Annotated in this window: 41 protein-coding genes (1 of these 41 running past the window's edge); 15 read left to right on the top strand and 26 right to left on the bottom strand. The window is 60.7% G+C overall.

Annotated elements, in window-relative coordinates:
- Positions 1–1917, bottom strand: a 1917-nt coding sequence (locus tag NKI32_RS19615; protein ID WP_353003216.1) for a hypothetical protein, incomplete at its 3' end; no start/stop codon positions are given.
- A gap of 323 nt (positions 1918–2240) precedes the next feature.
- Between NKI32_RS19615 and NKI32_RS19610 the strand changes: the two genes are divergently transcribed.
- On the top strand, positions 2241–3185 hold the full coding sequence (locus tag NKI32_RS19610) for a transglutaminase-like cysteine peptidase (protein ID WP_352626528.1): 945 nt from the start codon (positions 2241–2243) through the stop codon (positions 3183–3185).
- An 85-nt stretch (positions 3186–3270) separates the two neighbouring features.
- Here NKI32_RS19610 and NKI32_RS19605 read toward each other — a convergent pair whose 3' ends face one another.
- From NKI32_RS19605 to NKI32_RS19585, 5 genes are all read right to left on the bottom strand, one after another.
- Complete coding sequence (locus tag NKI32_RS19605; protein ID WP_352626531.1) at positions 3271–3912, bottom strand: ribbon-helix-helix domain-containing protein; 642 nt, start codon at positions 3910–3912, stop codon at positions 3271–3273.
- Positions 3902–5191, bottom strand: a complete 1290-nt coding sequence (locus NKI32_RS19600) for an HlyD family type I secretion periplasmic adaptor subunit (protein WP_352500306.1) — start codon at positions 5189–5191, stop codon at positions 3902–3904. The genes NKI32_RS19605 and NKI32_RS19600 overlap by 11 nt, the downstream gene beginning before the upstream one ends.
- Before the next feature lie 43 nt (positions 5192–5234).
- Positions 5235–7367 carry a type I secretion system permease/ATPase gene (locus NKI32_RS19595; protein ID WP_352626534.1) on the bottom strand — a complete coding sequence of 711 codons (2133 nt, stop codon included), beginning with the start codon at positions 7365–7367 and terminating at the stop codon, positions 5235–5237.
- Positions 7368–7404: 37 nt separating this feature from the next.
- The gene (locus tag NKI32_RS19590; protein ID WP_352626536.1) at positions 7405–8853 is read right to left on the bottom strand and encodes a TolC family protein; all 1449 of its coding nucleotides are present in this window, start codon (positions 8851–8853) and stop codon (positions 7405–7407) included.
- Positions 8854–9104: 251 nt separating this feature from the next.
- Positions 9105–9410 carry a hypothetical protein gene (locus tag NKI32_RS19585; protein WP_155927121.1) on the bottom strand — a complete coding sequence of 102 codons (306 nt, stop codon included), beginning with the start codon at positions 9408–9410 and terminating at the stop codon, positions 9105–9107.
- 900 nt (positions 9411–10310) lie between these two features.
- Here NKI32_RS19585 and NKI32_RS19580 point away from each other — a divergent pair.
- The 8 genes from NKI32_RS19580 (at position 10311) to NKI32_RS19545 (ending at position 20092) form a co-directional block, all read left to right on the top strand.
- On the top strand, positions 10311–11027 hold the full coding sequence (locus NKI32_RS19580; protein ID WP_352626538.1) for a pentapeptide repeat-containing protein: 717 nt from the start codon (positions 10311–10313) through the stop codon (positions 11025–11027).
- Positions 11028–11170: 143 nt separating this feature from the next.
- On the top strand, positions 11171–11326 hold the full coding sequence (locus NKI32_RS19575) for a hypothetical protein (protein ID WP_352626540.1): 156 nt from the start codon (positions 11171–11173) through the stop codon (positions 11324–11326).
- 201 nt (positions 11327–11527) lie between these two features.
- Entirely contained in the window at positions 11528–12715 is a 1188-nt protein-coding gene (locus tag NKI32_RS19570; RefSeq protein ID WP_352626542.1) for a magnesium transporter, read from the top strand.
- Between the two features lie 530 nt (positions 12716–13245).
- Entirely contained in the window at positions 13246–14463 is a 1218-nt protein-coding gene (locus NKI32_RS19565) for a tetratricopeptide repeat protein (RefSeq protein ID WP_196814065.1), read from the top strand.
- On the top strand, positions 14460–15284 hold the full coding sequence (locus NKI32_RS19560) for a FecR family protein (RefSeq protein ID WP_352626544.1): 825 nt from the start codon (positions 14460–14462) through the stop codon (positions 15282–15284). Before NKI32_RS19565 ends, NKI32_RS19560 begins: the two co-directional genes overlap by 4 nt.
- A gap of 15 nt (positions 15285–15299) precedes the next feature.
- The gene (locus NKI32_RS19555) at positions 15300–17345 is read left to right on the top strand and encodes a CHASE2 domain-containing protein (protein WP_352512425.1); all 2046 of its coding nucleotides are present in this window, start codon (positions 15300–15302) and stop codon (positions 17343–17345) included.
- Between the two features lie 455 nt (positions 17346–17800).
- Positions 17801–18592 (top strand): PRC-barrel domain-containing protein, encoded by a 792-nt coding sequence (locus tag NKI32_RS19550; protein WP_352512427.1) that lies wholly within the window; start codon positions 17801–17803, stop codon positions 18590–18592.
- Positions 18593–18715: 123 nt separating this feature from the next.
- Positions 18716–20092, top strand: a complete 1377-nt coding sequence (locus NKI32_RS19545; protein ID WP_353003209.1) for a sensor histidine kinase — start codon at positions 18716–18718, stop codon at positions 20090–20092.
- Between the two features lie 82 nt (positions 20093–20174).
- Here NKI32_RS19545 and NKI32_RS19540 read toward each other — a convergent pair whose 3' ends face one another.
- From NKI32_RS19540 to NKI32_RS19525, 4 genes are all read right to left on the bottom strand, one after another.
- A complete protein-coding gene (locus tag NKI32_RS19540) occupies positions 20175–21149 on the bottom strand; it encodes a L,D-transpeptidase family protein (protein WP_352512430.1) in 975 nt (324 codons plus the stop codon).
- Between the two features lie 314 nt (positions 21150–21463).
- On the bottom strand, positions 21464–21718 hold the full coding sequence (locus tag NKI32_RS19535; protein WP_023699977.1) for a hypothetical protein: 255 nt from the start codon (positions 21716–21718) through the stop codon (positions 21464–21466).
- Positions 21719–21942: 224 nt separating this feature from the next.
- A complete protein-coding gene (locus NKI32_RS19530) occupies positions 21943–22146 on the bottom strand; it encodes a hypothetical protein (RefSeq protein WP_023667962.1) in 204 nt (67 codons plus the stop codon).
- Positions 22147–22435: 289 nt separating this feature from the next.
- Positions 22436–23347, bottom strand: coding sequence for a LysR family transcriptional regulator (locus NKI32_RS19525; RefSeq protein ID WP_023736092.1), 912 nt, complete (start codon positions 23345–23347; stop codon positions 22436–22438).
- 176 nt (positions 23348–23523) lie between these two features.
- Between NKI32_RS19525 and NKI32_RS19520 the strand changes: the two genes are divergently transcribed.
- The 5 genes from NKI32_RS19520 to NKI32_RS19500 all read left to right on the top strand — a co-directional run bounded on the left by NKI32_RS19520 (position 23524) and on the right by NKI32_RS19500 (position 29456).
- A complete protein-coding gene (locus tag NKI32_RS19520) occupies positions 23524–24726 on the top strand; it encodes an MFS transporter (RefSeq protein ID WP_023712240.1) in 1203 nt (400 codons plus the stop codon).
- A gap of 299 nt (positions 24727–25025) precedes the next feature.
- Complete coding sequence (locus tag NKI32_RS19515) at positions 25026–25853, top strand: transporter substrate-binding domain-containing protein (protein ID WP_023736090.1); 828 nt, start codon at positions 25026–25028, stop codon at positions 25851–25853.
- Positions 25854–25997: 144 nt separating this feature from the next.
- Complete coding sequence (locus tag NKI32_RS19510; protein ID WP_023687784.1) at positions 25998–27278, top strand: NAD(P)/FAD-dependent oxidoreductase; 1281 nt, start codon at positions 25998–26000, stop codon at positions 27276–27278.
- A 19-nt stretch (positions 27279–27297) separates the two neighbouring features.
- Complete coding sequence (locus NKI32_RS19505) at positions 27298–28269, top strand: amino acid ABC transporter permease (RefSeq protein ID WP_023687785.1); 972 nt, start codon at positions 27298–27300, stop codon at positions 28267–28269.
- A gap of 623 nt (positions 28270–28892) precedes the next feature.
- Positions 28893–29456, top strand: a complete 564-nt coding sequence (locus tag NKI32_RS19500; protein ID WP_023667968.1) for a sigma-70 family RNA polymerase sigma factor — start codon at positions 28893–28895, stop codon at positions 29454–29456.
- Here NKI32_RS19500 and NKI32_RS19495 read toward each other — a convergent pair whose 3' ends face one another.
- The 11 genes from NKI32_RS19495 to NKI32_RS19445 form a co-directional block, all read right to left on the bottom strand.
- Complete coding sequence (locus NKI32_RS19495) at positions 29457–29633, bottom strand: hypothetical protein (protein WP_023667969.1); 177 nt, start codon at positions 29631–29633, stop codon at positions 29457–29459. It abuts the gene before it with no gap.
- 141 nt (positions 29634–29774) lie between these two features.
- Positions 29775–29993 (bottom strand): hypothetical protein, encoded by a 219-nt coding sequence (locus NKI32_RS19490; protein ID WP_023691451.1) that lies wholly within the window; start codon positions 29991–29993, stop codon positions 29775–29777.
- Positions 29994–30066: 73 nt separating this feature from the next.
- Positions 30067–30969, bottom strand: a complete 903-nt coding sequence (locus tag NKI32_RS19485; protein ID WP_023691450.1) for a class I SAM-dependent methyltransferase — start codon at positions 30967–30969, stop codon at positions 30067–30069.
- Between the two features lie 4 nt (positions 30970–30973).
- Positions 30974–31951, bottom strand: a complete 978-nt coding sequence (locus NKI32_RS19480; RefSeq protein WP_023667972.1) for a GNAT family N-acetyltransferase — start codon at positions 31949–31951, stop codon at positions 30974–30976.
- Between the two features lie 8 nt (positions 31952–31959).
- Positions 31960–33117, bottom strand: coding sequence for a glycosyltransferase (locus NKI32_RS19475; protein WP_023667973.1), 1158 nt, complete (start codon positions 33115–33117; stop codon positions 31960–31962).
- Between the two features lie 7 nt (positions 33118–33124).
- Positions 33125–34057, bottom strand: coding sequence for a glycoside hydrolase 5 family protein (locus tag NKI32_RS19470; protein WP_023691448.1), 933 nt, complete (start codon positions 34055–34057; stop codon positions 33125–33127).
- On the bottom strand, positions 34050–34811 hold the full coding sequence (locus tag NKI32_RS19465) for a TIGR04290 family methyltransferase (RefSeq protein ID WP_023667975.1): 762 nt from the start codon (positions 34809–34811) through the stop codon (positions 34050–34052). The genes NKI32_RS19470 and NKI32_RS19465 overlap by 8 nt, the downstream gene beginning before the upstream one ends.
- 3 nt (positions 34812–34814) lie before the next feature.
- Positions 34815–35618, bottom strand: coding sequence for a sugar phosphate nucleotidyltransferase (locus tag NKI32_RS19460; RefSeq protein ID WP_023667976.1), 804 nt, complete (start codon positions 35616–35618; stop codon positions 34815–34817).
- Positions 35618–36718: a CgeB family protein gene (locus NKI32_RS19455; protein WP_023667977.1), complete on the bottom strand. Its 1101-nt coding sequence runs from the start codon at positions 36716–36718 to the stop codon at positions 35618–35620. Before NKI32_RS19455 ends, NKI32_RS19460 begins: the two co-directional genes overlap by 1 nt.
- Positions 36719–36732: 14 nt before the next feature.
- Positions 36733–37329 carry a histidine phosphatase family protein gene (locus NKI32_RS19450; protein ID WP_023667978.1) on the bottom strand — a complete coding sequence of 199 codons (597 nt, stop codon included), beginning with the start codon at positions 37327–37329 and terminating at the stop codon, positions 36733–36735.
- Positions 37326–38429: an inositol-3-phosphate synthase gene (locus tag NKI32_RS19445; RefSeq protein ID WP_023681094.1), complete on the bottom strand. Its 1104-nt coding sequence runs from the start codon at positions 38427–38429 to the stop codon at positions 37326–37328. The genes NKI32_RS19450 and NKI32_RS19445 overlap by 4 nt, the downstream gene beginning before the upstream one ends.
- An 85-nt stretch (positions 38430–38514) precedes the next feature.
- Between NKI32_RS19445 and NKI32_RS19440 the strand changes: the two genes are divergently transcribed.
- Entirely contained in the window at positions 38515–40329 is a 1815-nt protein-coding gene (locus NKI32_RS19440) for a hypothetical protein (protein ID WP_352521484.1), read from the top strand.
- 8 nt (positions 40330–40337) lie between these two features.
- On the opposite strand, the gene NKI32_RS19435 is transcribed toward NKI32_RS19440, so the two are convergent.
- From NKI32_RS19435 to NKI32_RS19415, 5 genes are all read right to left on the bottom strand, one after another.
- Positions 40338–40523, bottom strand: coding sequence for a hypothetical protein (locus tag NKI32_RS19435; RefSeq protein ID WP_023667982.1), 186 nt, complete (start codon positions 40521–40523; stop codon positions 40338–40340).
- 94 nt (positions 40524–40617) lie between these two features.
- A complete protein-coding gene (locus NKI32_RS19430) occupies positions 40618–41658 on the bottom strand; it encodes a UDP-glucuronic acid decarboxylase family protein (RefSeq protein ID WP_023681096.1) in 1041 nt (346 codons plus the stop codon).
- A 23-nt stretch (positions 41659–41681) separates the two neighbouring features.
- Positions 41682–42785 (bottom strand): CgeB family protein, encoded by a 1104-nt coding sequence (locus NKI32_RS19425; protein ID WP_353003205.1) that lies wholly within the window; start codon positions 42783–42785, stop codon positions 41682–41684.
- Positions 42782–43876 carry a CgeB family protein gene (locus NKI32_RS19420; protein ID WP_352626563.1) on the bottom strand — a complete coding sequence of 365 codons (1095 nt, stop codon included), beginning with the start codon at positions 43874–43876 and terminating at the stop codon, positions 42782–42784. Before NKI32_RS19420 ends, NKI32_RS19425 begins: the two co-directional genes overlap by 4 nt.
- A protein-coding gene (locus tag NKI32_RS19415) for a CgeB family protein (RefSeq protein WP_353003203.1) crosses the window boundary here: on the bottom strand, positions 43873–44272 show its final stretch. The gene runs 731 nt beyond the window's last position; the window shows 400 of its 1131 coding nt (coding positions 732–1131); its start codon lies beyond the right edge, outside the window — the gene reads right to left on this strand; its stop codon occupies positions 43873–43875. Before NKI32_RS19415 ends, NKI32_RS19420 begins: the two co-directional genes overlap by 4 nt.

The raw sequence follows: 44272 nt of genomic DNA, 5'->3' as shown, positions 1-44272 counted from the left end.
GCCAACCAGCACATTGCCGGTGGCCGGGCCGAACAGGCCGGCCCCGATGCTGTCGATGTCGGCAACCGCGGTCGGCACGTCATCGGACACCGTCACGTTGACCGTGCCTGTCGCCTGGGTGCCGTCGGTGTCGGTGGCAACCACGCCGAGATGGCCCAGATCGACTAGGTCGTCGGCGTTAATGCCAGGATGGGCATCGTAATTGTTGTTCAGCGTCGCCGTCACCGTTGCCACATTGTTGGCAACCGCCAGATCCAGCGTCACCACAGTCACGGCGCCGTCATTGCCGACGACCTGGGTGTCCGACACCCGGGTCCAGGTCAAGTTGGCGGTGTTCAACCCGCTCAGGTCGGTGCCAAAGGCGATCGAGGCGATCGCATCCGAGCCCGGCGTGAAGGTGATCGAGTTCGAGGCGAAGTCAGCGCCGGCCGGCGTCGAGCCGTCACTCAGGTTCTGGTCGTCAAGCGCCAGCGTGATCGGAGCGCCGGCAACCGGGGCCGCGCCGTCCGTGATTGTGAAGGCGATGTTGGCCATCGACGTGTCGAGATCGCCGTCCGTCACAGTGTAGGTCGCGTTAACAGCTACCGGACCGGAACTGTTATCCACCGAAGCGTCCGGCGTGAACGAGTAGGACCCGTCCGCCTTCACCTGGATGGTGCCCGCGCCGATGTCGATCAACTGCGAGTAACCCGTGCCGGCATCGAAGATCAGCGCCGTGCCGTTGATATGCGTCACCGTCGCGCCGTCGGCGCCGGCGACGAAGTCCAGCGTGCCCGTCAGCGCCGGGGCACCTTCCGCAATCGACTGCGAGGCCTCATCATGCGCCGTCGGCACGTCGTCGACGATCTGAACGGACAGCGTGCCCGGATGGGACACGTCTCCGTCGGTGTCGGTAACCGTCATCGTCATGTCGTCGAAGATGGAATCTGTCCCCGCGTCGGGGTGAGTCGCGCTATGGACGAGCGTGTAGCTGTAGCTCACCTGGCCTGTGCTGGCGTCGTAGCCGTTGACGGTCAGCGTGTTGCCGAGCGGCGTGATGATGTCGATCGGCGTCGATGCGCTGTTGGCAAGAGCCGCGCCCGAAATCACCTGGCCGGCGATGGTCAGCGAGCCGACACCGTCGGGAGAGGCGATGGTGAAGGTGCCGGTGTTGTGTTCGGAGATGTCGCCGTCAACGCCTGGCGCCGACGCTTCGCCCGAACCTTCCGGCCCAGGGCTTTCCGGCAGGCCCTTTTCATTGACGATGGTGTCGCCGCCCTCGACGGAAGGCGTCAGGTCGATGATCGACGGTGTGGAATCCGGCCGCAGGCTTGGGAACAGCTCGCGATGATCCGGCTGGCCGAACGCCAGGTCTGTCGGAGGCAACAGTGCCGAAAGACCGAACCCGTCGCCGATGCCACCGGGGGGAACCGAGAAGTCTGCGCCGGCGCTTGGGTTCGAACCGCCCGGGCCGGCCGATATGGAACCATCGGCACCGAAGGCGACATCGACGTGGCTCGCTTCAAGAGCGGCCAGCAAGGCCGCGCGCGGAACTTCGACATCACCGATGATGAAGGTCGGCACGTTGAGCGCGCCATCCTTGATGAGGATGACTGAACCGTCGGCCTGTTCCAGCAACAGATTGTGGCCGTCGACCTTGATGTTGTCGATGGAGACGTCCGCCGGAAGTTTCACGATGTTGCTGGCGTCGGCCACGTATCCATGCGGCGCGGCTGCCGCCGGCGCTTTCGCCTCCGCGGGTGCTGCCGGCTGAACGGGTGCGCCACTGCCGACATCGACCGGTACCGGCTCGGCAGGCGCCGCCTGAGCGGCCTGCGCTACCTGGATGCCTGCCTGCGATGGCGGGCCGCCATGTTCATGTGAAGAGTGCTCGTCCCAAGAATTCGAGACGGTATCCAAATCGTTACTCGTCGTCATCGCCAAACCCCTCCGGCATTTCCCGGATAGAGACAGTGACGACTTCTGCTTTGCAACTGTCCCGCAATCAATTTCATATATCCCAGTATGCAAGTCTCGGCATTTTTTACGTGTGGTAAACCCGGAAGATATAATCTGATATGCATTGGCCGAGCCGCGCCTCGTTTGATATCCGCCGGCTGAGCTGGATTGGTAAACAGAAGTATAAATTTGAATAAAGTTTTACACAAAGTGGGTATTCCCGATTGAAGGAAACTTATCCACCTTCCTTTCCAGTAATTTGAGACAAGATTGGTACCGTCCACAGTCAAGAGGTGGGCGTTATGAAAAAAGAAAAATCTGCCCTGGGAATAACCGGGCTCAGGCTCATCCTGCTGGCAATGGCGATCACAAGCCTGCCGCAGCCATCATCCGCGAAAGCAATTACCGTGAATGCCGGCGCTGCCGCTGGAGTTCTGGCGGCGGTCGAAACCCCTTCCAGTCTCGGCGGCGTTTCGCTGGCTCGGCCGCAGCCATGGCAGCCGGTTTCAGCCTACTGGATCGGCATGATTTTCAGCAGCTATGGTCCTGTTGCCGTTGATGAAAAGCGTGGTTCTTCGATCGCGCCGCCCGCCGCCGGGATCGACCCGATCCAGACGGCGGCGATCATTCCCGGCGTGTTCGGTTCTGTTGCCCTGTCGATGCGCAATTTCCCGGTTTCGGCGCGCTGGGCGCCGGTCTACAAGGCAATTGTGGACTGTACCGCGAGCAGCGCGTGCGAACGCAAGAACAGCGCCTTTGCCGAGATCGTCAAGGCAGCCGGGAACAAGCGCTTCATCGATAAGTTGTCCTTCGTCAACTCAAGTATAAATCGCGCCATCGCCTACAAGAAGGACAGCGTGGTTTACGGCAAGCTCGACTACTGGGCCAAGCCCGCGGAAATCCTTGAGCGGCGGGCAGGGGACTGCGAGGATTTCGCCATCCTCAAGATGGCCGCGCTGCTGCATGCAGGCATCCCGGCGCAGAGCATGTCGCTGGTCGTCTTGCAGGATCGCAAGCGCGGTTTCTTTCATGCCGTGCTGTCGGTCAGCACCGGCAGCGGCGTCTTTATTCTCGACAGTTTGAGCAATGTAGTTTCCCGCGACACAGACCTGCCGACCTACGTGCCGCTGTATTCGTTCAGCACCGATCGCGCGTGGATCCATGGCGCGAAGACCGGTTCTGCTCAAATAGCCGATATCAAGGGCGGCCTTTCGACGGTCGCGCCTGGTGAAGGTGTGCAGCCGTAAGCTCCCATCAGAGAGTCTTGAGCGCTCTATCTCTTGTTTGACGCAATTTTCCACGGAAACCGCTCACACTTTTCCCGGAATTGCTCTAGCCGCCGAAGACGAACGCCATCAGCAGTTCCGGCTCGACCACCGGCGCCCGCACCGCGCTCAGTTGACCGCGGTAGCGGCGGTCGCCGGCGCCTATGACGAAACCGGTCGCGACCGGCGTCTCGCCATTGGCGTCGAGCCTGGCGAATATGTCGGCGACATTGAGGTCCAGCGCCAGCTTGAGATCCTGGCGCGCGTCCTCGTTCGGCGCCACCGGCAATTGCCGCCGCACCAGTTGCTGGAACGGCGCATTGAAGGTCAGGATTTTCTTCGACGATGCCAGGGCAAAGGCCGGCGAGGGACAGGCGACGAGAATGGCGTTGATGGTCTTGATCGACGCGAGCCTCTGCAAGGTGACGTTCTGGTCGGCCAGTCCACGCATGCAGGCTACGCGGATTGCCGATGTTAGGTTTCCGGCGTTGGCGTGGCTCTCTGCAATTTCCTCGATCAGTGTGCCGATCGTACATTTGCGGCTTTCCGCCATCTGCTTCAGCGAAGTCCAGAACGCCCTCTCCAGACGAATGCCGCGGCGCGTGCCGCCACGCGCCACAACCCGGAACTCGAGACCGAAATCCTCACTCGCCAGCGGTGTCAGCAGCCGGTCGCGATCGACCGGGCGGGAGATCGCACTATCGCTCACTCATTGCCTCCTCCCGCGCCTTGTTGATTGGCTTCAGAAGGTAGGTGAGGATCGTTTTGCGTCCGGTCTTGATGTCGACCGAACAGATCATGCCGGGGATGATCGAATAGGTCTTGCCGTCGCGTGTCAGCGTCGATTTGTCGGTGGCGACACGGACCTGATAATAGGGTTCGCCGGTTTTCTGGTCGACCAGGCTGTCGGCAGTGATGTTCGAGACCTTGCCTTCGATGCCGCCGAAAATCGAGAAGTCATAGGCAGTCACTTTGATCAGTGCATCCTGGCCCGGCCGGATGAAGGCGACGTCCCGCGGTGAGACCCGGGCTTCGACCAGCAGGGTCTCGGACGTCGGCACGATACCCGCGACGACCGCGCCGGGCTGGACGAAGGCGCCGACCGTGTTGATGTCAAGCGTGTTGACGATACCATCGACAGGCGAACGGATATCGGTACGCGCCACCTTGTCGGTGGCACCGCGTATCGTCTCGTCCACCACCGAGAGATCGGCCAGCGCCTGCGTGAGATCGCTGAGCGCTTCTTGTTGCAGCTGCAGGCCGAGTTCATCGACCTGAAGCTTGGCTTCCGTGATGGCCGACCTGGCTTTCTTGATTGTCTCTCCGGCAAGCGTCAGCTGACCGTTGAGCTCGGTCTGCTCGCGCTCGACGCGGAGCTGCTCGGTTCGCGCCATCAGGCCTTTCTTGACCATCGCTTCGACCAGCTTCGCCTCCTGGTCGCTGACGGCCAGGTTCTTGGTGAGGCGATCGGCATTGGCGTTGGCTTCGTCGAGTTCTTTCTCGCGCTGATCGAGGCGCGACTTTAGAACCGACAGTTTGACTTCGAAGTTGTCGCGCCGCGCGACGAGCAGCTTCTGCTCGTTGTCGCAGATTTCCGGCGCCACCTTCTGGATCTCGGACGGACAGGGAAACGCGCCCTCGAGGCTGCCGGTCTGTTCGAATTGGAGCCGTGCAATGCGCGTCTGCAGCGCCCGCGCCTTGGCCTGCTGCTCGCCAAGGCTGGAAGTGTTGAAGGTGTTGTCGAGACGAATGATGAGGTCATTCTTCTTGACGACCTGACCGATCGTCACGGCGATTTCCTGAACCACGCCCGGCTCGCTGGCCTGGATGATCTGGGTCTTCGACGCCGGTATGATCTTGCCGTCGCCGCGTGCGATTTCATCGACCTCGGCAAAGGACGCCCAGGCTACCGAACTCGCAAAGAGCGCTCCGATAATGAATATCGAAGCCGACGCAAAAAGCGGCGGACGGTCTTCCCTGGCTAGCATTTACCACGTCCCAACGTGCTGTATTCACGCATAATTCTGTTCGTCAGGCGCTTGTTTTCTGCAGCGCCTGTATCACTTGGTCTTTCGGTCCATCGGCAACGATCTTGCCCTGCTCGATGACAATCAGGCGGTCGGCCAGCTCGAGCATGCTGAAGCGGTGCGTCGAAACGATCAGCGTCGTGTTGCGATCGAAAGCCACTTTGAGCTGCTTGATCAGCTGGCGCTCGGAAGCCAGATCCATCGAGCCGGACGGCTCGTCCAGGAACACGATTTTCGGTTTGGTCAGCAACAGGCGGGCAATTGCCATTGTCTGCCTCTGACCGCCCGAGAGATTGGTGCCGCGCTCGCCGACATTCATGTCGTAGCCTCGCGGATGGCGGGAGACGAAGTCGTCGACGCCGGCAGCCTTGGCCGCCTCGACGATCTGCTCATCGGTCGCCTCCGGGCACGCCATAAGGAGATTTTCCTTGATGGTGCCCGAAAACAGATCGTTGGCTTGCGCGACGATCCCGACGGCGGCGCGAACCTCCGACGGGTGGTATTGGCGGATGTCGATCCCGTCCAGCAGCAGCTCGCCGGAGGTCGGCAGGAAAAGCCTGCCGATCAGCCGCCCCATGGTCGTCTTTCCCGAGCCTATGCGGCCGATGATGCCGATCCGCTCACCGGGCTTCACCGAGAAATTCAGGCCGGTCAGCACTTCGTTTTCGGAACCCGGGTAGACAAAGCCGACATTCCTGAATGCCATTGCACCGTTGCGAATGGGGCGGTTGACGAAACCAACCGTGTCCGGCCGATCCTCAGGCTGCGCCATGATCGAATTCACCATTCGCAGGGACAGCATCGCCTGGCGAAGTCTGGACAAGGTGATCGCAATCTGCCCAAGCGGGGCCACTGCCCGGCCTGCCAGCATGACGGTGCCGATGATGGCGCCGGTCGAGACATGCCCTTCCGAAAAGGCATAGGCGCCGGCCACGATCAAAGCGACGGTGACCATCTGCTGGATGGCTTGCGTTATGTTGCCGGCGGCAGCCGAAAGCTGTTTGATCTTCTCGGACGTGTTGGATGCGTTCTTGGAATGCTCCGCCCATTTTCGCAGAAGGTACGCCTCTGCCCGCAGCGATTTGATCGTTTCCAGCGTGGAGATGGATTCCACCAGCAGGGCCTGGCGCTGCGAAGCCTCGTTCATGGAAGCGGCAACGCGTTTGCCGATGCGCCGTTGCGTGATCAGCCCGACGATCACCGAGGCGACAAAGGCTATGGCCGGTATGACGACCAGCCAACCGCCTATCGCATAGATGACAAGAAGAAAGACGAAGACGAAGGCTGTGTCGATGAAGACGCTGATGGTGTTCGACGTGAAAAACTCGCGCACGAACTCGTACTGGGTCACCCGATTTGCATATTCGCCGGTTGAGCCGGGCCTTGCCGACAAGGACGAGTTCAGCACCTTCTCGAACAGCATATAGGAGATGCGAAGATCGGACTTGCGCCCGGCATAGTCGATCAGTGACGCTCTGGCGGTCTTCAAGAGCAGGTCGAACAGAATGACCGCGCCGATCCCGATCGACAGCACCCAGAGCGTCGATATCGCCTTGTTCGGCAAGATCCTGTCGTAGACATTCATGGTGAAGATCGGTGAGGCAAGAGCCAACAAATTGATGAATACCGCCGACAGGATGACCTTCGAATAGGTGCGCCAGAACGGCCCCATCGTGCCGGTCAGCCAATGTCGCCGCTCGATCTTGGCCGCCGAACCGACGCTCATCGCCTCTACTGCGTTGGCATAGGTTATCGAGAACGAAACGCCGCCACTAATATAACTTCCGGAAAACTCGGATTTGCTGATTGTCGTGCGGCCGTCTTCCTGGGGAGCGGTCGTAAATCCACCGTCCTCGGTCTGGGCAAGCAGCGCTACAGGCAACTGGCTCACGCGAAACAGAATGGCGGGAAGGTCGATGCGTCCGCGAAGAAAGTCGCGGTGGCTGAATTCCGTGATTTCAAGACCGATGCGTTCGGCAAGATGCCGGATGGCGTCGATATCGATGCGGGTGTCTGACAGCGGCACGCCGGCAAACAGCACGGTCTCGGAACTCGGCCTGCCGAGGTACCCGGCAACAGCGGAGAAGCAGGCCTTGAACGCCTCTTTTGGGGAGAGGATTTTGGGTTGTGGGTTCACGATTGGCCCGCAGGACTATCGTTCGTCCTTGACCTTCCTACTTCTTTCTTACCGGTGCGAGGATGTCGAAAGGCAGATCGTTCGTCTGCTCCGACGGCGTGCGCGCATAGGTTTCGGTGTCGGCCGTTTCAGGCGCATTGAACTCGGCCTTGGCATAGGCGGTGGCCTGTTTTGCCGGCTGAAGATTCATGGTCTTCAGCAACTGCCCGGTTGCCGCCAGCAGCCGGTACTGCGCGAAAAGCGACGCGTAGGATGCGGTGTCGGCAAGCGTAGCTGTGTTGAACCGCGTGTTCTGCGCGTCGAGCACGTCGAGCAGCGAGCGCTGTCCGACCTTGAACTGCTCGCGATAGGACGCCACCAGCCTTTCGTTGGCGGCAGCCTGAAGCTTCAATGTCTTTGCCAGATCGGCCTGCCGGAAGCGGCGATCCCATGACGTACGGACGGCTTCCTCGATCTCGCGCAGAACCTGGTGCAGCACAAGGCGCTGCTCGCTGGTCCGGCGGACCTGCTCTTGCTCGTTGGCTTTGTCGATGCCGCCGCGATAGAGGTTCCAGCGCAGCACCAGCCGCGCCTGCAGGTCGCTAGCGTCGCCATCGTCGCCGTCGATGTCATAGCCGCCGCGGGCGCGGCCTTCGGCGATGACGGAGGGCCCGAATTTCGCCCGCGCCGCATCCACCAGGGAGGCGGCGGCGTCGATATCGCTGTTGGCCATGTGGACGCGCGGATTGTTCTGTCGCGCCAGCCCTAGCGCGTCGTCGAGCGACCTTGGCAGCGCGCTCGAGACATCGCCTGGCCTTGACGCGTTGGTCAGCGGCTTACCGACCGTCTTGAAGAACCGTATCTTGGAAGCCTCCAGTTCTTCGGTCGCCTCCTGCATACGTGCCTTGGCAGCGAACAGCCGCTCCTCGGCCTGCTGGCGATCAGCCTCGTTCAACGCGCCGCCTGCAATACCTTGCCGGATGTCGCCGAGGATTGCCTGGTGAAAGCCCAGATTCTTCTTCGCTTCTGAAACGATCGAAGCCTGCAGCATGTATTCGAGATAGTCCTGGACGACAGACAGTCCAATGAATTCAGACCGTTCCAGCACCCGGAACGATGCGCCGTCGACCCGCGACGCCTGACGGTTCAGTTCCGCCCGCCTTGCGCCGCTGTCATAAAGCGTCTGCGTGACAACGACATCGGCTTCCGCCGGATAGAGCGCGTCATCCTCTATGGACAGCGCACGCCGGGAGGAATTGTCGAGACGGCGAACCCCTGCCGACGCCTCGACATCGACGCTGGGAAGATAAAGTCCCTTCGCTTGGCGCAACTCGAATTCGATTGCTTCACGGTTTTCGATCGCCTGACCAATCTCGGGATTGGACTCCACCGCGACCGCCATCGCCTCCTGGAGAGTGAGCGCGTGAGCATTCCCACAACTCAATATGGCGACCGTCGTCAGCAGGCCGAGGCGCTTGCCTATCGCCGACATAGATGTCGTATTCATTTCACCCCACCCCAACGTTCCCCTGCGCCATTATTGCCAGGCGTTACAACTCAACCGTGATTGTTCACAAATTTGCAAAATATGGGAGCACTTATTGATTTAGTGACCGCTAAAACGCTGAATTCAAGCAAAATTCTATAGAATGTCGCAAAAATGGCACATAAAATACCCACTGCGGTTTTTGGGTAACAGCCGTCCGAGTTTGAACAGGCAAGCGAAACCGCTCCGGGAAGGAGGACCGCAAGGCCACCTTATGACCTATTTGCTCCTGATGGCTTGACTATTTCTGGGTGTACTTTTTCAGCGAGGTGACCGACAACATCTTGGTTGGCAGCTACAATCGGCAGGATAATCTTAGCCCGCTTGCCAAGAGCCTGGAACGGACACCCCTGCCTTTCTTCGACCTGAAGCGTGGGCATAAATCCCTGAGCCGGCGAATAAACCCCGACGACTGCTTCACTGGCCAGCGTGCCAGCATAGGGCTCGTATGACGGCCGATCAACGACTGGGTCAACCGAAGAGGTGACGGTACTTTTTGAGGCGGTTCGGTAGGCCATCGAATGCTGCAAGGTCCAAAAATCGCTCGATTGATCCCGATAGCTAGTGAAACCCCAAATATTTCTTGCGGCGATTTTCCGTTAAAATCAAAAGCGCAATTTTTTTGACGGTTAGTGTCGGCCTTTTCGCAGCTCAGAAAAAAATTTGACTGTAAAAAATTTGACTGTAATTGAGTCATACGCTGTTTAAACAATGCGGAACGAAGTGGTCAGTTGCGCCACCACTTTGCGGGACGACATACGAGAGTTGCAGGACGAGCGGTCAAACATCGAGGCCGCCGGCTCGTTAGATACCACTACTCGTTCCTCCGCGCCATTCCAACAGGCTGAACTTCGAGGCAAGTGAGCCCGTCCTGGTCCGGCGCCTCGACGTAAATCCATTCCACCGATCACAACTGCCTGCAAGCTGCCGCTTGTTTGTTACTTCCCGAGTCTCATCGGCCATATCGAGGCGCTAGACCGTCAGCTGGTCGCGCGCTGTTGCCACAGCTGCCGATCTGCAACCGCCCCCATTTCCGCGGTTCTGGACCCTATCTCCCAACGTTTGCAAAACGAGGTCAGCTATGGTCGGCAGTTTGGGGTCGCGGGAGCATACGGAATGACACGGGAACCTTTCAGATTTTGGCCCACCAAAATTCAGCAAAATCAACAATTTCCGTTCGCCCTCCGGGCCCACCAATAACTCACGGCTTACGCCGAACTCTTTGTTTTGTGATCGCATCCGCGAAAAAGCGCTCTGCCGTCAAAGCCTTTCCCCACCTCTCGATGAGTTCCGCAAGCTGCTGCTGGCTATCGGCGGATCGTTGATGCGCAACTGTGACGGCGGTCGTTACCGTGGCTCGAGTGTCAGCAGATGTGGTAAGGCTGATTGTCGACGAGTAGCAGAGGGGTCCAGCAACAATGACTTTGAGACGAACCAGAGCTTACGGCGGATCCGGCTTGGTTCTGGCGGTTTGCACTGTATTGGCTTGGCAAAACGCCACCGCCGCTCAAGATTGCTACGCAGCCGCGACGTCTGGCGTCAATTGGCAGGAGTGTGACAAAAAGCTTCTCATCCTAGAAGGACAGGACCTGAGCGGGGCAAACCTGTTCGGTGTTGATTTCACTTCGACCGACCTCAGGAACAGCAATCTCCTTGCGGCAAATTTTGAGAAGGCAACGCTTGTGCGCGCTTCCCTGGCCGGCTCGACCGCCAAAGGCGCCCGGTTCGACAAAATCGAGGCTTACAGGACCGACTTCAGCCATATGGACGCGCAGGGCGCCGTGTTTGCGGGCGCGGAAGTGCAGCGCTCGAATTTCCAGGACGCCAATCTGGTCAATGTTGACTTCACAAAGGCGGAATTGGGGCGTGCGCAGTTCCATGACGCCGATATCAGCGGCAGCCACTTTTCGTTTGCCAATCTCGCGCGGGCGGACTTCCGAGGAGCGAAGTTCACCGCACCGATAGACTTTGAGGGCGCTTTTTTCTTTCTGACCCGTATCGAGGGCCTCGATCTATCCAATTCGGCGGGTCTGTCCCAGTGGCAGCTCAACATGGCTTGCGGGGACGCCCGGACCGAGTTGCCTTCTGGCATGACGAGGCCAGAAAATTGGCCCTGTCAATTCCAGCAGGAATAGCCCGCCCGTCCGCTTCCCGCCAAAGGCTGCCGGGCGGCAAAGCGCCTCAATTCAGTCCTCGGCCGGGGGTCAAAGCACGACACTGCGGGACATTTCCGGCAATCTCATTTACCGGCGAACGACAACGACCAAATGGAGGACGAATGCCCAAGGTCAAAGGTGGTACCGCTCTGGACAAGGAGCGCGCCAAAACAGAGAAGCTCCTCAAAAAGGTTGGATACACCGCCTTGAAGGAGGCCGGTGTGGTATCCAAGCGACCCGACCTCCCAAATCTAAAGGTTGAAAAGCGAGGGAAATAGCGCGGACACTCGCATGCTGACCTGACGAGGGCACGCCCAAAATGTAGACGTCTGCTTTGCCTTCTCAAGCTAGGAGCGTGCAGGCGGCACTTGCGAGAACCACAAGGCGGACTGCTGGGGCCGGAAGAAGCTGTCGTATTTCCGCCCCGGTGCGATCCGATACTTCACAACTTTTTCACTTTCAATTGGGGGCCATATCATATGAACGAAGAGACCGGCGTTCAGAAGTTGGTGCGCACGCTGCGTGCTCGAGCACCTGATGACGCAGCTGAATTGCTCGCTAGAGAGTCTCCCGAGGTCATCCGCGACACACTAAAGCTGTTGCCTGACGGGCACGCCCGTAAGGTGGCCGAGCATTTGCCACTGCATATGCAGCCCATCAGCTCTCATGATGGTGACATGGGTTTCGCGATCCCCGAGTCGCTCGTCGAGGTGATGGACCCGATCCCCGCCAGCGTTCCTGTCGGGACGACGGTTGCTGCCGCGGTGGAAGCTGTCAGAGGCGCCCAGGTGCCGACCGAGCTCACTTATCTCTACGTCACGGACAAGGGCAATAAACTGGTTGGCCTGGCGGTCCTGCGCGATCTGATGCTGAGCGAACCCGACGCGATTGTCGATCACATCATGCTGCCCAGGCCGTTCGCTCTTGATGTCGGTCTCTCTTTGAGTAACGCATGCAAGGCGGCGGTACGGCGTCACTACCCTGTGTATCCGGTGGTGGATGCGGAGAACCGGCTGCTTGGGCAGGTTCGCGGCTGGCGCTTGTTCGAGCAGCAAATCATCGAGATTTCCGCCCAGTCTGGCCAGATGGTCGGCCTCCAGAAGGAGGAGCGCTCTTTTACGCCGCTGTTTTCAGCCTTCCTGAAGCGTCATCCGTGGCTGCAGTTGAATCTCCTGACGGCCTTCATGGCCGCATTCGTGGTCAGTTCCTTCACAGGCACGATCGAGAAGATCGTCGCCCTGGCGGCGTTCCTCCCGGTCTTGGCCGGGCAGAGCGGAAACACCGGCTGCCAGGCACTGGCTATGACGCTGCGCGGCCTTGCCCTGGGGGATGTGGACAAACGACCGAAGCTGCACTTGGTGATGAGAGAGGGCGCGCTCGCGGTCGCCAACGGCGCGCTCGTCGGCGTTGTTGCGGCTGCGGCGATGTGGTTCTATGCCTCGAGGCGACCGGAGTCGGCGGCACAGGCACCGATGCTGGCACTTGTGATCTTGCTTGCCATGTCCGGATCGTGCCTCATGTCCGGCATCTCCGGCGTGCTGATCCCGTTGGGCCTGCGCCGGGTAGGCGCCGATCCGGCGGTCGCCTCGGCGATCTTCCTCACCACCGTGACCGATATTGTAGGCATGGGCCTGATGCTGGGGCTGGCCACCATGCTCGTGCTGTAGCAAGCTGCGTGCGGTGACGCGTCCCTGGGAGTTGGGGCAATGAGCTGACCTCGCGTTCAAAGAAATTGCAAGACCCGGGCCGAATCGCACACGCCTCGTGAGAAGCACCTCCGGCAGCTCTCCGCCCCCTGCGAAACGCGACGGAAGGCCTTTGGAGAAGCCGTGGGTGACCTTGAAGCCTGGTGACCAGATACGCAGGATCGCCCACCCAATATTAATCTTGTCGGCTGTGCGATCCACTACTGATGAGATTTGAGTTGTTACGCCTTGGGCCAAATACTTCAATTATGTGCAGCAATGTTGAGAAGAATTTTTGACAATCAGCGGAGCCGAAACAGGAATAAACCGGATATCTTGTTGCGCAGCTGCAACAGCTGCTGAGACTCGCATAAGTCCGGCGACCGTTCAGTCGCCTTTTTCTTGCAGTCGTGCTAAATCCCTCGCACTAGTCGGGTTTGGGGTGGGTTCTCGGCATGCAATCTTCGTTTCGAACGATCTTCGGCGTCGCCGCAGCGCTGCTTTGTGCCGGCGTGTTGCCGGCCGGCGCACAAGGTCTTTTTGGGGCCTATGACGATGCGTTTGCGGCCCGCATCGCCAGTCCGGCCGACAATGGAACGCTCGCCCAATTCGTCACGGTCGCGGTCAACGCTGGGCAATACGATCAGGCGATCTCCTCGATCGAGCAGTATCTGATCCAATACCCGCGCGATGCGCGCGCCCGGCTTGCGGCCAGCCGGTTATATTATCATGTCGGGTCCTATGAATTGGCCCGGCGGCAGGTGCAGTACGGCATCGAAGTCGGAGGTCTGACCGCAAGTGAGCAACAGGAAGCTGTTCGCCTGCTCGCCCGCATCGAGCGCGCGTTGCGTGGCGTCACCTGGGAACTCGCCCTGACCGGCGGCGTATTCAGCGCATTCACCGATTTTGAGCCAGGCGGGGCGCAGGACGACGACAGCTTCGTCTCGCCTTACGGGCAGGCGGAAGGTTTTGTGCGGTGGGACCTCGGCACGCCAAGTGCCGACGCGCTCGTTCTTTCGGGGTCGTTGACCGCGACTGAGCGTCTTTTCACGGAAGACCTGTCGGTTCCGGGTGGCGAGAAGACTTTTATCCACGGCAACGCAGCGATAACCTGGGACAAGGGACTGCCCAACAGCGGGATCGATTCGCTGCGCCTGCTGCTTTCCGCGTTCACCGTTACGGATCGTTTCGACAGCGACATTTACGAAACCGGTATCGGCCTCAGTGGACGTTTCGTCGTTCGCCCGACGGTCGAGACGACGCTCTTCGCCGGCGGCGGCTACATCGATCTAAGCGCCTCGCAAGGCATTTTCGCGGATAGCAGGGTCTTCTATGAGGCAGGCGGCAGCTACCGCTTCCGCAATGGCCAGGCGCTCGGCTTGCGCTTTGTAGGCTCGAATGACTTCGCTTCCGGATCGGGCGAAATCAGCCGCAGCTATACGGGCGAGGTCCGCTATGGCGGCCTGTTGATGAACGTACCGGATCTTTTCGCATGGTCGCACCAGATCGCCTTATCGGCCGGCCACAGCGACACTCCCGATCTGTCCGTCGGCATCGGCACAAATATCAAGAGCGACTTCTGGCGCATTGCCTCGGAAAGCGATTTTCAGCTGACGGAAGCGCAGAAGATCAGCGTCGATCTCGCCTACCGCAAAACCAACTTCGCCCTCGCCAACCGCGACCGAAAATCGTTCGAAATGCTCATGAGCTATACGTTGACGCTCAATTGAAAGAGGCCGCGATGAGGTGTCATCAGATCGTCATTTTTATCGCCTGCCTCGCCTTCGCGGCACCATCCGCTGCTGAGACGGTCGGGTCGATGACGGCCTATCAGACCATCATCGTCCGCAATAACGGCGGGACGATGAACGTTGGCGCCGGCGTCGAACTCGGCGACCAGTTGCGCAGCAATCCCACCGGTCTCGGAATGCTGGTGTTCCGGGATGAATCGAGCGCCAAGATTGGTCCAAACACCAGCCTGACCATCGATGAGTTCGTCTACAATCCGGGCTCGGGGTCGGGAAAGATCGACATCGGGATGAACAGCGGCCTAGCCCGTTTTTATGGCGGCCAGGTTTCGAAAGGGGGCGTCATGCAGGTTGCGACGCCGCACATGGTGCTCGGAGCGAGAGGCGGCATCATCGAAGTGCTGGTGGCAGCCGGCCAGACCGTCGGCATATTGCGCGCCGGCCGCATGACCTGCACGATCAATGGCAAACGGCTGGTCATCACGAACCCGGGCTACGCCTGTACGTCGGACGATGGCAAGCTTCTGGCCGGCTACGGCGGCATCGACGCCTTCCCGATCTTGGACAGTATCGACCGGATAGCGGGAACCGGCCTGCCGGGCGCACCGGGTCCTGGGTTGGACGTAAGCGCAATTTGTGCGTCGGCTCTAGGCTCCTCGCTCAAAGTCTGCGGGTCCAGGGACGGCGCACTGCCAGGAGTGGTCATGGAATTCCCTGACAGCCCAACGCCACCTGCGGGCAGCGGGGGGCGGCGGGGCGAGTGTGAGGGTGAGGGTTGCTGCTACTACTACAACTGCGATTAGGCCTGGCTGCACGAGATGAGCCACTCGGTCGGTAGGCGCTGGGCTGATTGGCGGCAAGCCGGCAGGCGCAAAATATCCGGCCTTGTGGTCGTGCTCCTGCTGCTCGCCTGCCATTTGGCTTTTGACGGGCCGTTGTCGCGCCTGCGTGAGCGGACGTACGACTTCTATCAGTTTCTCGCCCCACGCCAGGCGACGAGCAATCCTGTCGTGATCGTCTCGATAGACGACGCCAGCCTCAAGGCACATGGGCGATGGCCCTGGAACCGTGGCCTCTTGGCCGATCTGGTCGATGGCATCACGCAATCCGGCGCGGCGGTGGTCGGGCTTGCGCTGGTACTCCCCGAGGCTGACACCTCGCCTGAGGGCATCGCCGGAGACAAGCGCCTGGCAGCGGCGCTGTCCAAAAATCGAACGGCGCTTGCCGTCAGCCTGGGCAATGAAGCGACGGTTTCAGAAGCAGAACCCAAAGCCGGCTGGTCGATCGTCGGGCAAGTACCCGATACACTTCCCGGCTTCACCGGTCTTACCGGCTCGCTTGCCGAATTCTCGAACGCCGCCGCAGGCCTCGGCGTGATTCGCACCTTGCCCGATCCCGACGGCGTACTGCGCCATGTGCCGCTGCTCTGGCTTCGCAACACCCCTCAACGCGCGCAGCTGTGGCCGTCTTTCGCACTCGAGCTCCTGCGCCTTTACGCTGGACAGGACGGTTACACAGCCCGGATGAATGCAGCCGGGTTCGACGCACTCAGGATGGCAGGCGCCATTGTGCCGCTCGAGCCGGAGGGGAGCATCCGCCTCTGGGAAACCGCCACGGACACGCCTCGCCTGTCTGCCAGCACTATCCTTTCGGGCCATGGCGATCCGCAGCTGCGAGACGCCATCGCCATTGTCGACCTGTCGGCTGTGGGCCTGACGCAGTACCTGCCCACGCCGACGAGTCCAGCGCGACCAGGAGCGGAGATCCACGCCGATGCGATCGGCCAGATGCTTGCCGGGCGCTTCCTGGCAGAGCCAGCGCACGCGCGTATGCTCGAGCGGCTCTGGTTTCTCCTCAGTGCCGTCGTTTTCATCGGGCTTTCCGGAGTGCTCGCCGGGCGTGTCGTGCTTGGCGCCGTCTCCCTGGCGCTGCTGGCCGTCACGCCGTTCGTGTTCGGCGCTCTCGAGTACAGCCTGCAGGGTGCACTCTATGACCCGCTGCAGCCGGCGCTTGCAACCATCATGGTTGCGGGCTTCGAAGGCTATGTCCTCTACAGGCGCAGCGAGCAGCGCCGGTCCACCCTGACGCGACAGTTCTCCCAATATCTGTCGCCCTCCGTGGTGCAGCGCCTCGCAAGCTCGGACACCGAGGCAATCCTGTCCGGCGAGAAGCGCGAGATCACAATTTTGATCAGCGACATACGTGGCTTCACGACCATGAGCGAACAGCTCGACACCCAAGAGATCGCCAAGGTGGTCAACCATTTCCTCGGCATTGCGACCGATGAGATACTCAAGCGCGACGGCACCATCGACAAATTCATGGGCGATGCGGTGCTGGCCTTCTGGAACGCACCGCTTGATCAACCCGATCATCGTGAGCGTGCGCTCGACGCGGGCCTTGCCTTGATCGAGCGGGTAAAGCGCGAAGACGCCGCCTTCACCGCGGACGGCCATCGCTCCATCGAAATCGGCGTCGCCATTGAGACCGGCATCTGCTCGGTAGGCAATTTCGGCTCCGAACGGCGCTTCGATTACACCGCGATCGGTTCCCCGGTGAACCGCGCGGCACGGCTCGAATCGACGACCAAGAAGCTGGGCATCCCCCTGGTGCTTGGACCCGGCTTTGCGGCAGGAGCATCGATGCCGGTCGTCCAGGCGGGCGCCTTTGAGCTCCAGGGTTTCAAGGGCGAGGTGCCGGTTTTCACCGTTGCGGAGATGCAAGCTGCTCAACAAGGTATGAGCCGCGAAGTAGAGAGCCAACGTGGTGAGCAATCTGGCGCCCCCGCCATGGTGGTTGGTTCGCCGCCATCCGTGCAAATGGCGCCGCTTGATGTTGCACCCCGAACCCGAAGCACGCGCTGATCGGCCAACGGGTCGCAGGATGCGATTGTCACCGGCACAGACGACCTTGCGTGGCGGCTCGAACGGGAGCCAAGCAACACCTCGCGTGGAGGAACCAGTGGTCTTCCGAAGAGCCACAGAGCAGGCCAATATGTTTGGCCGAGAAAGTCAACGCGCGCCGAAAGGGCGAATGGCCGACCCATGTCTCCAACCATCCAGCCACGGATGAACCAATGGCGCCTCCGGCTCAAGCTTGAAAGCGACGAAGAGCGGGGCTCGGTTTCGTTCGCATTCCGGGGTAAGACGATCGACGGCGCGATATTCGGGAAAGAATATAGCTCGCCGCCGGCCAGTATATGACGGAACCAATCTGTGAGTTTCGCATTATGTTGAGTTGGTACCGAGCATTTCGCGGTACGTTCCTACCAGTCTAGGTAGACCGACCTCGTCACTCGAAGCCGCCGAACGGATATCCTATGACTTTTGCGAAAATTGCAGCGCCCTTGGCGCTTTTTTGCGCGCTCGGCGTTACTCCGGCGTTTGCCGTGTGCAACATTTCTGACGCAAAGCTCGAAGAGGCGGTGCTCAAGAGCCCCGAGTTGCGCAAGCCCGAGAACCGCTATCTCGTGCGCGATTTGCGCAAACTGCGCGATGCGGCGTTCATCCTGTGGTCCTACGGCTTGCACGACGATTGCGAGCGAGTGCTGGCCAACATCCGCCAGTTGATTGCGTCGCCCTCCATGGGGAAGCTCGGCGACAACGATGAGGACGAAGCAGACCAGCAGCTGGCCGCGAGCGAACCACAAATCCATGAGGGGGGCGAAATTCAGGGCAATCGCAACGCGCCGGACGCACGGCCCCTCATCAACATCGACGAACTCGGCCCGGGCTTGCGCGTCGACGAGATCGTGGGCTCGGAAGTTCGCAGTTCCGACGACAAGATCGTTGGCGAGGTCCGCAATGTCGTTATCGGCACGAAGGACCGCTGGGACTATGCCGTCGTCGCAGCTGCCGGTTTCTTCATAGCGGGCAAGGACAGCATCGTCGTTCCCCTCCGCTACCTGCAGGTGAACGAGGCCCGCAACAGCTTTTATCTTCGAATTTCCAGCGCGCAGGTCAAGATGGTGCCGCTGATGCCTGACCAGGAATATCTATGGCTGGCGGACGAAAAATGGCGCGCCACCAACGACGCTATCTTCCAGAGCCTGAACCCGGATCCTGCCCGGTATGGGGAAGCTGCAAAGCAGACGGATGCTGGCGTGAAGTGACCCGCGGTTAGGGCGCTTCGCCCATAGTACATCGTGCTGACCCACAACACAGCCAATCCACACCCGTCACCCGCGGCACACTCGTACCGAGAAGGCGATCCCTTCCGTCAGAAAGCATGCCCGATGGAAAGCTTCTCGATAAACGAGATCTTTGCGCAAGACATCGTCGACACGGCGCGCGACGCTTTGCTGGTCCTAAGCCCGGACTTAACAGTGGTGTCCGCCAATCGGGCGTTCTATGCCACGTTCATGACCCACGCCGAGGAAACGATCGGACGTCGGCTGTACGACCTTGGCGACGGCCAGTGGAATATCCCCGCTCTCCGGCAGCTCCTGGCGGAGATCGTGCCGACGAATACAACGGTCGATGGATATGAGGTTGATGCCTCGTTTCCCGAACTCGGCCGCAAGGTCATGTTACTCAACGCCCGGACGGTCTATAGGCCCGGCGGTCACGTCAGCTTCTTCCTTCTGGCAATTGACGATATCACCGAGGGCAAGCTCGCGAAGATCGAAGCCGAGCGCAACTGGCAGCTCGCGCAGAACATTGTCGATACCGTCCGCGACCCGCTTCTGATCCTTGAGGAGGACATGAGCGTGGCCATAGCGAGCCGATCGTTCCTGAACTTGTTCGGTGTCAAGGCCGGCGAGGTGTTAGGACGCCGGCTTCATGAGCTTGGAGCCGGCCAGTGGAATGTCGCTGCGCTTAACGATCTCCTCGAACGGATCATTCCCCATGACGAGGAGCTAGACGGGCTGCTGCTGGAAGACGATTTTCCCGGACTCGGGCGTCGCGTCTTCAAGATCAACGCCCGAAAAGTGTTTCGCCCCGGCGATCATATGACACGATTGCTTGTCGTGTTCGAGGATGCGACCGAGGCGGTGCTTCTTGATCGCCATCGCGACGTGCTTGCAGCCGAATTGGCGCATCGCATCAAGAACAGCCTCCAGATCATCTCGTCGTTCGTGTCGTATGAGATACGGCGCGCTGCGGAGCCCTGCATTGAAGGTTATCAAGCCATGCAGGCGAGGATCGGCGCTGTTGCCGAACTCTACGACGTTATCGCCCAATCGAGTGCGTTTGGTCCGGTGCACATCGAGTCTTACCTGAATGGCATCAGCGGCACGATCCAGAAGAGCCTGCTCGGCCGCAATTCGAATGTCACGATCACTACCAAGACAGAGCAATTGAGCATCCTGCCCGATCATGCCGTCGCGATCGGGCTGGTCGCCAATGAGCTGGCGACCAATGCCGTCAAATATGCGTTTCCGTCCGGCTACGGCGAGATCATTCTCGGCTTTCAACGCAGGGATGGCGAGGTCACACTGACCGTCAGCGACAATGGCGCCGGCCTAAGCGGCAAGGCCGAGGGACCCGGGCTGGGCACGCGGTTTGTCAACGCTTTCATCAAGCAGCTGGGCGGTTCGCTCGCAATCGCCACAAGCACCAGCGGCACGACCTTCACCGTTCGGCTGCCAGCGTCGATCTTGGCGCAGTAGACGTGCGGTGTAGGCTGTCCGGAAGGCCCGGCCTTGGTTTCCGACCCTATCGTTCAACGGGCAGGCTCGTCGACGGCTTGCGTCACTCGTCCTTGAAAGTCACCTTCATATGTTTTTGCACCATCGAGGCGAGGTCCTCGGCATCCCAGTTCGTTAGCCTGATGCAGCCGTGAGAGAAGGTCTTCCCGATCTTGCCGGGTTCGGGCGTGCCGTGAATGCCGTAGCTTTCGATGGAGAGGTCGATCCAGATCGATCCCACGGGATTGTTAGGGCCGGCAGCAATGGTGAAGGGCCGCTTGGTTTTGACTCCCTTGAATGCAAAATCGGGATCGTAGTGATAGGTCGGGTTGTGCACCACCCTTTGGATCTCTGCCTGCCCACTTGGTGCCGGCTTCTCGTCGCTCCCGATCGAGGCAGGGTAGACGGCAAGCGCTTTATTGGAGGGGTCGAGCACGCGCACCTGATGAGCGCCTTTGTCGACTTCGACGCCGGCAATGGTGGCGGGAGGTTCACCCCGGCCAACATCTGGTACCAGCAGCGTGGTTCCAGCTTTCCTGAATCCGGTGCCTGGGTTTAGCCTCCTGAGCAATGGTTCGCTCACATGGAAGCGCTCCGCCAGCTTCTCGATCGAGTCGTGATAGCCAAGCCTTCTCAGGCGAGCCATCCTCTCCATGCGCCCCGGAATGCGTTTGGTGAAGGGGCCGCGTACATCTTTGCGGGTCAGTTCATAGGTGACCAGAGCTGGGCTGGTGGAGGTTGCCATCAGCTTGTCCCAAGTCGCCTGGGTGAGCTTGCCATCTGGCGCCAGTCCGTTCGACGCCTGGAAGGCCTTGACCGCCTTGGCGAAGTTCTCTCCAAGGCGGCCGTCGATGAGCCCCGGTGAGAAGCGCGCACGATCCAAAAAAATTTGCGCCTTCAGCACGGCAGGATCGAGCCCTTTCGGATCGCCGGCGGAGAATTGCGCCTGATTTACCGCGGCTAGGTCCAGCTTGGCCGCCTCCGTCCCGCCGCATGCGAAGGCGAGTGCAATGGCGAGGAGGAGAAGGAGCCTGATCATCGATGTCACTCCTTGCGTTAAATCGCACCTGATCTGCTTCTATGACGCGCTGTGGCAGATCTGGTTCCATTCGCCGGTAGGAGGATCCTAGGCAACCTGCCTTACGCTGCCGACCGGTCCGAGACGTTCGATGCCCGTGACTTGCCCCTCACGAGAGGCGTTGCTGGCCGCGCAGATCGGCAGTGTAAAAATGGTCTGGCCATGTTGACGTGAGCTTCTACCTTCAAACTGCCCACTACCTGGACCGGCAGTCAAATGGTCTCAGGGCAGCAAGTGAGGAGATGCGCTGGGAACCGGCTTGTCGGGCGGGTATTCTATTGATCTTCGGTATCGATAGATCCATGTTCCGTCGTCACTGTGATCGCGTTGTCGCCCGCGATTGCTCTAGCGTATTCGAAGCGCTCCAACTTCTGTTCTGCCGATAGGCCTTTGAACATCGCGGTGGCCGAGTTCGTGATTTTGAAGTCGCCGCAACTCGGACAGCGAAACTCCCGGATGTCACCAACTGTCTCCGAATTAACGAGCGCCTGCTCATCTGTAATCGGGCAAATTGCGGCCATCCAAGCCATCGTGGTCCTCCGTCCTAAGGCCGTCCTCGATTACCCAAAAGGCATCGTCGAGTGCAAAATCCATTTCTGCCGACGCTCACCCCACCTGGAGTACTCCACCGAGTCGATTGCGCTCTCCACTCTCCAACCCGGAATGTGGATTAAAGCCAGTTCCTCGGCGAGCGATTTGCTGGTGGGCGGTAGGCGCTCTCGCTCTGGAGCCTCTCCCAAACGATCGGAGATGTTCATGTAGCGTCGGGCAGGACCGAAGGGCCGGAACGTGGCGTTTTCATCTCTTCGGCAATCACCAGTAGCGCCTCCAGAGCGACGGCGATCCCCGACATCACCGTACTTATGTCTGCGCTGCCGCCGAGCGTCGAAAGTTCGGCCGCTCGCGTTTGCATGCTTTGGCTCAGCTCTTGTAACTTCAGGCGCAGCTCGTCATCCATGTATGTTCTCCAAGCTTGACGCTGGAGGAACGCGCCTGCTTACAACCCGTTCCGCCGGTGGCCGCAGAGAACCAGAGACACCGCAGATGCTACAACTTGCGCTTTGGCGGCGCTTAGGATGGGCGGTGGATTGAGCCTCAGCGACTGACCGTCGGCAAATAGCGGATGCTTCAGTCTCGAAAAGGTGCTGGACGGCTCGATATGCACCGCCCCTTGGCCCTGGGTGCTGGTCCCATGCACAGTAAGGCCGTGCAAGTGCGCGCGGCCTCTGGGCTCAACATTCCAGTCGTCATGGTCCAAAGTTGTCCCAAGGTGGGTTCTCACCAAAGTGGGCGGCGAGAAGCGTTACGAAGCTTTGAACTTTGGCGGAAAGATGCCTGCTTGACGGGTACATCGCGTAGATCGACCGGCTTACCGGCTTGAACTGGGGCATCACTGTCTCCAGTTGGCCCGAACGAATGGCTTCTCCAACAAGGAAAGTGGGGCAAAGTACTATGCCTGCTCCACCCAGCGCCGCATCGCGCAGGAGCTGCCCGTTCGTTGCCGTCATCCGTGCAGTGATTTTTACCGCCACTTCCCCCTTTGGTCCGTCGAACCGCCATTTTCCGCGGCTGGCGCGCAACGCGTAGTCCAGACAATCATGGTCGTGGAGATCCGACGGCTTTGTGGGACGCCCGCGTCTGTCCAGATAATCGCGCGAAGCGCAGACCACCTCGCGTGAAGGCGCGATTCGGCGAGCAACCAGATTGGAAACCGTGAGTGGAGCGATGCGTACCGCGACATCCAGGCCCTCTTCCACGATGTCAACCACACGGTCGTCCAACACCAACTCAACCGACACCTCCGGGTAGACCGCGAGATATTCTGCAACGACTCTCCCAAGGTGCATCGCGCCGAAGGAGATCGGCGCGCTGACACGCAGTGAGCCGGTGGGACGTGTCTTGCTCTCGGCCGCGCTCGTACGAACTTCCTCGACATCCTCGATTATGCGCAGACTGCGCTCGTAGACGGAGGCGCCGAGCTCTGTCAGGCTTATGCGCCGGGTCGTCCGGTTGAGAAGGCGTGCGCCAAGCCACTCTTCCAGCATCTGGACATGTTTGCTCACGGCCGCTGGCGATAGTCGCATCCGCTTGGCCCCTCCAGCGAAGCTGCCTTCACTGACGACGTTGGCAAACACGGTCATGCTGGTCAGCCGGTCCAACTGCAATCACCTGTTTCATTCACGTTTCGTGAATTCACCATCCATATTTTCCCCGATTATCAATCCGCAGTGGACAGATTATCTGAAGCCAGGCGGGGATCAATTGCCCGATCCGTCTCTCTAACGTTTGCCCGAAACGTCGGCGTCGAGTGCCTTCTCGCGGGCTGGAGGTGATCATGTCTCTGACCAAAGCAGCCCTTCAGGAGAAACAGGGAGCCACTGTTCGCATGTGGCTCTCCGTGCTCACCGTATCGCTGGGTATTTTTTCGATGATCACTGCGGAGCAACTCCCTGTGGGGCTGATTCCGGCAATTTCTTCCGAGTTGAATGTCTCTATTGGGAGTGGCGGTCTCACGGTGACGATACCCGGCGTAATTGCGGCGTTCGCTTCTATCGGTTTGCCGTTGGCAGTGGGGAGGCTCGACCGGCGTATTCTGATGGCGGGCCTGCTCGCGGCAATGGCTGCGGCGAGCGTGATTTCAGCGCTCGCAACGAACTTTCCCGTTCTGCTCGCGTCCAGGCTGCTCGTCGGGATCACCATCGGTGGCTTTTGGGCGATAGCCGGGAGCATCGCAGTACGCCTTGTTCCTGGACCGTCCGTGCCGCGCGCCATGACTATTGTCTTCGGCGGTGTAAGTGCCGCTGCGGTGCTGGGCGTGCCGGCCGGCACGATCATCGGTGATCTAGTCGGCTGGCGCGGCGCGTTCTGGTCTCTCGCCGGTCTGAGCTTTGCCATACTGCTCGCCGCCCTGCTTGTGCTTCCGAAGCTGGAGGCGGCGCAGCCTGTGGAGGTGAAAGCCCTGCGTGCGCAATTGCGCAATCCCGCCCTTCTGGCGGGCGTGGTTGCGACCGCACTGCTGGTGGCTGCTCACTACGGTGCCTACACCTTCGTGAGCCCGGTGTTGCTGGAGGTCTCGGGCGTCACTGCAGGGAGCATAGGCTGGCTACTGTTGGGATATGGCATTCTCGGAATGATTGGCAACGCCGTCGCAGGCGTCTGGGCCGCCAAATCCGTCGGTCGCACATTGGCCTGCATCGTCATTGGGCTCGGCGCCACGCTGGCTCTCTTCCCTTTGCTCGGGGTCACGCCGCTCACAGGAACCATCCTGCTGCTGGTGTGGGGCTTCGCGTATGGCGCGGCGCCCATCACGCTGCAGACGTGGGTGCTGAGTGCAGCACCAGAAAGCGCGGAGACCGCGACGGCCATCTACTGCTTCACTTTCAATCTTGCCATCTCCGTGGGTACCCTAGCGACCAGTCAGATCGTCGACACGATGGGCGTGAACAGGGTCCTCTGGGTCGACTCCGCCATCATCCTGCTGGTGCTGCTGCCGGTGTGCCGCGCACCCATGCTTAACCGGAACATCGGAAACTCGTAGACAGCAAGCCATCCTGTGCCGCCATCTGTCTATGATGCTGTGTAGGTTGAAGTAGACCTTCGTTCCTCTGTCTTGAAAGTCACGCGCGTCACATCAAACGCGGGTTCCGCCGCACCGTGCGGGTGCCGATGCTTTGCGCCCCCGGAGGACAACTGGCTACTTGAAAAAGGACTTGATCCCCTCGTCGATATGTGTGCTGATATGAGATCGATCTCATGCCGCGCTCTCAATTGCTGTTTCTCTACGGGAGCGCGCTCTGGGAAGCATATGTCTGAATGACGATGAAGAGGGAGGTTCAAGTGAGGAAATTGATCGCGTGGCTGGCCTTGGCCACTACCACGCTCGCGTTCGCGTCTGCGGCGTCGGCGGGTGAAACCATCGACCGGGTTACCTCGAAGAAGGCAATGGTGGTCGCCACAAACAGCGGTTGGCCGCCGCAGAGTTTCCTCGACGACAGTAATCAGTTGGTCGGCTTCGATATCGACGTCTCGAAGGAGATCGCAAGGCGCCTCGGTGTGGAGGTCAGTTTCGACACGCCGGACTGGGCGACGATGACGGGCGGCCATTGGCAGGGACGCTACGATCTGGGTGTCGGCTCGGTGACGCCGACCAAAGCGCGGGCCAAGGTGATCGATTTCGAAGGCATCTATTATTATAGCCCCTACGTTTACGTGGTTCACAAGGACAGCCCGGCCAAATCGGTCGCCGACCTGAACGGTAAGATCATCGGCGTCGAGACCGCCACCACGTCGGAGGATTTCATCCGCAGACAACTCGAGATCGATGCTCCCGGCCTGCCGCCCATCGAATACAAGCTGGAGCCAGGTGAGATCAGGACTTTCGCCGACTCAATGCTGCCGTTCGACGATTTGAGGCTTGGCGACGGCGTGCGCCTCAACGCGGTCATCGCACCAGAACAGACGGCTCAGAACGCGATAAAGAACGGCTACCCGTTGCGTGTCCTGGAAGGCGGCTATGCCTTCCGTGAGCCGCTGGTGGTGATCGCGGAAAAAGGTGATGCCGAGTGGAATGCCAAGATCGGCGGCATTCTCGACGAGATGAAGAAGGACGGTACCCTCGCGAAACTGACCACCAAGTGGTACGGCAAGGATTACAGCGCCGACTGAGGAGCGTCGTGGATAAAGCTTGAGCGGGATGCATTCAATTGAACATCCCGCTCCATCTGTTTTGTTTCAGCCGCATTTCCACGACACCGGGCGGCTCCGCCTGCCTGCAAAATGCTCTAGTGCCGCCACCTCATCATATTGATCATGACATGTCCTGACACCTATTACCGACGCACGCTTGCCGACAACACCATCAGACCGCCGCTGAGCGGCGTTTCCGAGTGCGAGACAGTCGTTGTCGGCGGCGGACTGGCCGGCCTGACGACGGCGTTGCAGCTGGCTCGCGCCGGCCAGCAGGTCGTCGTGCTTGAGGCGCAGCGGATAGGATTCGGCGCTTCCGGTCGCAATGGCGGCTTCGTCAATCCCGGTTTCGCCACCGGCACCGACAACATCGCCGCGATGGCCGGCGTCGACGCGGCACAAAAACTGCACCGCCTGTCCATCGAAGGCGTCGACTTCGTGCGGCAGACGATCCGCGATCTCGACGTCAAGGCGGCAGAGCCGCGCTCCGGTATATTGAGCGTGCTTCGCCACGATGGCGGCGCCGTGCTCAAGGCATATGCCGAGCAACTGGCGCGGGATTTCGACTACCGGCTCGACTATCTCGATCGCGACCAGGTGCGAGCGGTGCTGCATTCGGATCGCTACCACCAAGGCCTGCGCGATCCCAGCGCCTTCCACATGCATCCGCTTAACTATCTGCGCGCCGTTGCTGGCGAGATCGAGCGGCTGGGCGGCAGGATATACGAGAGAACGGCTGCCGTTGAAGCCAACCTTGACGGCGCCGAAAAGATCTTGCGTACCGACAGCGGCGAAGTGCGCGCCCGCCAGGCCGTAGTTGCCACCGGCGGATATACGGGCCCACTGGTCGGCCGGCTGCAGCGGGCATTCCTGCCTATCGCCACTTACGTTATGGTGAGCGAGGAGGCGCCTGACCTCATCGCCAAGGCGATTACGACGACCGACGCCGTCGGCGATAACCGTCGCGCAGGCGATTATTACCGTGTTGTCGAAGGCGGCAGGCGGCTGCTCTGGGGAGGGCGCATCACCACCCGGGCAGCCTCATCGGGCGTGTTGGCGAGGCAATTGCGCCGTGAGATGGTCACCACTTATCCGCAGCTCGAACACCTCAAGACCGAACTCGCCTGGTCCGGGCTCATGTCTTATGCCCGGCACATGATGCCCCAGATAGGCCCGTTGCAGCCGGGCGTCTGGTACCTCACGGCTTTTGGTGGCCATGGCATCAACACCACGGCGATCGCCGGCAAGTTGATCGCCGAAGCCATACTGGGACAATCGGACCGTTACCGGCTGTTTGCACCATTCGGCCTTGCCTGGGCGGGCGGCCCGGCTGGACTTGCGGTTGCGCAACTCACCTACTGGAAGCTGCAGGCGCAGGATTGGTGGCGCGAGCGGGCCCGCTGACCGCAGGGAGATCGAAGACGTGATCGGCCGACTATTGCTCAACCACCCGGACGCGGCGCGCCGCGTTGGCGTGTTCTTCGTGCTCGCCGCCATCGCCGCCGGCCTGTATGGGCTCGGCATCAAAGCCAGTTGGCTCGGCAAGCTCGTTCCGGGGTCGGTCGAGTGGCTCGCCGCCAACCCGGACGTCGGGCGGGCGGTCTCGGCGGTGCTGATCGCATTGATCTTGGTGGCGAACTGGAACGCGCTGCGGTATCTCAGCCGCAAACAGCAGATTGTGGCAGTTTGGATAGAGCTGTTCGTGTTGCTAATGTTGTTTTTCTATTCCTTCGACCTGTCCTTCGCGTTCATCGCCAAGAAGATCGGCTTCCTCGTCTCGAAGGGTGTGGTGACGACCCTCTACATTTCGGCCATTTCGATCGCCATCGCCACCCTCATCGCCTTCGTTGGCGCCATCGCCAAACTTTCCCGCAACGGCGTGGTCTATGGCTTGGCGACCTTCTATACCTCTCTGTTTCGTGGCTTGCCGTTGCTGATGCAGATCTACATCATCTATCTCGGCCTGCCGCAGATTGGCTACGTGATCGGCGCCGTGCCGGCTGGCATCATGGCGCTGTCGCTCTGCTACGGCGCGTACATGACCGAGATCTTCCGGGCCGGCATCGAAAGCATCTCGCGCGGCCAGACCGAGGGTGCTACGGCACTCGGCCTTAGCGCTAACCAGACGATGTTCCTGGTCATCCTGCCGCAGGCGATGCGCGTCATCGTGCCGCCGACCGGCAACCAGTTCATTGCGATGCTGAAGGATTCTTCGCTGGTCTCGGTGGTCGGGGTCTGGGAGATCATGTATCTCGCACGCACGCAGGGCCAGACCGAGTTCCGCCACATCGAGATGCTCATCACCGCCTCGATGATCTATTGGCTGCTCTCGATGGGGCTCGAGTTCCTTCAGTCGCGGATCGAGGACCGGTTCGGGCGCTCACTCAAGCGCTGATCGTCATCCGTGATCTTCGCCAAAGCGAGTTGCACAGCACCGCAACAGCCAGCTTCGGAGAGCAGCTGCAGATTGTACGCGACAGCATGCCGTTCGGCGACGTCGTGAGGGGTGAATCAACCCGGTATTTCATCGGCTTAGCCCGATCGGAGGGCAGAATAGAGCAAGTGCTGGACGAGCATGTTCGTTGGCCGACCGCCCGGCAACTACGACCGATTGCTGGATTTCACCCGCGCCAATAAGTTAACAAAATTAATGACTCTAACATGTCTCCGGCCAACCATTATCGCTATGTATCGATGGTAGCCGAGTTCGCCACGTGGTTCGCCAATAGGTTTGTCAGCAGTGGTTTGCGCGTTACCAGCCGCACGACTCGGTCCATGCCCTGCACAGCCAAACGCACCGGCGAGACTTCCCGGGAATGAAGCTCGGCATGGTGTTTCGTTCCTTTGAAGTGGGCGTGGTTGGGGGAAGACCGTAGTCGGCGTGTTCGTGCCCGGTGGAATTTTCGAAGAGTTGTTTCCAACGGCGGGAACGAACCAAACTTCCATGCATTTAGCTCTGGCTTCGTTCATTCACTCTTTTTTCTGGGAGCTGGACCATTGTCATCCGGAGGCTATCTCTTGGCCGACCAACAAACCAATGACGTTTCCATCGTCGATCTGATACCTGCCCTGCGGGCTTTCGCGCGCACCTTCTGCCGCGTTCCAGACGATGCCGACGATCTGGTGCAGGAAACGTTGACCAAAGGGCTCGCCAACATCGACAAGTTCGAACCTGGTACACGCATGAAGTCGTGGCTCTTCACCATCATGCGCAACACCTACTACACCCGGATCAAGATCGCTGCACGGGAAGCGCCAGGCCTTCTCGACTGCGCGTCTTCGAGACCGATTTCGGAAGCTACCCAGGAATGGACCGTTCAGAGCAAGGAAGTTCACGGCGCCATCCAAAAGCTGCCCGAACATCAGCGCGAGGTGCTGATGCTGATCGGCGTTTTAGGAGTGGGCTACGAGGAAACCGCCGAAATCTGCGGCTGCGCGGTAGGGACGGTCAAGAGCCGGCTGAACCGTGCCCGCGCCAACATCCTTGAGCTACTCGGGGAGAGCTCGTTGCAGACATTGATAGAAAGGCGAAATCAGCTGTCGGATGGTCAGCTCGATATAGAGGTCGACAGCCGCAGATAATCAGCTCTTCACGTCTCGCCGACGCTTCTCGACGAGAGCGTTTTGCAATTGGATCGCCAGCTTGGATAGGCGGTCTGGTATCTTTTCCTGCTCTATGGCGGCCAGCAGGGAAGCAATCTCCTGATCCACTGCCATCTCGACAAGCAGATCCGTGGTATCGTCGCTCGAATGAGACATCACGTTCTCTTGATAGCATCCCTAGATCCAAGTCTGATGATGAGCGCTCGGCACTACAAGGCGTTGTCGACCGCCGAGAGGCTCACCGGCGGCCCTTGCACAGTTTTCCTCCGTGCCGCGGCAAGACGCGGCGCGGTGGCGTCAGTCCTTCAGCAACCGGTTTGCGGCGTGATCCTGAAATTGATCGGACTTGATTCGATTGCCGTCCAGCCCGCGCTCTCGGCTATGTTGCTTCCTGTCGCGGTTGGACAAAACCGCGTTTTCTTCGATCTTGTCCTTGTCCAAGGTGGTCATTGCGCCGGCGCCGGCACCTTTGCCTTGGCTGCCTTGGCCGAAATGCTTTTTGCCGCCGGATGCCATGATCTCCTCCTTCGAATCCAGGACACCGATCGGTGCCGACGCCCGAACCGGCATCGCGCTGTAATGTTCCGTCTCACCCAGCAAGCAGGAAGGCGTCGCCATCCCATGACCCAAACGGCTTCTCGCCGTCGATGACGACCCGCAATTGGTGAGCTTGCGCAAGACGGCCGATGTCGGCCCGGTCCAAAGAAAGCGATCCGCGATAAGAATAGTTGAGCAATGCGAGCCGGCCCGGCCGTTTGAGAACGCGCGCAATTTCATCGAAAAGCCGCTCAGCCATGCCGGCCAGGACCAGGTAGGGAAAGCTGTCGACCGCCAACACGCAATCGAAACTGTCGTCGTCGAAGTCGGCCAGATCGAGACCGGAGGTTTGGCGCAGTTCGACATTGCCGAGCGCTGCGCATTGCTCGGAGGCGATAGAGATCATCCGCGATGATATGTCGATGCCGACCATCCGCTTGAAGGAATTGGACAGCGCGCGCTCGAAACGTCCGATGCCGCAACCGATGTCGAGAATGTCTCGTTCAATTCCGGTGAATTCTCGCGCCTCGAGCCATTCAACGATTTCGTCGGTCATGGCTGTCAGCCGCTCGTCATCGCCAAGGGATCCTAACTGGACACTTGCGGCTGTCGAAATTGCTGCCGCGGCATCAAAACTCGAGGCCAGCCGCGTGACGACGGCAATATCCGTCTCGCCGTTACCGCGTTCATGCCGAACGGCGCCGCCTGTCGCTCGCAAAGTGGCAAGGACGCCCGGTCTGTGGCGCAGCAGTCCAGCGACCTTTCGCAGTCTTTCAGCATCGCCGGTATCCGCCGGACGGACTTTCAGCACGAACTCCGCCAATTCCGCCGCTTCAATTGTGGGCGGCAGGTGAAGCGCCAGCCTGACGAGAACAGCTTCGGCGCAGGCACCATCGGCCATGCAATCTTCGACCGCCCGTCTGACCGATGTCCGGCGCTGCGCGTGCACACTCATGACATCAACTCCGCGTCCAGATCCTCCGCATCGTCCACCTGTCGACGGCGCCCCAGCCATATTTGTAGGCCTCCTGGCCGCGCAGGAAGTCGAACTCGCGCGCATCCTCGCGGATCGACTCCGCGATCGCGTGGCCGATCAGGATCGCCCCTGGGCTCTCCTCGGCATATGCAGGATCGAGGCCGCCGAGATAGGCATAGGCGCGGCCGCGGTGGTGAAATCCGTAATAGGCGGCGACAGTCGTGCCATCGATCGCGAGCAACCAGCATCGGACCAGGCCGTGAGCATCGAGCAAGGGAAGTGAAAGCCCATGGAAGTGCTGCACGGCGGGGTCGGCCAATACACCACCTCCATGTCCAACCCAGCGTGCCTGGTGCAGGCGGATCAATTGGTTCAGGAAGTTCTGATCGCCCCGCGCTGACGCCAACGCGAGCCGGCCGCGTCTGGACGCCGCTTGGCGCGCCCGGCGCAACTGGCGCCTGCGCCGAGCGGGAACGCAGCCGGCCAACGTGTCGTCGCCGGCAACAGCAAGCACGGGACAGGCTGCATGAATTACCGGCCTCTCGACCGTTAAACCGGGATGCGCGATCGTAAGACCGGCACTGTTTTGCGGCAGATCAGACAAGATCCATTGTGACCACCCGACCGAGCAGATCGTTTCGGCAATGGTGGCGACAACCGCCGCCTCGATATCCCGGACAGCCAGGATGTCCAGATAATCACTGAGCGAAATACCGACCGGAAGCAGCTTCGAACCGGCCGTTCCATGCTCGAGATAGAGTGGCGCCAGCCCGACCAGATCGCCGCCACGCCAGACCGCAACTGTCGCCAGTTCACCGGGTGCGAATGCGCGCCACCATGGCACCAGCCAGGCGGGGGATTGGAACGGCGTCGCAGAGGAACTCTGCTCCCACAGTTTCCACCAGTGCGGCGTCAAGGCATCGAATTTTACGGGGTCATCGATGATTTCGCTGCGCAACACTGCTTTTCTCACGGTGCCGCAGCGAAGCGCCGGCAATCTGTGCCAAGTTGTGCCAGCGCCTGATAGGCAGCCATATACGACGAGATCATCCGTTCCAGCGAAAACCGCCGTCGCGCCTCCACCCGGCACGCCTCGGCGTCCAGGCTGGGCGCCGCAAGAATGGCTTGGGCCATCTCGTCGACTGTGTTGACGAGAAAGCCCGTCCTGCCGTGCTCGATGACATCCGCAAGCGCACCATTCGGGAATGCGACCACCGGGGTACCGCAGGCGAGGGCCTCCATGGCGACAAGCGAGCTTGTCTCGGCGGCGAGGCTTGGAATGACCAGACAGCGGGCTGCGTTGAGAAAGCGCCTCTTGGCGTTAAAACCGAGCGGGCCCAGGAAGCGGCGGCGAGCATCAAGACGGGATTGGACCTCGTCGCGAAAGTAGCGCGTATGTGTTTCGTAGGGGTAGACCTTGCCGCCGATGACCAGGGGCACGCCCGCCTGTTTGGCCGCGTCCAGGGCCAGGTGAATGCCCTTTTCCGGGCAGACTCGGCTGAGAACCAGGGCAAAGTCTCGCTTCGGCTGCACCAGGCTCAGTGCTTCGATGTCAACGCCGTTGGGAATCGGCGCCACCAGTCTGGCCCCTGGTGGCGCCGTTTGCTGCTGGGTGGGCGAGACCGCATGGAGCCACAGGTCGTCGCGCGTCGGTCGCAGAGCCTCGGCCGGATACCAGTCCAAGGGCAGGTGGAGGCTCACCAGGGTCGGACCATCGTCGGGCAAATAGGCATGAAAATCGATACCGTGCAGATGAGCCACATCGATCGGCCATCGGGCGCGGGCAGCGGCGATCGCTTTGCGATGAGCCTGCTGCGCGCGGCTCTTCGCCGCCTCGTCGAGCACGCCGTTTTCAGCCGGTATTTCCACAAGGGTACCGCTCGCGCTGGAGCCGCGGCAGCCAATGACGATAGAGCGGTGGCCGGCGCGAACCAGCTCCCGATCGAGCATCGACAGAACCTGTTCGGCACCGCCGACAGCATCGGGTCCGACGGGTGCGAGAGGGTAGGCGACATTGAGGACAGTGAGCGCCGCGGCTGGTTGCGCCTCGGTCCCGTATGCCGCACCACCTGTCGATGATGCCGCTAATTCGTCCAATGTGTCGGGCGTCTGATGCATTGGCAGCATGACACTTTCACGCTGCCGAGGCCCGCCGCGTCGGGAGCGAAGCGGACGTCATGCCGGGCGCATAGCGGCGGATCATGGTTGCGCAGAATTCCGCGAACTCCTCCGGCACCAGAGGTGGGCTGGTGTGGTGGGGCATCATTCCGCGATGCTGCGGTGTAAAGCAAAAGGTGACCGTCACGTCGAAATCGGCGAGTGCCTCCATCTGCCGGTCAAACCAGTCCAGCGCGTTCGGCCGGAAGCTGTCTGCCCAGGAAAGCCCCGTGCGCATATTGGTGACGCCCAGCCGCTTCATCCAGGCGACGGCATCGTCCAGCCGGGCGTCCTCGAAATGAAACCACTGCACCAGCCCCATTGCGGGCGTGTAGCGCAGGAACTCCTCCAGCGCAGGTTTTGGCGTACCGTCCTGGCGTAGCAGCCCCATGTGGAAATGTCGATAGTAAGAAGAGCCCTCTGCCTCGCGATGCCGCGTCGTTGCTTCCCATTCGCGCGGAAGATCGTAGAGGCTGTACCACTGGATGCGTGGTGCGTTGCCGATCAGCAACTCGGCGGTGCGCTTGAGCCCCCAGACCTGGATTTCTTCCGCGCCGAAGGTCGATACGCCGACTTCGCTGACCCAGATGGGAAGGTTGGTGACGGTCGCGATCTCGCCGATCTTCTGTGGCCATTCGTGGATCTGCCACAGGTTCCAGTCGAGCGGAAAGCCGTGCACGGCGACGGCATCGACATGGTCCAGCACGCCGAATTCCTTCATGCGGGTGATAAAGCCCGGATCTATCGGCGAGATGCCACCGAGTACTTTCGTCAAAGACGGGTTCTCCGACGCGATTGCGTCAGCCGACAAGATCGCCATCCTGGCAAAGCGGCTCCAATCGGGATCGAGCTCTGGGTCCCAATGCGATTTGTTGTTGGGCTCGTTCCAGATCATGGCGGCTTCAATCATGGAGCTGTCCTTTCGAGGGGTAGATGGCGCCGCCGCCGGCCGGGTCCCCGGCTGCGCGGCAGAAATAGACCTCCTGCTCGGGGTGCAGAACGATCTCGAAACCGGCGCTGCGCAGCATCGCTTCGGTGCAGGCGCGGTTTGGAATCCACCAGTTGGTGGGATCGTCGGCATAGCGGTGCTCGATAAAATGCAGCTTGGGAAACTGCGGCTGGTCGAACAGGTCATGCGTCCAGAAATGATAGTTTTCTTCCAACTCGGGCAGATCCGCGCTGCCGCGCTGCATGGACTGGAAGATCATCAGGTCACGGGCGACATGTTCGCGGATCAGGTCGAGCGCGAGCAAGGGGTGGCGCAAATGGTAAAGCACCCCCATGAACAGCACGACATCGAACGTCTCGCGCAGCGAGCCGACGTCGTAGACCGAAAGCTTCTGGAATTCGATCTCGCAATCGGCAACCTCGGCGGCAAAGCGAGCCTGCGCCAGGTAGGCGTCATCGAAATCGATGCCGAGGACACGGTCAGCACCTCGCCGTTTCATCTCGATGGAGTAAAATCCTGCATTGCAGCCGATATCGAGTACGGCCTTGCCCCTCAGATCAGCGGGAATGGCATTGGCAAATTTGCGCCATTTGATCAGCGGGTAGTTGCCCAGAAAATGGTTGGGAGCGGTTTGGACGCCGGCAAGTTCCATGTTGTGGAACCATGGGCCGAGCGCATCGATGCGGCGGCGGATTTCGGCATGGGAATGCAGCATGGCTCAGGCTCCTTCGCCAGGAACGACGGGTACATGCGACTGCGCGCCGGGCATGATCATGGTGGGCCGGCGCTGCGCGGATGAGGCGTCGTTTTCAAGCAACCGCAGAGCTGTTCGATAGCCGTTGAAAGTGCCGACATCGACATAGTCCGACCCAGCCCTGACACCAAAAGCTGTACCGCCGGCCGCAATATAGGCGTTGACCAAAGTGCCGATATATTCGTCACTGCGCTCGCGCTCACGCCAGAGTGCCGCAAGCTGATGCAGGATATGGCCCGGCATCTTGAACGCACCCCAGACCCAGTTCGTGGCGGCATCCTGTCGTTTGACCTGGATTTCGATCACGCGCTCGTGGACGTCGGTGACGACGGCGTCGAAGAATTCCGGCTGATCCACCGGGAAAAGCAGAAATGAGAGCTGATCGTCGGGCAAATGGCGGAAACCGTCCTCGGGAAACCAGATCGTATCGGGAAGGCCGACCAGGACGACCTCGTCGGGCGCGACGAGGGGCGCCGCCCGGAAGATCGCATCGCACAGACCGACGGGGTTCGGCTGCACCACGAAGAGAGCCGCCGCGTCACCGTAGCCGGCGGCGTAGTATTCAAGGATGTCGGATTTGCCCGATCCGATGATGAAGCAAATCTTGTCGACGCCGGCCTGCACCATGCGCCGTACCAGATACTCGCTCACGGCGCATGGACGCTCGGTCTGTCCATCGATCCGGCTACCGACCGGCAGCAGCTCTTTCGAGAAGCCGAGCGGCTGAATGCGGCTGCCGCGCCCGGCAGCGGGTACGATGCCCAACATCAGACCGCTTCCCTCATCGGTTCGCCGGGAGATCTTTGAAAGGCCTCGTTCAGGATGCGATCCAGTTCCGCCGCGCGCCGTGCCGAAGTGTGTTCGCCCAAGACCCGGTCGCGGGCACGCCTTCGAATGCCGTCGAGCTCGCGCTCCGGCAATCGCAATGCGGCGACCACATCATCGGTGTCATGCGCCAACAAGATTTCGCGGCCGGGTTCGAAAAATTCGGTCAGGCCCGGCCATGCATCGGTGACGATGGCAGCCCCACACGCGGCCGCTTCGAAGAGCCGTCCCGACGGGCACCAGCCCTTTTGCGCCATCGCCTCCCGGGTGACGTTCAGTGTCAGGCGAGATGATGAGAAGAAAGCCGGATGGTCGGCTGGCGGAAGATGCCTGACAAAGAAGATGTTGTCGCTCCATGGGAATTCCTGCGGATATTGCGCGCCGCCAATGATGAAACGGTGGTCAGGCAGGCGCGCGGCCGGGCGGACCAGCAGCTTTTCGACGCCGGCCTGGCGATCCGCCGCGTAAGTTCCGAGATAGGACAGATCACCGGCGAATTCGGCCCGCTTCTCTGCCGGCCGGTGTTGGTCGGGATCGACATGCCCATAGAGCGGCACCACGTGACGCGCGCCCAAAACCGACTTAAGCGCCTCGATCGCAGAGCCGCCGGTGTAACTCAAAACGAGGTCGAAATCGGCGAGACCCTCAGGTCCGAAATAGGGCGGACGCTCGCCTTGCTCGATGCGGGCAAGCGTGACCGGAGTGTCGAGATCGTAGAAGACACGCAATCCGCGACCTGTCTGCTGCGCCAGCCGCGAGGCCTCCACGGCGTCGGCACAGTAGGAGGTGACGACGACGACATCCGCTTGCTTCATTGCCCGCTCCGCAACGCGACGGATGTCCTCCCAGTCCGGATAAATGACGACGTTGCCGCCATCGAGCCGATCGAGATCACGCGTCCCGGCATAGTAGGGGGTATCGCGTTCGAAGAAGGTGATGGACCATCCCAGCCGACCCAGGGCGCGGATCAGACCGCGCCAGAGCGTGGCATGGCCGTTGCCCCATGATGATGTAACGGTGAGACCGAAAATGACCATCTGCATCCGGAAAGTCCTCGTCAGGCAGCTTCGTTCATTCGCAGGAGCTTGGAGCCCCAGTCACCCGACACGATCGTCGTGATCGAGGCTGGATCGATGTCGAAGCGGAAGCAGTCGCCGACCGGCAAGCCAAGCACCTTGCAGACGGCGGCCTTGATGACGTCGGCGTGGCTGACCAGGGCGACACACTGGTTCGGATGCCGCTCGCGCACTGCGTTCATCAGTGCGACGATCCGCTCCTGCACATCCAGCATGGTCTCGCCGCTCGGTGTCCTGGCCTCCTGCCGCTGGTCGTTCCACGCCCGCCAACCGGCATCGCCATTCAACTCGTCGAAGGTCTTTCCCGACCAATCGCCGAAATCGATCTCGTCGAGTTCGGCGCAGATCGCGATTTCACCGACGCCGCAGGCAAGCGCGATCGGCACGGCCGTCTCTTGCGTACGCTCACGCGGGCTGCACAAGATGGCTTCAATCGGCTCCCGGGCCATGCGGCCACCAAGATGCGCGGCCTGCGCCTTCCCAGCCTCGCCAAGGCAAACGCCGTCCATTCGTCCTGCAAGATAGGAGCCGACATTGTCGTGCGCTGCATGACGGATCAAAAAGAACGTTGTCGTCATTCCGCGGCATCCAGCAAAGGCTCGTCCTTGCCGGCGATGAAAGCGAGCGTGCGCTGCCGCGCTTCGGCGTCGGTGAACTGTTCGGGAGGCGACTTCATGAAATAGCTGCAGGGACCGGTCAGTGCTCCCGCTATGCCGCGATCGAGCGCAAGCTTGGCGCAGCGTATCGCATCGATCACCACGCCGGCTGAATTTGGAGAATCCCAGACTTCCAGCTTGAGCTCGGCGTTGAGCGGCACGCCGCCGAAGGTCGTCCCTTCCACCCGGATATAGGCCCATTTGCGATCGGTCAGCCACGGTACGTGGTCGCTGGGTCCGACATGAATATTGCCCGGCTCCAGGGGAACATCGAACTGGCTGGCCACGGACTGGGTCTTGGAAATTTTCTTTGATTCCAGCCGCTCGCGTTCCAGCATGTTGAGGAAGTCGGTGTTGCCGCCGAAATTCAGCTGATAAGTGCGATCGATGCGCACGCCGCGCTCGCGGAAGAGATTGGCCAGCAGGCGGTGAACGATGGTCGCCCCGACCTGGCTCTTGATATCATCGCCGACCAGCGGCAGCCCTCGCTGCTCGAAGCGCCGGCGCCATTCCGGACGTGAGGCGATGAAAACGGGTATGCAGTTGACGAAGGCGCAGCCGGCCTCAAGCGCGCATTCGGCGTAGAAGCGCGTCGCCTCCTCGGAGCCCACCGGCAGGTAAGAGACCAGCACGTCGGCGCCGCTGTTGCGCAGGATTTCGCTGACGTCGGCAACCGGCTCCGGCGCCTCCTCGATTTCGTCGCGCAAGTATTTTCCGATGCCGTCAAGTGTCGGTCCGCGCTCGACGCGAACGCCGTTTGCCGCCGCATCGGCAAAGCGGAACGTGTTGTTCGGGGCGGCGTAGATTGCTTCAGCGACGTCGAGGCCAACCTTGCTCCTGGCGACGTCGAATGCGCAGACAATCTCGATGTCGTCGACATGGTAACCGCCGAGGTCGGCATGCATCAGCCCTGGGATTGGTTCGTTGCTTTTTGCGTGACGATAATAGGAGAGGCCCTGCACCAGGGAGGATGCGCAATTGCCGACCCCGACGATACCGACACGAACCTTTTTCGATCCCACGAAACTGCCGCCCTATGCTGTTCAAAGGTAAGTTCCTGCCGCCGAACCACCAGCGTGCCGGAATGTTCCTTGGCCTGCCGAAAAATTGCGCAAGACAGCATGGATCGAAGCAGCGCTGGCTGCGTTGCCGCAAGGCAAAGCATTGGAAAACCGGTCGATGATCGTTTACGGCGACCAGAAGCGGAGGCAGAGCGCAGAACGGCTTCGCGATGCTGCGAGCGAAGTTGCTCAAAGTCTGGACCGCATGGCTCATGGCGTCCGACGCCATGCCGCGTTGGTCGGCCTATTCATCAGCGTATCGGAACTGGTTCGCGCGCTTGCCGATGTCGATTTCGAGAACAGGGGCATCGACATCTTTTCGCCGCGGCAACAGCAAGGCGCCAGATTGCTGGTTGGTCTTGCGGCAGAGGTGGCGAAGTCGTGGCGAAGCGGTTTCGCCGTGGGCGGTGGCATCGAGCCGGGACTTCTCCAACTGCTGGACGGGTTGGATTGCGAGGCTGAGGTTCTGACCGGTTCTGCCGAGGGTTACGCGCATTACGCGCTTTATCCCGAAAGCTATTTGGGAGCGGCGCAGGAGTCAGGTCTCGATGCGAACACATGCGTGATCGGCATCCGCAGCATCGGCCTGGGGCTTGCCGCCATAGTGGCTGCCGCGATTGGCGCGCCGGCGCCGTTCAGCGTTCGTCCGGTCGGCCATCCTTTCCGCAGGCACATCAATGCCGATTCGCGCTCGATCGCTTCCTGGAAGAACAATCCATCGGCACGCTTCGCCGTTGTAGACGAAGGTCCCGGTCTGTCCGGCAGTTCGATGCACGCCGTCGTCGCGTGGCTGCGGGAACTGGGTATTGGTATGGACCGCATTCACCTGTTTCCCAGCCATCCTGGCAACCCGGGCATCGAAGCGTCACGGGAGGCTAGGGAGACATGGTCGCGCTGTCCGAAACATGTGGCGACGGCGCTCGAATGCACCTTCCCCGAAAGCTCGAACATTCCCACGCTTAGCGAATGGGTGGCCGAGGCGGTCGGCAGCCCCGAATTACGCCTGACCGAACTGTCTGGTGGCGAATGGAGGAGCGTCCACTACGTCGACGAAAAGCATTGGCCGCCGAGCCCGCGCGGCATCGAGCGGCGTAAATTCCTGGCGTCCGCGGGGTGTGGTCGCTGGCTCGTCAAATTCGCCGGCCTCGGCGAAACCGGACGGCGTAAGAGACGAGCCGCGGAAATGTTGGGGAAAGCCGGGTTCGGATCGCAAGTGGTCGGGCTTTGCCACGGCTTTCTGGTCGAACGGTGGATTGACGGCACCACGATGGACCAGGCGCCGCTGCCCAGAGGAAGGCTGGTCGCGGAGTTGACGCGCTATCTAGCCTGGCGGGCGCTCAATCTCCGAACCTGCGAACCGGGTGCATCATTGCTCGCACTCGCGGAAATGGCTGTTTCCAATACATCTGAAGCCCTGGGCGAGAACCGAGCGGCGACGTTGCGCCATTGGCTCTCGAAAAAAACCCCTGCGCATGTTCTGCAGCGGGTGGAAATCGACGGAAAGCTTCACGCGTGGGAGTTTCTCGTTTGTGCCGATGGCACGGTGGTCAAGACAGATGCCGTCGACCATTGCCGGGCACACGATTTGATTGGCTGCCAGCCGATAGAGTGGGACATTGCCGGCGCCTGTGTCGAATATGGACTGTCCGACAGCGATGTGACGACATTGGTCGAGGGGATGGGGCTCGATATTGACAATGGCCACATCGATTTTTTCGAACCCTGCTATTTGGCGTTCCAAATCGGGCTCTGGAGCACGGCTGCGCAATCCGAAAATGGCCAGGAAAAAGCAAGGCTGGCCGGGACGGCAGACCGATACAGGGCGGGGCTGATACGATTCCTGGACGAATCTCAGGTGTAACGTTTCGATCAATCCAGCCTTCGCAGCATGTCTGCTTCCTGCTCAAGAATAGCGGCCACTTCCTCGCGCTGCAGATGCGTCATCATCAAGCTGACGCAGCACTCGAGATAGGTGATCGAGGAGCGCCGCAAATAGGCAGCCGCCTCGCGTTCGGCAATCTTGTCGACATCCTTCGCGGGTCGCTTGGGTTGCATGAGGATGATCCTCCGTATCGGGTCCCTCCCGCCAAACTACAAGGTTGGATGGATGTTCCGCACGATCTCCGGGCAGGTCCGGCCGCGGCCCACGTCATGCAGGAAGGTTCTGCAGCCCGCCTGCGGGTCTCCTTTTGGCAAGGCCTGTCATCTGATCGCCGATGCCGGTGCCTTCGAGCGCCGCGAAATAATCGATCGTCAGCTTGAGCCCTTCGTTGAGCGGCACTCTCGGCGACCAGCCGAGCAGCGTTTTCGCACGCGAAATATCAGGCTGCCTGCGCCGAGGATCGTCTTGCGGCAGGGGCAGAAATTTCAGATCCGACTTGGTGCCGGTCATCGCCTTCACCAATGCCGCCAGTCGCACGATGGTGAATTCTCCGGGATTGCCCAGATTGACCGGCTTGCCCGGATTGGGGTCGATGTTCATCAGGCGCATCAATCCATCAATCAAGTCGGAGACATAGCAGAAGGATCGCGTTTGCTGGCCGTCGCCGAATATCGTCAGCGGACGCTTCTCGAGCGCCTGCATGATCAAATTCGAGACGATGCGACCGTCGGCCGGATCCATTCTCGGACCGTAGGTGTTGAAGATGCGCGCGACGCGGACGTCGGCCTTGCCGGCCCTTAGATAGTCGAAGCAAAGCGTTTCGGCGGTGCGCTTGCCCTCGTCGTAGCAGGCGCGTGGGCCGGTGCAGTTCACATGACCGACGTAGTCCTCCCTTTGCGGGTGTTGTTCCGGATCGCCATACACTTCGCTCGTCGAGGCCTGCAGCAGTCGCGCGTCATTGCGGACAGCGAGTTCGAGCAGGTTGAGGGTTCCGATCACGCAGGTACGCGTGGTGTGTATCGGGTCGGCCTGATAACGCGGCGGTGAGGCGGCGCAGGCCAGGTTGAAGATGTGATCCACGGGCTCGCCGAGATCCAGTGGCCGGCAGATGTCCTGCTCGATCAACCGGAAACCCGGCCGGTCCATGATCGAGATGATGTTTTCCATGCGCCCGGTCAGAAAATTGTCGACGCAGATCACGCGCCAGCCGTTGCGGAGCAATACTTCGCAAAGATGCGAACCGAGGAAACCCGCGCCGCCGGCAACAAGCACCGTCTTTGCCCTGTGCGCCTTTCTTGTCTGTCGCATCGCTGTTTTCTCCTGTCTGCCGTTCATGCTGCACTTCCAATGTCGAGATCGAGGGCCGTCGCCCTTGGTTGGGTCAGCGCCGCCACGAATTCGCGAGCCCTGGCCCCACCGGTGTGGGAAGCGAGGACGAGTTTGCGAGCCCGGCCGGCCATGGCCAGGCGTGCGCGCTCGGACTCGCCAACGAGGATATCGATGACTTCGTCCGTCTCCGCGGCGGTGTGGATCGCCGATGCGGGAAAGAAGCTGTCGAGCCCTGGCCAGTGGTCGCTGACGATGGGCGTGCCGCAAGCCGCCGCTTCGAACAGGCGCACGCTGGGCGACCATCCTGCGGTGATCATGGAACTGCGTGTGACATTCAGCGTGTAGCGCTGACGGCTATAGAACGCGGCGTGATCGGCTGGCGGCAAATGTTCGATGCGTTCGACATTGTCCGGCCAGATGATGTCGGATGGATATTGGGAGCCGGCCACGACGAAACGGAGGTTCGGCATATGCCGTGCGGGCTCGAGCAGCAGAGCGTTCAGCGTTGTCTGCCGGTCCATGCTGTAGGTGCCGAGATAGCCGAGATCCCAGCGGATCGGATCTCCTGTCGGGTGATGCCGTTCTGGATCGACCGAACAATAGAGAGGTTCGGCATGGCGCGCGCCGAAGTCTTGCGCCAGATGGTTGAGCGTTGGTCCGCCAGTGAAGGAGAAATAGACATCGAAATACGGAATTTGCCGCGAACTCAGATAATCGCAATCGTCGGCTGAAAGCTTGGCCAGGGTCACCGGGGTGTCGATGTCGTAAAAGCAGAGCTGCCCCTTGCAAAGCGAGGCGACGATGTCGATGACCTGGCGTCCTTCTGGAACAAAGGATCCGATGACGATGATGTCGGCCTGCTCCAGGCACTGTGCGTAGTGGCGTTGCAGCTCCGCAGTGGTTTCGTAGTAGCGCAAGGCGCAGAACTCCGGATCGCGCAGATCGCGGTGATTGGCGTACCAGGGCACGTTGCGCTCCAGAAAAGTCACCCGGTGACCGAGTCCGTGCAAGCCTTTCAAAAGACCCCGGAAAGTCGTGGCGTGGCCGTTTCCCCAGGATGAGGACAGCGACAGGCCGAGAAAGACGATGTCCAGTTTCTTGGTCATTCCGCTGCCTCCACGGCCCCGTGCTCGAAATGACGTTTGAAGACGGCATCCGCCACATCCGCCCGAAGCGCGTAGGTATGGTCCGCCAGCACGCGGTGAAGTGCGGCTTGGCCGATTGCCTTGGCCCGCCCGGGGGTCAGCGAGCGCATTATTTCGGCGACATCGCCGCCGTCACGCGCGACCAGGATCTCCTCGCCTGGTTTCAGGAACAGTTCCACGCCCAGCCATGCATCCGTGATGAGACAGGCGCCCGCGCCGGCCGCCTCGAACACTCGCGTGGCCGGTGAAAAACCGTTGGCGGCCATGCTGTCGCGGCTGATGTTCAACACGGCTTTTGGGGTGACATTGAAGGCGTTGTGATCGCGGGTGCGGACATGGCCGAGCCAGCCTACATTGGTGGGGAGCGGCTTGTCGCCCCAACCCGAGCCTCCGAGCAGGAAACGCTGTTTCGGCAGCTGGCTGGCGGGATCGAGGAAAAACGATTCGACACGCGCTTCACGGTCCGGCAGCCGGTTTCCGAGGAACGCCAGGTCGCAGGCAAAATGCGCTTTGCTGGCGACCGGATGGTGCGTTTCGGGATCGAGCGCATTGTAGATGGGCACGCACTCCTTGGCGCCCATGGCACGATAGGCCCAGACAACGGGATCGCCGCCACCATAGGTCAGCACGAGGTCGATCTCCTGCAGTGCACGATGGAGCGGGTGGTCCGGCTCGTCGCGCAACTGGGCAAGCGTGGCTGGCGCATCCACGTCCCAGAATACGACAAGCGCGTCGCTGCGGGCGTGGTCGAGAACGGCGCGAAGCAGCGCCTCGTCTTCGAAACCGACGCCACTCGCCTTGACGACGATGTCGGCGCCGGCGGCACGTGCCGCGACCTGCATCAGCGCATGCTGGGTCGCCTCGTAAACGACGACAGTGCACCAGTCGGGAGCTTCGATGTCGCGGTTCTTCTGCCGGTCGTAGACATCGGGTTCGTAGAACGTGATCTCGTAACCCAATTGCGAAAGTGCCTTGAGCAAACCGCGATAGTACGTCGCGGCACCGTTCCAGTAGGACGACAAAAGGCTCGATCCATAGAATGCGATCTTCATGCGACGGCTTCCTTTGCGGCTGTCGGGACGGCGGTGTGTCGGTTCCCGCATTGCGTGAGCACGCCGAGCAACTCGTCGACGCGGTGGCGGCAGGTGTGCCGCGAGCGGATGGTCTCGAGACCCGAGATCACCAGGGAGGCCGCAAAGTCCTCGTCGGACAACACCGTCCGAAGCTGTTGCCGCATTTGCGAGCCATTCTCGGCAAACAGGAAGTCGACACCGGGCCTGAAAAGCTGCTCGACATCGGACCATGGCGCTGAAATCAGCGGAATGCCGCAGGCGAGTGCCTCGAACATGCGGATCGTCGGGATTCCGGGCAACCTCTCGCGATAGGGGCGCCGTGGGATGTGAACGGTGACACGATGCGCGGCGAAAGCCTTCGGCACGTCGGCATTG

The organism is Mesorhizobium sp. M0761 (assembly GCF_040320205.1).
In the GTDB taxonomy this organism is placed as follows: domain Bacteria; phylum Pseudomonadota; class Alphaproteobacteria; order Rhizobiales; family Rhizobiaceae; genus Mesorhizobium.
The sequence above is the reverse complement of the archived record's forward strand: the minus strand, read 5'-3'. Positions and strand labels throughout refer to the sequence as shown.

What these genes read in the sequence shown, in the direction of transcription:
- NKI32_RS19430 (WP_023681096.1), bottom strand. Translation starts at nt 41,658, where the DNA reads ATGCGACAGACAAGAAAGGCGCACAGGGCAAAGACGGTGCTTGTTGCC.
- NKI32_RS19450 (WP_023667978.1), bottom strand. Translation starts at nt 37,329, where the DNA reads ATGACGACAACGTTCTTTTTGATCCGTCATGCAGCGCACGACAATGTC.
- NKI32_RS19545 (WP_353003209.1), top strand. Translation starts at nt 18,716, where the DNA reads ATGGAAAGCTTCTCGATAAACGAGATCTTTGCGCAAGACATCGTCGAC.
- NKI32_RS19490 (WP_023691451.1), bottom strand. Translation starts at nt 29,993, where the DNA reads ATGGCATCCGGCGGCAAAAAGCATTTCGGCCAAGGCAGCCAAGGCAAA.
- NKI32_RS19575 (WP_352626540.1), top strand. Translation starts at nt 11,171, where the DNA reads ATGCCCAAGGTCAAAGGTGGTACCGCTCTGGACAAGGAGCGCGCCAAA.
- NKI32_RS19590 (WP_352626536.1), bottom strand. Translation starts at nt 8,853, where the DNA reads ATGAATACGACATCTATGTCGGCGATAGGCAAGCGCCTCGGCCTGCTG.
- NKI32_RS19455 (WP_023667977.1), bottom strand. Translation starts at nt 36,718, where the DNA reads ATGCAGATGGTCATTTTCGGTCTCACCGTTACATCATCATGGGGCAAC.
- NKI32_RS19570 (WP_352626542.1), top strand. Translation starts at nt 11,528, where the DNA reads ATGAACGAAGAGACCGGCGTTCAGAAGTTGGTGCGCACGCTGCGTGCT.
- NKI32_RS19580 (WP_352626538.1), top strand. Translation starts at nt 10,311, where the DNA reads ATGACTTTGAGACGAACCAGAGCTTACGGCGGATCCGGCTTGGTTCTG.
- NKI32_RS19510 (WP_023687784.1), top strand. Translation starts at nt 25,998, where the DNA reads ATGACATGTCCTGACACCTATTACCGACGCACGCTTGCCGACAACACC.
- NKI32_RS19495 (WP_023667969.1), bottom strand. Translation starts at nt 29,633, where the DNA reads ATGTCTCATTCGAGCGACGATACCACGGATCTGCTTGTCGAGATGGCA.
- NKI32_RS19530 (WP_023667962.1), bottom strand. Translation starts at nt 22,146, where the DNA reads ATGGATGACGAGCTGCGCCTGAAGTTACAAGAGCTGAGCCAAAGCATG.
- NKI32_RS19520 (WP_023712240.1), top strand. Translation starts at nt 23,524, where the DNA reads ATGTCTCTGACCAAAGCAGCCCTTCAGGAGAAACAGGGAGCCACTGTT.
- NKI32_RS19460 (WP_023667976.1), bottom strand. Translation starts at nt 35,618, where the DNA reads ATGTTGGGCATCGTACCCGCTGCCGGGCGCGGCAGCCGCATTCAGCCG.
- NKI32_RS19555 (WP_352512425.1), top strand. Translation starts at nt 15,300, where the DNA reads ATGAGCCACTCGGTCGGTAGGCGCTGGGCTGATTGGCGGCAAGCCGGC.
- NKI32_RS19550 (WP_352512427.1), top strand. Translation starts at nt 17,801, where the DNA reads ATGACTTTTGCGAAAATTGCAGCGCCCTTGGCGCTTTTTTGCGCGCTC.
- NKI32_RS19470 (WP_023691448.1), bottom strand. Translation starts at nt 34,057, where the DNA reads ATGATTGAAGCCGCCATGATCTGGAACGAGCCCAACAACAAATCGCAT.
- NKI32_RS19485 (WP_023691450.1), bottom strand. Translation starts at nt 30,969, where the DNA reads ATGAGTGTGCACGCGCAGCGCCGGACATCGGTCAGACGGGCGGTCGAA.
- NKI32_RS19420 (WP_352626563.1), bottom strand. Translation starts at nt 43,876, where the DNA reads ATGAAGATCGCATTCTATGGATCGAGCCTTTTGTCGTCCTACTGGAAC.
- NKI32_RS19535 (WP_023699977.1), bottom strand. Translation starts at nt 21,718, where the DNA reads ATGGCTTGGATGGCCGCAATTTGCCCGATTACAGATGAGCAGGCGCTC.
- NKI32_RS19540 (WP_352512430.1), bottom strand. Translation starts at nt 21,149, where the DNA reads ATGATCAGGCTCCTTCTCCTCCTCGCCATTGCACTCGCCTTCGCATGC.
- NKI32_RS19610 (WP_352626528.1), top strand. Translation starts at nt 2,241, where the DNA reads ATGAAAAAAGAAAAATCTGCCCTGGGAATAACCGGGCTCAGGCTCATC.
- NKI32_RS19600 (WP_352500306.1), bottom strand. Translation starts at nt 5,191, where the DNA reads ATGCTAGCCAGGGAAGACCGTCCGCCGCTTTTTGCGTCGGCTTCGATA.
- NKI32_RS19425 (WP_353003205.1), bottom strand. Translation starts at nt 42,785, where the DNA reads ATGACCAAGAAACTGGACATCGTCTTTCTCGGCCTGTCGCTGTCCTCA.
- NKI32_RS19465 (WP_023667975.1), bottom strand. Translation starts at nt 34,811, where the DNA reads ATGCTGCATTCCCATGCCGAAATCCGCCGCCGCATCGATGCGCTCGGC.
- NKI32_RS19585 (WP_155927121.1), bottom strand. Translation starts at nt 9,410, where the DNA reads ATGGCCTACCGAACCGCCTCAAAAAGTACCGTCACCTCTTCGGTTGAC.
- NKI32_RS19435 (WP_023667982.1), bottom strand. Translation starts at nt 40,523, where the DNA reads ATGCAACCCAAGCGACCCGCGAAGGATGTCGACAAGATTGCCGAACGC.
- NKI32_RS19475 (WP_023667973.1), bottom strand. Translation starts at nt 33,117, where the DNA reads ATGCTGCCAATGCATCAGACGCCCGACACATTGGACGAATTAGCGGCA.